This is a genomic window from Variovorax sp. 10N412 (assembly GCF_056394985.1).
In genome coordinates, this window is the sequence record NZ_JBFTIO010000018.1 from 1 (window position 1) to 56283 (window position 56283).

Annotated in this window: 48 protein-coding genes (1 of these 48 only partly in view); 19 read left to right on the plus strand and 29 right to left on the minus strand. The window is 67.2% G+C overall.

Features of this window, described 5'->3' with window-relative positions; translation table 11 throughout:
- The coding region (locus tag AC1DJH_RS27955) for a cation:dicarboxylate symporter family transporter (protein WP_478187905.1) at positions 1–271 on the minus strand (271 nt) is incomplete at its 3' end.
- Positions 272–396: 125 nt separating this feature from the next.
- Positions 397–1134 carry an acetoacetyl-CoA reductase gene (phbB, locus tag AC1DJH_RS27960; RefSeq protein ID WP_472114407.1) on the minus strand — a complete coding sequence of 246 codons (738 nt, stop codon included), beginning with the start codon at positions 1132–1134 and terminating at the stop codon, positions 397–399.
- Positions 1135–1359: 225 nt separating this feature from the next.
- Here phbB and AC1DJH_RS27965 point away from each other — a divergent pair, with 225 nt between their 5' ends.
- Positions 1360–2007, plus strand: coding sequence for a DJ-1/PfpI family protein (locus AC1DJH_RS27965; RefSeq protein ID WP_478187906.1), 648 nt, complete (start codon positions 1360–1362; stop codon positions 2005–2007).
- The gene (locus AC1DJH_RS27970) at positions 2004–2528 is read left to right on the plus strand and encodes a CinA family protein (RefSeq protein WP_478187907.1); all 525 of its coding nucleotides are present in this window, start codon (positions 2004–2006) and stop codon (positions 2526–2528) included. Before AC1DJH_RS27965 ends, AC1DJH_RS27970 begins: the two co-directional genes overlap by 4 nt.
- On the opposite strand, the gene AC1DJH_RS27975 is transcribed toward AC1DJH_RS27970, so the two are convergent.
- From AC1DJH_RS27975 to AC1DJH_RS28000, 6 genes are all read right to left on the minus strand, one after another.
- Positions 2525–3130 (minus strand): hypothetical protein, encoded by a 606-nt coding sequence (locus tag AC1DJH_RS27975; protein WP_478187908.1) that lies wholly within the window; start codon positions 3128–3130, stop codon positions 2525–2527. The two genes, AC1DJH_RS27970 and AC1DJH_RS27975, sit on opposite strands and share 4 nt — an antisense overlap.
- An 81-nt stretch (positions 3131–3211) precedes the next feature.
- Positions 3212–4225: a tripartite tricarboxylate transporter substrate-binding protein gene (locus AC1DJH_RS27980; protein ID WP_478187909.1), complete on the minus strand. Its 1014-nt coding sequence runs from the start codon at positions 4223–4225 to the stop codon at positions 3212–3214.
- 42 nt (positions 4226–4267) lie between these two features.
- Complete coding sequence (locus AC1DJH_RS27985; RefSeq protein ID WP_478187910.1) at positions 4268–5137, minus strand: HpcH/HpaI aldolase/citrate lyase family protein; 870 nt, start codon at positions 5135–5137, stop codon at positions 4268–4270.
- Entirely contained in the window at positions 5134–6315 is a 1182-nt protein-coding gene (locus AC1DJH_RS27990; RefSeq protein WP_478187911.1) for a CaiB/BaiF CoA transferase family protein, read from the minus strand. The genes AC1DJH_RS27985 and AC1DJH_RS27990 overlap by 4 nt, the downstream gene beginning before the upstream one ends.
- An 18-nt stretch (positions 6316–6333) precedes the next feature.
- The gene (locus AC1DJH_RS27995) at positions 6334–7224 is read right to left on the minus strand and encodes an HTD2 family dehydratase (RefSeq protein ID WP_478187912.1); all 891 of its coding nucleotides are present in this window, start codon (positions 7222–7224) and stop codon (positions 6334–6336) included.
- A 12-nt stretch (positions 7225–7236) separates the two neighbouring features.
- On the minus strand, positions 7237–8235 hold the full coding sequence (locus tag AC1DJH_RS28000; protein ID WP_478187913.1) for a tripartite tricarboxylate transporter substrate binding protein: 999 nt from the start codon (positions 8233–8235) through the stop codon (positions 7237–7239).
- A 91-nt stretch (positions 8236–8326) separates the two neighbouring features.
- Between AC1DJH_RS28000 and AC1DJH_RS28005 the strand changes: the two genes are divergently transcribed.
- A complete protein-coding gene (locus AC1DJH_RS28005) occupies positions 8327–9235 on the plus strand; it encodes a LysR substrate-binding domain-containing protein (protein ID WP_478187914.1) in 909 nt (302 codons plus the stop codon).
- A gap of 493 nt (positions 9236–9728) precedes the next feature.
- Here the strand turns inward: AC1DJH_RS28005 and AC1DJH_RS28010 are convergent, their stop codons facing one another.
- On the minus strand, positions 9729–10319 hold the full coding sequence (locus AC1DJH_RS28010; RefSeq protein ID WP_472114381.1) for an NADPH-dependent FMN reductase: 591 nt from the start codon (positions 10317–10319) through the stop codon (positions 9729–9731).
- A 22-nt stretch (positions 10320–10341) separates the two neighbouring features.
- Complete coding sequence (gene yghU / locus AC1DJH_RS28015) at positions 10342–11226, minus strand: glutathione-dependent disulfide-bond oxidoreductase (RefSeq protein ID WP_478187915.1); 885 nt, start codon at positions 11224–11226, stop codon at positions 10342–10344.
- Positions 11227–11254: 28 nt separating this feature from the next.
- Between yghU and AC1DJH_RS28020 the strand changes: the two genes are divergently transcribed.
- Complete coding sequence (locus AC1DJH_RS28020; protein WP_478187916.1) at positions 11255–11887, plus strand: glutathione S-transferase family protein; 633 nt, start codon at positions 11255–11257, stop codon at positions 11885–11887.
- A 4-nt stretch (positions 11888–11891) separates the two neighbouring features.
- On the opposite strand, the gene AC1DJH_RS28025 is transcribed toward AC1DJH_RS28020, so the two are convergent.
- Together AC1DJH_RS28025 and phaC are read right to left on the minus strand one after the other, a co-directional pair.
- On the minus strand, positions 11892–13070 hold the full coding sequence (locus tag AC1DJH_RS28025; RefSeq protein WP_472114374.1) for an acetyl-CoA C-acetyltransferase: 1179 nt from the start codon (positions 13068–13070) through the stop codon (positions 11892–11894).
- 52 nt (positions 13071–13122) lie between these two features.
- Positions 13123–14883, minus strand: coding sequence for a class I poly(R)-hydroxyalkanoic acid synthase (gene phaC, locus AC1DJH_RS28030; protein WP_478187917.1), 1761 nt, complete (start codon positions 14881–14883; stop codon positions 13123–13125).
- A 125-nt stretch (positions 14884–15008) separates the two neighbouring features.
- Here phaC and AC1DJH_RS28035 point away from each other — a divergent pair, with 125 nt between their 5' ends.
- Complete coding sequence (locus AC1DJH_RS28035; RefSeq protein ID WP_472115212.1) at positions 15009–15341, plus strand: hypothetical protein; 333 nt, start codon at positions 15009–15011, stop codon at positions 15339–15341.
- Here AC1DJH_RS28035 and pgeF read toward each other — a convergent pair.
- Genes pgeF through AC1DJH_RS28050 form a run of 3 tightly spaced genes read right to left on the minus strand, consistent with a single transcriptional unit; the run spans position 15273 to position 17653 of the window.
- Complete coding sequence (gene pgeF, locus AC1DJH_RS28040; RefSeq protein ID WP_478187918.1) at positions 15273–16043, minus strand: peptidoglycan editing factor PgeF; 771 nt, start codon at positions 16041–16043, stop codon at positions 15273–15275. The two genes, AC1DJH_RS28035 and pgeF, sit on opposite strands and share 69 nt — an antisense overlap.
- Before the next feature lie 5 nt (positions 16044–16048).
- Positions 16049–16687 carry a maleylacetoacetate isomerase gene (gene maiA, locus AC1DJH_RS28045; protein WP_472114368.1) on the minus strand — a complete coding sequence of 213 codons (639 nt, stop codon included), beginning with the start codon at positions 16685–16687 and terminating at the stop codon, positions 16049–16051.
- A gap of 48 nt (positions 16688–16735) precedes the next feature.
- The gene (locus AC1DJH_RS28050) at positions 16736–17653 is read right to left on the minus strand and encodes a tetratricopeptide repeat protein (RefSeq protein ID WP_478187919.1); all 918 of its coding nucleotides are present in this window, start codon (positions 17651–17653) and stop codon (positions 16736–16738) included.
- A 111-nt stretch (positions 17654–17764) separates the two neighbouring features.
- On the opposite strand from AC1DJH_RS28050, the gene AC1DJH_RS28055 reads away from it, so the two are divergent.
- The 4 genes from AC1DJH_RS28055 (at position 17765) to AC1DJH_RS28070 (ending at position 20184) form a co-directional block, all read left to right on the plus strand.
- A complete protein-coding gene (locus AC1DJH_RS28055; RefSeq protein WP_435438477.1) occupies positions 17765–18466 on the plus strand; it encodes a fumarylacetoacetate hydrolase family protein in 702 nt (233 codons plus the stop codon).
- A 17-nt stretch (positions 18467–18483) separates the two neighbouring features.
- Complete coding sequence (locus tag AC1DJH_RS28060) at positions 18484–19035, plus strand: NUDIX hydrolase (protein WP_478187920.1); 552 nt, start codon at positions 18484–18486, stop codon at positions 19033–19035.
- 16 nt (positions 19036–19051) lie between these two features.
- Positions 19052–19534 carry a CreA family protein gene (locus tag AC1DJH_RS28065; RefSeq protein ID WP_472114359.1) on the plus strand — a complete coding sequence of 161 codons (483 nt, stop codon included), beginning with the start codon at positions 19052–19054 and terminating at the stop codon, positions 19532–19534.
- A 140-nt stretch (positions 19535–19674) separates the two neighbouring features.
- A complete protein-coding gene (locus AC1DJH_RS28070; RefSeq protein WP_435438474.1) occupies positions 19675–20184 on the plus strand; it encodes a peptidoglycan DD-metalloendopeptidase family protein in 510 nt (169 codons plus the stop codon).
- 76 nt (positions 20185–20260) lie between these two features.
- Here AC1DJH_RS28070 and AC1DJH_RS28075 read toward each other — a convergent pair whose 3' ends face one another.
- From AC1DJH_RS28075 to AC1DJH_RS28085, 3 genes are all read right to left on the minus strand, one after another.
- Positions 20261–22183: a hypothetical protein gene (locus AC1DJH_RS28075; protein WP_478187921.1), complete on the minus strand. Its 1923-nt coding sequence runs from the start codon at positions 22181–22183 to the stop codon at positions 20261–20263.
- Between the two features lie 161 nt (positions 22184–22344).
- Positions 22345–23976, minus strand: coding sequence for a phospholipase D family protein (locus AC1DJH_RS28080; RefSeq protein ID WP_478187922.1), 1632 nt, complete (start codon positions 23974–23976; stop codon positions 22345–22347).
- A gap of 92 nt (positions 23977–24068) precedes the next feature.
- Entirely contained in the window at positions 24069–24299 is a 231-nt protein-coding gene (locus tag AC1DJH_RS28085) for a hypothetical protein (protein WP_435438471.1), read from the minus strand.
- A gap of 199 nt (positions 24300–24498) precedes the next feature.
- Between AC1DJH_RS28085 and alkB the strand changes: the two genes are divergently transcribed.
- Together alkB and AC1DJH_RS28095 are read left to right on the plus strand one after the other, a co-directional pair.
- Complete coding sequence (gene alkB / locus AC1DJH_RS28090; protein WP_478187923.1) at positions 24499–25155, plus strand: DNA oxidative demethylase AlkB; 657 nt, start codon at positions 24499–24501, stop codon at positions 25153–25155.
- Positions 25156–25160: 5 nt separating this feature from the next.
- The gene (locus AC1DJH_RS28095; protein ID WP_478187924.1) at positions 25161–27002 is read left to right on the plus strand and encodes an ABC transporter ATP-binding protein; all 1842 of its coding nucleotides are present in this window, start codon (positions 25161–25163) and stop codon (positions 27000–27002) included.
- A gap of 4 nt (positions 27003–27006) precedes the next feature.
- Here AC1DJH_RS28095 and AC1DJH_RS28100 read toward each other — a convergent pair whose 3' ends face one another.
- A complete protein-coding gene (locus tag AC1DJH_RS28100; RefSeq protein ID WP_478187925.1) occupies positions 27007–28071 on the minus strand; it encodes a LacI family DNA-binding transcriptional regulator in 1065 nt (354 codons plus the stop codon).
- A 113-nt stretch (positions 28072–28184) separates the two neighbouring features.
- Here AC1DJH_RS28100 and AC1DJH_RS28105 point away from each other — a divergent pair, with 113 nt between their 5' ends.
- From AC1DJH_RS28105 to AC1DJH_RS28125, 5 genes are read left to right on the plus strand one after another with little or no spacing between them, the layout of a single operon-like run.
- Entirely contained in the window at positions 28185–29204 is a 1020-nt protein-coding gene (locus tag AC1DJH_RS28105; protein WP_435438467.1) for a TRAP transporter substrate-binding protein, read from the plus strand.
- Positions 29205–29210: 6 nt separating this feature from the next.
- Positions 29211–31106, plus strand: coding sequence for a TRAP transporter large permease (locus AC1DJH_RS28110; RefSeq protein WP_478187926.1), 1896 nt, complete (start codon positions 29211–29213; stop codon positions 31104–31106).
- Between the two features lie 43 nt (positions 31107–31149).
- A complete protein-coding gene (locus AC1DJH_RS28115; RefSeq protein ID WP_478187927.1) occupies positions 31150–31689 on the plus strand; it encodes a VOC family protein in 540 nt (179 codons plus the stop codon).
- Positions 31690–31745: 56 nt separating this feature from the next.
- Entirely contained in the window at positions 31746–32963 is a 1218-nt protein-coding gene (locus tag AC1DJH_RS28120; RefSeq protein ID WP_478187982.1) for a ribulose-bisphosphate carboxylase large subunit family protein, read from the plus strand.
- The gene (locus AC1DJH_RS28125) at positions 32960–34309 is read left to right on the plus strand and encodes a four-carbon acid sugar kinase family protein (RefSeq protein ID WP_478187928.1); all 1350 of its coding nucleotides are present in this window, start codon (positions 32960–32962) and stop codon (positions 34307–34309) included. The genes AC1DJH_RS28120 and AC1DJH_RS28125 overlap by 4 nt, the downstream gene beginning before the upstream one ends.
- Before the next feature lie 21 nt (positions 34310–34330).
- On the opposite strand, the gene AC1DJH_RS28130 is transcribed toward AC1DJH_RS28125, so the two are convergent.
- Positions 34331–34801: a hypothetical protein gene (locus AC1DJH_RS28130; protein WP_478187929.1), complete on the minus strand. Its 471-nt coding sequence runs from the start codon at positions 34799–34801 to the stop codon at positions 34331–34333.
- Between the two features lie 423 nt (positions 34802–35224).
- On the opposite strand from AC1DJH_RS28130, the gene AC1DJH_RS28135 reads away from it, so the two are divergent.
- A complete protein-coding gene (locus AC1DJH_RS28135) occupies positions 35225–35398 on the plus strand; it encodes a hypothetical protein (protein WP_478187930.1) in 174 nt (57 codons plus the stop codon).
- A gap of 83 nt (positions 35399–35481) precedes the next feature.
- Here the strand turns inward: AC1DJH_RS28135 and AC1DJH_RS28140 are convergent, their stop codons facing one another.
- The 6 genes from AC1DJH_RS28140 to AC1DJH_RS28165 all read right to left on the minus strand — a co-directional run bounded on the left by AC1DJH_RS28140 (position 35482) and on the right by AC1DJH_RS28165 (position 48366).
- Entirely contained in the window at positions 35482–35913 is a 432-nt protein-coding gene (locus AC1DJH_RS28140; RefSeq protein WP_478187931.1) for a hypothetical protein, read from the minus strand.
- A 31-nt stretch (positions 35914–35944) separates the two neighbouring features.
- The gene (locus tag AC1DJH_RS28145) at positions 35945–37642 is read right to left on the minus strand and encodes a ShlB/FhaC/HecB family hemolysin secretion/activation protein (protein WP_478187932.1); all 1698 of its coding nucleotides are present in this window, start codon (positions 37640–37642) and stop codon (positions 35945–35947) included.
- Between the two features lie 138 nt (positions 37643–37780).
- A complete protein-coding gene (locus tag AC1DJH_RS28150) occupies positions 37781–38092 on the minus strand; it encodes a hypothetical protein (RefSeq protein ID WP_478187933.1) in 312 nt (103 codons plus the stop codon).
- Positions 38093–38171: 79 nt separating this feature from the next.
- Positions 38172–38528 carry a DUF596 domain-containing protein gene (locus AC1DJH_RS28155; RefSeq protein WP_478187934.1) on the minus strand — a complete coding sequence of 119 codons (357 nt, stop codon included), beginning with the start codon at positions 38526–38528 and terminating at the stop codon, positions 38172–38174.
- Between the two features lies 1 nt (position 38529).
- Complete coding sequence (locus AC1DJH_RS28160; protein ID WP_478187935.1) at positions 38530–47910, minus strand: two-partner secretion domain-containing protein; 9381 nt, start codon at positions 47908–47910, stop codon at positions 38530–38532.
- Positions 47911–48105: 195 nt separating this feature from the next.
- On the minus strand, positions 48106–48366 hold the full coding sequence (locus AC1DJH_RS28165; RefSeq protein WP_478187936.1) for a hypothetical protein: 261 nt from the start codon (positions 48364–48366) through the stop codon (positions 48106–48108).
- A 138-nt stretch (positions 48367–48504) separates the two neighbouring features.
- Between AC1DJH_RS28165 and AC1DJH_RS28170 the strand changes: the two genes are divergently transcribed.
- Positions 48505–48741, plus strand: a complete 237-nt coding sequence (locus AC1DJH_RS28170; RefSeq protein WP_478187937.1) for a hypothetical protein — start codon at positions 48505–48507, stop codon at positions 48739–48741.
- Here AC1DJH_RS28170 and AC1DJH_RS28175 read toward each other — a convergent pair.
- Positions 48722–51265 (minus strand): excinuclease ABC subunit UvrA, encoded by a 2544-nt coding sequence (locus tag AC1DJH_RS28175; RefSeq protein WP_478187938.1) that lies wholly within the window; start codon positions 51263–51265, stop codon positions 48722–48724. The genes AC1DJH_RS28170 and AC1DJH_RS28175 overlap by 20 nt on opposite strands.
- Before the next feature lie 143 nt (positions 51266–51408).
- Here AC1DJH_RS28175 and AC1DJH_RS28180 point away from each other — a divergent pair, with 143 nt between their 5' ends.
- Positions 51409–51615, plus strand: coding sequence for a hypothetical protein (locus AC1DJH_RS28180; RefSeq protein WP_472124776.1), 207 nt, complete (start codon positions 51409–51411; stop codon positions 51613–51615).
- A gap of 42 nt (positions 51616–51657) precedes the next feature.
- Here AC1DJH_RS28180 and AC1DJH_RS28185 read toward each other — a convergent pair whose 3' ends face one another.
- On the minus strand, positions 51658–51981 hold the full coding sequence (locus AC1DJH_RS28185) for a cell envelope biogenesis protein TolA (protein ID WP_472124780.1): 324 nt from the start codon (positions 51979–51981) through the stop codon (positions 51658–51660).
- A 98-nt stretch (positions 51982–52079) separates the two neighbouring features.
- A protein-coding gene (locus tag AC1DJH_RS28190) for a malto-oligosyltrehalose synthase (protein ID WP_478187939.1) crosses the window boundary here: on the minus strand, positions 52080–56283 show its 3' portion. It continues 971 nt past the right edge of the window; only the last 4204 of its 5175 coding nucleotides appear in the window; its start codon lies beyond the right edge, outside the window — the gene reads right to left on this strand; the stop codon is at positions 52080–52082.

Here is a 56283-nt window from a genome sequence, read left to right on the forward strand (position 1 = left end):
CGAAATACAGCAGCGCCAGGCCGCCGGTCTTGCCGACCTTCTTCATGTCTTCCATGCCGGCGATGCCCACCACCACCGTGCAGAAGATGATGGGCGCGATGATCATCTTGATCAGCTTGATGAAGCCGTCGCCCAGTGGCTTCATCGCCTCCCCTGCCGCCGGGTAGAAGTGGCCGAGCAGCACGCCGATGATCACCGCGGTGATCACCTGCACGTAGAGGGAGCGATAGATCGGGAGCTTTTTGGCAGGTGTACTTGTTGTGTTTTCCATGGATGCCTCCGGAGGGTTCAAGACTGTAGAGAGCGATTGGGCCGCTTTCCATTCGTAGAAGCCACATTCCCTGAACAAAAAAACCCGCCGAGGCGGGTTCTTTCTTCAGGTGGCAGTCAGCATGCTCAGTGCATGTGCAGGCCGCCGTTGACCGAGAAGTCGGCCCCGGTGCTGTAGCCGCCTTCGTCCGTGGCGAGCCACGAGATGATCGAGGCGATTTCGCTCGGCTCGCCCAGGCGCTTGACCGGGATGGTGGCCACGATCTTGTCGAGCACTTCCTGGCGGATCGCCTTGACCATGTCGGTGCCGATGTAGCCCGGGCTCACGGTGTTCACCGTCACGCCCTTGGCGGCCAGTTCCTGCGCCAGCGCCATGGTGAAACCGTGCATGCCTGCCTTGGCGGCCGAATAGTTGGTCTGGCCGGCCTGGCCCTTGGCGCCGTTGACCGAGCTGATGTTGATGATGCGGCCCCAGCCCTTTTCGACCATGTCGCCCACCACCTGCTTGGTGACGTTGAACATGCTGTTGAGGTTGGTCTCGATGACAGCGCTCCAGTCCTCGGGCGTCATCTTGAGGAACATGCGGTCGCGCGTGATGCCGGCGTTGTTGACCAGCACGTCGATGGCGCCGTGCGCCGCCTTGGCGGCGGAGAAGGCCTCGACGGTGGATTGCCAGTCGCCCACATTGCCGACCGACGCGTGGAAGTCGAAACCTTCGGCTTTCTGTTCGGCAAGCCATTTGGCGTGGTCACGGGTAGGGCCGCAACCGGCAACCACGGTGAAACCGTCCTTGTGCAGACGCTGGCAGATGGCTGTTCCGATGCCACCCATGCCCCCGGTGACATATGCAACTTTCTTGCTCATAAGATTTCCTTGATGTGTACGTAGCAAAAGCCTGAACGGCCGCCTTCACTCTAGCGAGTTTCAAGCCACGCCCCTCTGAGGAAAACACTGAGCCAAGCTTGCAACCAGCTGTCACGAAGCGGCCTTCGCGAGCAGGCTCTATCCTCGCATCTCCAGCATGCCCGCACGCGCTGCGCACTCTTGCGCGGGGCCCCGCACACCCGGCACACCCAGGAGTTCTAAAGTATGAGTTTCGGCATCATCGTCTTCCCCGAGGTCGAGGAACTCGACTTCGTCGGCCCGTGGGAAATGCTCACCATGTGGAGCAAGCTGGCCGGCGGCCCGGCCCAATGCCTGGTCGTGGCCGAGAAGCGGGAACCGGTGGTCTGCGCCAAGGGGCTGTCCATCAACCCGCACGTGTCCTTTGCCGAGTGCCCGCCGCTCGACTACCTGCTCGTGCCCGGCGGCATGGGCACCCGCCGCGAGGTCGACAACCCCGCCATGACCGGCTTCCTGGCGGAGCGCGCGCCCGGCTGCAAGGCCCTGCTCTCGGTGTGCACCGGCGCCTTCGTGCTGCACGCGGCCGGCCTGCTCTCGGGCAGGACCGCCACCACCCACTGGGGATCGCTCGACCGCCTGCGCGCGCTGGGCGACGTGAAGGTGGTCGAACAGCGCTTCGTGCAGGACGGCAATGTCTGGACTTCCGCGGGGGTATCGGCCGGTACCGACCTGATGCTGGCCTTCATCGCCCACACCGCGGGCGAGGAAGCGGCCGCCAAGGTGCAGCTGCAGTCCGAGTACTACCCGGCGGACACCGTGTACGGCAGCACGGCCAGCCATGCGCGCGCACCGGCCTACGTGAAGCGGCCCGGCACCCCGTTCAAGAAGCCATGAGCGCCGTACCGGTTCCTGAACCGCTGGCCGTGCTGGCCGCGCGCGTCGGCGAAACGCTGCGCGCGCGGGGGCAGACGGTGGCGGTGGTCGAATCGTCGGCCGGCGGCCTGGTGTCGGCCGCCCTGCTCGCAGTGCCGGGTGCCTCGGCGTACTTTCGCGGCGGCGCGGTCGTGTACTCGCGCCGCGCAGGGCGGGCCCTGCTGGGCCTGACCGCCGAGGACATGACCGGCATGCGCGGCGAAACCGAGCCTTACGCGCGCCTGGTCGCCGGCCGCGTGCGCGACACCCACCACACGACCTGGGGCATCGCCGAGAGCGGCGCGGCCGGCCCGGTCGGCAGCCCGTATGGCGACGCGCCGGGGCATGTGTGCCTGGCCATCGTGGGCACGGTCACGGTGAGCCGCACCATCGAAAACGGCGACACCGACCGGCCGCGCAACATGGATGTGTTTGCGCGGCAACTGCTCGCGCTGTTCGAAGAAACGCTGGCGGCAGAGGCATCGCCCTCGTCATCCACCTAGTTCAGCCGCAGTCCTTCGCCGGCCCAGTCCCGCACGCGGCGCTGGCAGGCGGCGATCCATGCGCCGAGCTCCTTGCCCTTGCGTTCCGGCGCGTTCGCCACCAGGCCGTCGGGGTGGCGCAAGCCCGCCGCATAGCGCCTTTGCGCGTCTTCGCTTGCCGGCACGAAGCCGCAGTGCGTGCGCGAGAACTCGTCGAACTGCGCATCCCACGCATGGAAGACGAGGTTGTACCGCGGGTCTTCGGCGTCCTCGTCATAGCCCTCGAGGTCCTGCTTCAAAGGCGTGCGCCCGCCGAAGCCCGGTACCGGCGAGCGCAGCGCGGTCCATGCCATGCGGCCGTCGGCCGAGAAGCGCACGACGAGAAGGCCGGGCTCCCACTCCACGCACCAAAGGAGGTCTTCGCCGTCCAGCACATAGCTGAATCGCGCGCCGGTGTGCAGGATCATGGCCGGGCCGTCGAGGTAGGTCTCGTCGTCCAGCGCCTGAAAGGTGGGCACCACGCGCTCGCGGAGAAAGCGCGCGTCGTCCTCGGGCACCGGCGCCGTGTGCATCACTTCGCGGCCCTGTTCGTCCTCCACGAAAATGGCGTACTGGTATTGCATCGGGCTGTTCTGCACCGTCTCTCCCCCCAAAAAAGGCGCCAGTTTAGTGGCGCCTTTTCGACTTTTCGCAGGCTCGGAGGATCAGTCCGCCTGCACGCCCGCCGCGCGGATCACCTTGCCCCACTTCTCCACTTCCGCCGCGAGGTGGGTGCGCAGGCTTTCGGGGGTCTGCTTGTCCAGCGGCACGATTTCCGAGCTGAGTTCGGCCAGGCGGTGCTTGACCATGTCGTCCTGCAGGCCGGCGCGCAAGGCCGCGTTCAGCTTGTCGAGCACGGCCGGCGGCGTGCCCTTGGGCGCATACACGCCGTGCCACACCCGCACGTCGAAGCCCTTCAGGCCTTGCTCGTCCAGCGTCGGAATGCCGGGCATGCTCGACAGCCGCTGGGGCGTGGTCACGCCGAACACCTTCACGCGGTTGCCGTCCTTGATGACCGGCGCGGTCTGCGTGGTCTGGTCGCACAGCAGGTCGACCTGCCCGCCCATCAGGTCGTTCAGCGCCGGGCCCGCGCCCTTGTACGGCACGGTCGTGAGCTGCACGCCGATCTGGTTCATGAAGAGCAGGCCGCACAGCTGCGACACCGCGCCCACGCCCGCGTTGGCCAGCGTGACCTTGTCCTTGTTGGCCTTCACGTAGGCCAGCAGCTCGGGGTAGGTGCTGGCGGGAAAGTCCTTGCGCGAGAGCAGCGTCATCGGCACGTCGAGCACCTGGCCGATGTACTCGAAGTCCTTGAGCGGGTCGTAGTTGAGCTTCTTGTAGAGCGCGGGCGCGGTGGCCATGCCCATGTGGTGGATCAGGATGGTGTAGCCGTTGGGCGCCGCGCGGGCCACGCGCGCCGGCGCGATGGTGCCGCCCGCTCCCACCGTGTTCTCGACGATCACCGTCTGCCCCAGCGACTTGCCCATGGGAATGGCGAGCATGCGCGCCACCACGTCGGTGGGGCCGCCGGCGGAGTAAGGCACGACCATGACGATGGGCTTGTCGGGCCAGGCGGACTGCGCCGCCGCCGGCCATTGCGCTTGCGCGGCCAGCAGGCAGGCGCCCACCGAGGCGGCGATCAGGGTCTTGAATTTCCGGCTCTTCCTGGTTGCGGTCATCTCTTTGTCTCCTATGGTCATGGGTGTTCGTCAGGGGTCCGCTCAGGGCACCTCTTGGGCATCGAGTGCCAGCAGGCGCTCGGCCAGCCGCACCACCGGCGCGTCGACCATGCGCCCGTCGAGGCTGACCACGCCGCCGCCGGAGGCGCGAACGGCGTCGATCACACGGCGCGCCCAGGCCAGTTCGGCGGCGCTCGGGCCGAGCGCGGCGTGCACCGGCGCGACCTGGTCAGGGTGGATGCACAGCTTGGCGCCGAAGCCGCCGCGCCGGGCGCGCGCGGTGTCGACGGCCAGCCGGTGCGGGTCGCGCCAGTCGGCCGTCACGCCGTCGATGGGCGCGGGCAAACCGGCGCGGCGCGTGGCCAGCAGCAGCGCGAGGCGCACCGGCACCAGCTCGGCTTCGTCCGCGTCGCAGGCCAGGCCCAAGTCGGCCTGGAAGTCGAGGTTGCCGAACGCCAGGCGCAGCACTTGCGGGCCGGCGGCCAGTGCGTCGGCCGCGTCCAGCCCCGCGGCCGATTCGATCAAGGGCACCAGCACGCCCTTCGGGCCGATGGCTTCGGCGATGCGCAACAGGTCGGCCGCACGCTCGGCCTTAGGCAGCACGACGCCCGCGATCAGGCCCTGCGCCACCAGCGCGCCGGCCTGCACGCAGTCGTCGGCGTGCCACGGCGTGCCTGCCGCGTTGAGGCGCACCAGCAGGCGTTGCCGGTCCGCGGCGGGCAGCGCGGCGAACGAGGCTGCAAGCCCCTCGCGCGCCATTGCCTTGCGCTCGGGTGCCACCGCGTCTTCCAGGTCGACGATCACGCCGCCCGCACCGGTGGCCAGCGCGCGGGCATGCCGCTCGGGCCGGTCGGCCGGCACGAACAGGAAGCTGCGCGCCAATGCCAGCAATGCCAGCGATGCCCGGCTCATACGGCTTTCGCCTCGCGCAGCGCGGCGATGTCCGCCTCGCTGCGGCCCAGGCCGCGCAGGATGGCGTCGGTGTGCTCGCCGACCGCCGGCACCGGGTCCATGCGGTAGTCGAACGCGCTCTGCCGGCCGGCCGGCAGCAAGGCCGGAATGTCCCCGGCGGGCGAGCCCACCTGCCGCCAGCGGTCGCGCGCCTTCAGTTGCGGATGCGCCCACAGGCCGGCCATGTCGTTCATGCGCGCGTTGGCGATCTGCGCCATGTCGAGCCGCTCCAGCACCTGCGCCGAGCTCAGCGCGGCGAAGGTCTCCACGATGATCGCGCGCAGGGCCTCCCGGTTCTCGTTGCGCCGCGCGTTGCTGTCGAAGCGCGCGTCGCTCGCGAGCCCCGCCTGCAGCAGCACCTTGTCGCAGAACCCGCGCCACTCGCGCTCGTTCTGCAGCCCCAGCATCACCGTGCCGCCGTCGCCCGCGGGGAACGGGCCGTAGGGGTAGATGGTGGCGTGCGAGGCGGCGCTGCGCGGCGGCGGCGGCGCGCCTTCGTAGGCGTAGTACATCGGGTAGCCCATCCACTCGGCGAGCGACTCGAGCATCGACACGTCGATGTGCGAGCCCTTGCCGGTCTTGCCGCGCTGCAGCAGCGCGGCCAGGATGCCGGTGTACGCGTACATGCCCGCCGCAATGTCGGCGATGGAGTTGCCCGACTTGCACGGATCGTCCGGCGTGCCCGTGACCGACAGGAAGCCCGCCTCGCTCTGGATCAGCAGGTCGTAGGCCTTCTTGTCGCGGTACGGGCCGTCGTCGCCGTAGCCCGAGATGTCGCACACGATGAGCCGCGGGTGCCTGGCCTGCAGTGCTTCGGCACCGAGCCCCATGCGCGCCGCGGCGCCGGGGGCCAGGTTCTGCACCAGCACGTCGGCATCGGCCAGCAGCTCCTGCAGCACCGCCAGCGCGGCGGGTTGCTTCAGGTCGAGCGTGAGGCTTTCCTTCGAGCGGTTCACCCACACGAAGTGCGAGGCCTCGCCGCCCACGCGGGCGTCGTAGGCGCGCGCGAAGTCGCCCACCTCGGGGCGCTCCACCTTGACCACGCGCGCACCCAGGTCGGCGAGCTGGCGGGTACAGAACGGCGCGGCAATGGCGTGCTCCAGCGAGATGACGGTGATGCCGTCCAGGGGTCTTGTCATGTCCGTGGGTCTCCAGAATCAGGCGAGCACGGCCGTGGCCTGCATCGTGAGCCAGCCGTCGGCGTCTTCGCTCCACAGTGCGAAGGTCTTGCCGTCGGTACTTGCGTCCGCCGGCTTGCCGTGCACGCGGAACGGCGCGGTGTCGAAGGTCGGCCGTACGGCGCGGAACTCGAAGCGCGCCAGCCGCGCGCCGGGCACCTGGCGGCGCAGCAGGTCGACCAGCAAGGTGGCGATCAGCGGGCCGTGCACGATCAGGCCCGGATAGCCCTCGACCTGCGTCACGTAGCGCCGGTCGTAGTGGATGCGGTGGCCGTTGAAGGTGAGCGCCGAGTAGCGGAACAGCAGCACGTCGTCGGGCGCGATGTCGCGGCTGAAGGCGGCGTCCTTCGGTGCGGGCACGGGCGGCGGGCCTGCTTCGCCGGGCTGCGCGGCGGCGCGGTAGACGATGTCGTGCTCCTCGGTCAGCGCGAGGCCGCGTTCGTTGCGCACCTCGTGGCGCACGAGCACGAACACCAGCTCGCCGGTGCGGCCCGCCTTGTGCGTGACCGAGACGATGGTCGAGGTGCGCTGCACCTTGTCGCCCACCTGCAGCGGGTTGCCCGGTTCCCACGCGAGCCGCCCGCCGGCCCACATGCGGCGCGGCAGCGGCACGGGTGGCAGGAAGCCGCCGCGCTTCGCATGGCCGTCTTCGCCGAGCTCGGACTGGCGGTGGTGCGGCAAGAAGTACAGCCAGTGCCACAGCGCGGGCAGGTGCGTGCCGGCAGCGGGTGGTGCGTCGTCGCGGTCGAGCGTGGCGGACAGCGCGTGCACAGGCGCCGCGGTGATGTCGTCGGCCAGCGTTTCGCTGCGGCCTTGCCAGGCCTGCAGCTTCGCCAGCGCTTCGCCGTTGATGAGGGGTGTGTCGTTCATCGGGTTCTTCATTCAGTCGACCGCGGCGCCGGAGGCCTTGACGATCCGCGCCCACTTGGCAAGGTCGTCCTGCAGCAGCGCCGCGAACTGGTCGGGGGTGGTGGGCGGCGCAATCTCGACGCCCTGCTGGTCGAGCTTGTCGCGCAGGTCCTTCGAGGCCAGCGCCTTGCGCGTGGCCTCCTGCAAGGTGGCCAGCACGTCGGGCGGCACGCCCGTGGGCGCAAACAGGCCGATCCACAGCGTGCCGTTGTAGCCCGGCACCGCTTCGGCAATGGTGGGCACGTCGGGCAGCACGGCCGAGCGCTTGTCGCCACTCACGGCCAGCGCGCGCAGCTTGCCGGCCTTGATGTGCGCGAGCGCCGAAGGCAGGCTGGCGAACACGATCGGCAGTTGGCCGCCCAGCACGTCGTTGAGCGCGGGCGCCACGCCCTTGTACGGCACGTGCTGCAGCGAAATGCCCGCCATGCTGTTGAGCATTTCGCCCAGCAGGTGGTTGAGCGTGCCGTTGCCGGCCGAGGCGTACTGGTAGTTGGCGCCCTTCTGCCGCGCGAGCTTCAGGAACTCGGCGAAGTTCTTCGCCGGGAACGACGGGTTGACCAGCAGCACGTTGGGCACCGCGCCGACGAGGCCGACGGGCTTGAAGTCTTTCACCGGGTCGAAGCCCGGGTTCTTGTAGAGCGCCGGGTTGATGGCCTGGCTGCTGCTGATGGTCATGAGCAGCGTGTAGCCGTCCCTCGGGCCCTTGGCCACCAGCTGCGTGCCGATGTTGCCGCCCGCGCCGGGCCGGTTGTCGACCACCACGCTGGCGTTGTTCATCACCTCGCCGAGCTTCTGGCCCACGAGGCGCCCGACGATGTCGTTGGTGCCGCCGGCCGCCTGCGGCACCACCAGCGTGACGGGGCGCGAAGGGTACGGCTGGGCGACGGCCGGGCCCGCGTGGATCAGGGTGGCTGCGGCGGCGAACGCCAGCAGCGCGAGTGCGCGAACGCGCGGGGTTCTTGTTGTCTCCATGGCCGCATGGTCGTTCGCCCTTCCCTCGCGCGCAATCTGCGATTTCAAAAGCCAGCCTTCTGTGATTCCGAAGGCTTGGCTACGATCGGCCATGCTTTTCGACCTGACCGACCTTCGCCTCTTCGTGGCCGCGGCCGAGCTCGGCAACCTCACGCGGGCGGCCGAGCGCCAGCACCTGTCGCTGGCCGCGGCGAGCGCGCGCATCAAGTCGCTGGAGACCCAGGCCGGGCTGCAGCTGCTGCAGCGCGAGGCCCGCGGCGTGCGGCTGCTGCCGCCGGGCGAAGCCTTTCTTCATCACGCGCGGCTGGTGTTGCACCAGACCGAACAACTGCGCGCCGACCTGCTCGAGTACGGCGGCGGGCTGCGTGGCCACCTGCGCGTGTTCGCCAACACCACGGCCGTGACCGACTTCCTGCCCGAAATACTGCCCGGCTTCCTGGCGCGCAACCCGCGCATCAACGTTGACCTTCAGGAAAAACCGAATGCTCAGATTCCGCGCGGCGTGCTCGACGGGCGCGCCGACCTCGGCATCGTCGCGGGCCAGGTCGACACGCTGGGTCTGGAGGCCATCCACTTCAGCACCGACCGGCTGGTGCTGGTTACCGCGCGCAAGCACCGCTTCGCCAAGCGCCGCAGGATCTCGTTCACCGAGACGCTCGACGAAGACGCCATCGGCATGCAGCAGGGCAGCACGCTGCAGGCCTTCCTGGCGCAGATCACCGACAACCTGGGCAAGCGGCAGAAGCTGCGCATTCAGCTCGGCAGCTTCGACGCCATGTGCCGGATGATCGGCAGCGGCGTGGGCATCGGCGTGGTGCCGGAATCAGCGGCGCGCCGCAACCAGGACAGCATGCAGCTCGCGCTGATAGAGCTCAGCGACGCGTGGTGCGTGCGCGAGCGGTACCTGCTGGTGCGCGACCGGGCGGCGTTGCCGATCTACGCGCAGGCGCTGGTCGACACGCTGTGCCGGCATTACGCGGCGCCGGCCATCTCCGGGTGAAGTTCCGGGTGAAGTCCCGGTTGCGCTCGCGCCCGTACCGATTTCGCCGGTCCAGCAATGGGTTGAGGCCGGAATGTGAACAACGCGGCGTAATCCCCATTTTCTGTGCACAACTTTGGGGGCAAGTCAGGTGGAGCCTTGTAAAACGAATATAAGTTATTGTTTTATAAGGAAATTCTACACATTGCTCAAAATTTGAGCGGTGAACAAGATTGGCAGCCCAAACCGCAGCGGCACCGGGTGAAACCCTGGATCGAGCCTGTTTTTTCGCTGGTAACGCGCCCACTTGGGCGTGGAATCGCGGTTTTCCTGCTTAGTCCCCATTTTCTGTGCACAACTTTGGGGACAACTGAGGTGGAGCCTTGTAAAACAAATATAAGTCGTTGTTTTATATAGGTATTCCACACTTTGCTCAAAATTTGAGCGGTGAACAAGATGCAACGGATCTCATCACCTCGCTGCACTCTTGAAGTCGAATGACTTACAGCAGACCCTAGTACGGCGGTGCCTTGCGCTGCCGCTGCGCCCGCGCCGCTTCGGTCCACCAAGCCAGGTCGTCGGCGAAGCGGCCGAAAGACCGGTCAAGCGATTCACCCGCAGGTCCGGTCGGCTTGCCAGCCGCGTCCAGCGTCTGCGAAATCGGCCCGACGGCAAGCGTGCTCGACACCACGACCATGCCCATCTCCGACAGGATCGAATGCCACACCGTGCCCGAGCGCACGCCCGAGAAGCGCCCCGCCGAGTAGCTGGCCACGGCCGCCGGGCGCCAGAACCATTCTTCGAGAAAGTGGTCGGTGAGATTCTTCAGGCCCGGCTGCGGGCCCCAGTTGTATTCGCCGGTCACGAAGACGAAGGCGTCGGCTGCGCGGATCTTGCCGGCGAGCGCCTCCATGGCCGCGGGCGCGGTGCCCTTCGGGTATTCCTTGTACATGCGGTCGAGCATGGGCAGGTCGACCGCCTTGGCGTCGATCAGCTCGGCCTGCGCGCCGCGTGCGTTCAGCCCGGCCACGATGTAGTCGGCCAGGCGCACGCCCATGCGGTCGGAGCGGTACGAACCGTAGAAGACCAGGATGCTGTCGCTCATGGGGGGCCCTTCTTGGCTTGGGTCAGGTCGGCTTTGCGAGCTTGTCCTGCGTCTGGGTGTCGAAGTCGGCCGCGTCGTGGCGCTCGTGCAGTTGGCTCTCGGGCTGACCCCAGGCGCGGTTGACCATGCGTCCGCGTTGCACCGCCGGGCGCTGCGCGATCTCGTCGGTCCAGCGCAGCACGTTCCTGTACTCGCTCACCTGCAGGAATTCGCCCGCTTCATACAGCTGCCCCTTGGCCAGCGTGCCGTACCAGGGCCACACCGCCATGTCGGCGATGGTGTAGTCGTTGCCCGCCAGGTAGCGGCTTTCGGCCAGCCGGCGGTCGAGCACGTCGAGCTGGCGTTTCACCTCCATGGCGAAGCGGTCGATGGCGTATTCGATCTTCGTGGGCGCGTAGGCGTAGAAGTGGCCGAAGCCGCCGCCCAGGTACGGCGCGCTGCCCATCTGCCAGAACAGCCACGACAGGCATTCGGCGCGGGCCGCACGTTCGGTCGGCAGGAAGGCGCCGAACTTCTCGGCCAGGTACTGCAGGATGGCACCCGACTCGAACACCCGCACCGGCACGGGCTCGCTGCGGTCGAGCAGCGCGGGAATCTTGGAGTTGGGGTTCACCGCCACGAAGCCGCTGCCGAACTGGTCGCCCTCGTTGATGCGGATCAGCCAGGCGTCGTACTCGGCGCCGGCGTGGCCCAGTGCCAGCAGTTCTTCCAGCATCACCGTGACTTTCACGCCGTTGGGCGTCGCCAGCGAATAGAGTTGCAGTGGATGCTTTCCCACCGGCAGGTCCTTGTCCTGGGTCGCGCCGGCGATCGGTCGGTTGATGTTCGCGAAGCGCCCGCCGCTTTCCCTGTTCCAGGACCAGACGGTGGGGGGCGTGTAGACGGCCGGGGTGGTCGTGTCATTCATGCAATGCGTTCCAGGAGTGCCAAAGACGATGATCATTCTCTACGACTGCGCCACCGCACCGAGTCCGCGGCGCGCGCGCATCCTGCTTGCCGAAAAGGGCATTGCGCACGACACCGTGCAGGTCGACCTGGTCCATGGTGAGCAACTGGGTGCCGCCTACCGCGCGATCAATCCGCAGTGCACGGTGCCTGCGCTGCGCACCGAAGAAGGCGCGCTGCTGACCGACAACGCTGCCATTGCGGCCTACCTGGAGGCGCAATACCCGCAGCCGCCGCTGATGGGCGTCACGCCGCACGAAAAGGCCGAGATCGCGAGCTGGACCTGGCGCGCGGAATTCGAAGGCCTGATGGCCATTGCGGAGACGCTGCGCAACGGCTCGCCCGCCATGGCCGGCCGGGCCCTGCCCGGGCCGGTGAACTACGCGCAGATTCCCGAACTGGCGCAGCGCGGGCTGGTGCGGGTGCAGCAGTTCTTCGACACGCTGAACGAGCGGCTGGCCGGCCGCGAGTTTCTCGCCACCGACCGGTTCAGCCTGGCCGACATCACCGCCGTGGTGGCGGTGGACTTTGCCCGCGTGGTGCGCGTCAAGCCCGGGGAGCAGCACCCCGAGCTCGTGCGCTGGCGCGCTGCAATGGCGCAGCGCGCGTCGATATCGCGCTGAGCGATCAACGCTCGATGGTGAGCGCCACGCCCATGCCGCCGCCGATGCACAGCGAGGCGATGCCCTTCTTGGCGTTCTGGCGCTGCATTTCGTGCAGCAGCGTCACCAGGATGCGGCAGCCCGACGCGCCGATGGGGTGGCCGATGGCGATGGCGCCGCCGTTCACGTTCACCTTGTTCACGTCCCAGCCCATTTCGCGGTTCACGGCGCAGGCCTGCGCGGCGAAGGCTTCGTTGATCTCGAGCAGGTCGAGGTCGGCGGCCTTCCAGCCGGCGCGTTGCAGCGCCTTGGTCGACGCGGGCACCGGGCCCATGCCCATGATGGCGGGGTCGAGGCCGGCGGTGGCATAGCTGGCGATGCGGCCCAGCGGCTTCAGGCCGAGCGCGGCGGCCTTCTTGGCGGTCATGACCATCACCGCGGCCGCGCCGTCGTTCAGGCCGGAGGCATTGCCCGCGGTCACGCCGCCGGCCTTGTCGAAGGCGGGGCGCAGGCCGGCCAGCACTTCGGCGCTGCTCTTGCGGTTGATGAACTCGTCCTGGTCGAAGACGATCGGGTCGCCCTTCTTCTGCGGAATGCTCACGCCGACGATCTCGTCCTTGAACTTGCCGGCGTCCTGCGCGGCGGCGGCCTTGGTCTGCGAGCCCAGCGCCAGTTCATCCTGCGACGCACGGTCGATGTTGAACTTCTTGGCCACGTTCTCGGCGGTGATGCCCATGTGGTACTGGTTGTAGACGTCCCACAGGCCATCCACGATCATGGTGTCGACCAGCTTCCAGTCGCCCATGCGCTGGCCGTTGCGCGAGTTGGGCAGCACGTGCGGCGCCATGCTCATGTTTTCCTGGCCACCGGCAATGACGATCTCGCTGTCGCCCGTGGCCACGGCCTGGGCCGCCAGCATCACGGCCTTCAGGCCCGAGCCGCACACCGCGTTGATGGTGAGCGCCGGCGTTTCCTTGGCGCCGCCGCCTTTCAGCCATGCCTGGCGTGCGGGATTCTGGCCCGCGCCGGCCGCGAGCACCTGGCCCATGATGGCCTCGCCGATCTGGTCGGCGGTGAGGTTGGCACGCGCAATCACTTCCTTGATGACGATGGCACCCAGCTCGGTGGCCGCGATGCCGGCGAGCGAGCCGCCGAATTTGCCGACCGCCGTGCGTGCAGCCGAAACGATGACGATGTCTTCCATGAGGTTCTCCGTTGAAGTGATTTGAAATCTGTGGCGCGCTTGCGCTGTGCGCTCAGGCTCTTGCCTTGACGTAGCGCCCCGGTGCCGGCTCGATGGCCTTGTAGGCCTTGCCGTTGCCGTAGCCCTTGGGCGCCGGGATCTGCTTGCCGGCGTTGCCCTTGAGCCATTGTGCCCAGTCGGTCCACCAGCTGCCCGGATGCTCCTGCGCGCCGGCGAGCCACTCGGGCTGTGTTTCGGGGAACTTGCCGTCGTTGCGCACCCAGTGGCTGCGCTTGTTCTTGGCCGGCGGGTTGATCACGCCGGCAATGTGGCCCGACGCGCCCATCACGAAGCGCTTCTTCCCCGGCAGCAACTGCGTGGACGCGTACGCCCCGCCGATCGGCACGATGTGGTCTTCGCGCGAACCGTAGATGTAGGCCGGAATGTCGATGCTGCCCAGGTCGATCTTCTCGCCGCACACGGTGAGCGCGTTGGGCTTGGCCAGCTTGTTCTCGTGGTACGTGTTGCGCAGGTACCAGGTGTAGAACGGGCCCGGCAGGTTGGTGGCGTCGCTGTTCCAGTACAGCAGGTCGAAGGGCGGCGGGGTCTCGCCCTTCAGGTAGTTGCCCACCACGTAGTTCCACACCAGGTCGTTGGGCCGCAGGAAGCTGAAGGTCGAGGCCAGGTCGCCGCCGGGCAGCAGGCCGCCCTTGCCGAGCTGCATCTCGCGGTAGGCCACCATCGGCTCGTCCACGAAGATGTCCAGGATGCCGGTGTCGCTGAAGTCCAGGAAGGTGGTCAGCAGCGTGACCGACGCGGCCGGCTTCTCGCCGCGCGCCGCGAGCACGGCCAGCGCGGTGCTCAGGATGGTGCCGCCCACGCAGAAGCCCAGCGTGTTGATCTGCTTGCTGCCGGTGATGTCCTGTACCGTGTGGATCGCCTGGATGGCGGCGTTCTCGATGTAGTCGTCCCAGGTGGCCTTTTCCATCGACGCGTCGGGGTTGCGCCAGCTCACCACGAACACGCGGTGGCCCTGCTCGTTCGCATAGCGGATGAGCGAGTTCTCGGGCTGCAGGTCGAGGATGTAGAACTTGTTGATGCAAGGCGGCACCAGCAGGAACGGCCGCTCGTACACCTTGGCGGTGAGCGGCTTGTATTCGAGCAGCTGGAAGAAGTCGTTCTCGAACACCACGGCACCCTCGGTGGTGGCCACGTTGCGGCCCACCTCGAAGGCGCTCTCGTCGGTCATGCTCACGTGGCCCTGCTTCACGTCGTGCATCAGGTTCTGGATGCCCTTGGCAATGCTCTCGCCCTGCGTGTCGATGGCCTTCTTCTGCGCATCGACGTTGAACGCGAGCGAGTTGCTCGGCGACGACGCGGCCATCCACTGCTCGACGGCGAAGCGCAGGCGCGCGCGGGTCTTTTCGTCGGCGTCGATGGCCTCGGCCATGCCGAGCATGGTGCGGCCGTTGAGCAGGTACACGGCGGCCGAGAAAGCCGACAGCGGGTTGCTGCCCCAGGCATCGCCCGCGAAGCGCTTGTCGCCCTCCGGCTTCGCATTGAAGCCCTGGCGCCAGAGCTCGGTGGCTTCGGCCACGTACTGCTGCTGGATGGCCTGGAGTTTTTCGGGCGCAATGGAGAACTTGGGCAGCTCGGGCATCTTCATGCCGCCGGGCAGCTCAGGCATCTGCCACAGCGGCGTGCCGCCGGGATTGAAGGCCGAAGCACCCTGCGCGGTGGACTGCTGGAACGACGCCAGCGCCTTGCTCCATCCCTCGGAAAGTGCCTGCTGGAAGGGCGCGAACGCATCGGCCCCCGTGGTTTGCTTCATCATGTCTCCTGGTCCTCACCTGAATCGATACGGATGGCTGGCGTGTTTTGAGTATCCTGCATTCACCGGACCCTCACAACGCATTCACTGCGTCGGCGCGCCCTTTCCCTTACCAACTGAAACTTCTCGTGTTTATCCATCTGATCGTCATCGGCTGGCTGTATGTCGTCGTCATGATGGCCGTGGCCGAAGCCACCAACACCAACGGCACGGTGCTGGGCGCCATCTTCACATTTCTTTTGTACGGATTGGGCCCGGTGGCACTGGTGGTTTACCTGATGGGCACCCCTGGGCGTCGACGCGCCATCAAGCAGCGCGAGGCCGAGGCACAGGAGGCCGCGCGGCGCGCAGCCGCAGAAGCACATGCGGCTGCGGCTGCTGAAGACGCCGGCTCAGACCTTCCAGACCAGGGCGGCGAAGCGCCCGCTGATGCCGTCGCGCCGGTGCGAAAAGAACCGTGAGGGGTTGCCGACGGTGCACCAGCCGCTGGTGCCGTCGTTGCCATGGACCGATGCAATGCCCGCCGCGCGCAGCCGCTGGCGCGCCAGCGCGGGCAGGTCGGCCAGCCATTTGCCGGCCGCCGGCGCGGGCCGGAAGCACGAGGCGGCTTCGGACGCATGCGCCTCGAAGGCGGCCTTGACCTCGGGGCCGACCTCGAAGGCGCCGGGGCCGATGCAGGGCCCCACCCACGCCATGACCTTGCCCGCGCCTTCCGCGCCGAAGGCCTTGACGGCCTGCTCGAGCACACCGCCTGCGAGCCCCCGCCAGCCGGCATGCGCAGCGGCCACGCGGTGGCCCGCTTCGTCGGTGAAGAGCACGGGCAGGCAATCGGCCACCATGATCGTGCAGGCCAGACCGGTGGTGGTGGCGGTGCAGGCATCGGCCGCGGTGCCGTCGCGCACCACGTCCTGCGCATCGTCGAGCGCCACGACCCCGGTGCCGTGCACCTGCTGGAGAAAGACCGGACGCGCGCTGACCGCGCTGCGCAAGCGGTCGCGGTTGTGCGCCACCTGCGCGGGTTCGTCACCCACGTGGTCGCCGAGGTTCAGGCTCTCGTAGCGGCCCAGCGAAACACCGCCGTCGCGCGTGGTGCACACCGCCCGCACGTTCGCCGGCGCAGGCCAGTCGGGCACGAGCCAGCGCGCGTTCCAGTGCCCGTTCACGGCGCTCAGGCTTCCGCGTCGGGCGCCTGTGAAGGCTGTGCGCGCTGGAAGGCTTCGAGGTCCATGCAGGCCTCGAAGGCGGCCATGCTGCGCGGCAGGCCGCTGAAGTCGCAGTCGAAGCGGCGGCCGTTGAAGATCTGCGGCACCAGGCAGCAGTCGGCCAGGGTCGGCGTGTTGCCGTAGCAGAAGGTGCTGCCGGGATGCAGCGCGAGTTGGCGCTCGAAGGCCAGCATGCCGTCGCGCACCCAGTGGCGGTACCAGGCGTTCTTGGCCTCTTCGTCGAGCTTGAGGTCTTTCACCAGGTACTTGAGCACGCGCAGGTTGTTCAGCGGGTGGATCTCGCAGGCGATCGATTGCGCCAGTGCGCGCACGTGGGCGCGGCCGACCGGGTCGCTCGGCAGCAGCGGCGGCTCGGGGTGCGTCTCGTCGAGGTATTCCATGATGGCCAGCGACTGCGAGAAGCGCTCGCCCTCGTCTTCGAGCAGGGGCACCAGCATGTCGGCCGAGATGGCGGAATAAGGGCCGGTGCGGTGTTCGCCGCGCGCGATGTGCACGGGAACGTAGTCGTAGTCCAGGCCCTTCAGGTTGAGGGCGATGCGCACGCGGAACGAGGAGGAGGAACGGAAGTAGTTATGCAGCTTCATGATTTTCCAAGGATAGCGCTCCTGCGCGTCGGCTTCAGGCGCACGGGGTCAGGCGCGGGGTGGCGCCTGCAGCACGCAGCGCAGGTCGTGCAGCGCGGCCTTCGGTGCTGTGGCGGCGCGCCATTCGTCGAGCACGCGGCGCGCGGCAGCCTCCTCGCGCGAGGCGATGCCCAGGCGCCACGGCCCGAGCGTGCCGGGTGCTTCGTCGGCCCCGTGGTTGTGCTGGCCCTCGCCGAAGGGCCGGCCTTCGGAGCAGGCGCGGCACAGCACCTGCATGCTGTCGGTCCAGTTCTCGGCGGCGGCGCCGGTGGCTTCGAAACGCTGGATGAGTGCGGCGATCTCGTCCTTGGTGACACCCTCGATCGAAACCTCGTAGGTCGAATGGTCCGAGGGTGCAATCAACTCGAGCGCGTCGAACACCGGCACCTCGCGCCCGCCGCGCAACCGGTAGCCGTTGGCCGCGCCGTCGTGCAGCACCAGGTCGCCGTAGCGGTGCCCGCATGCGGGCGTCGGCACGTTGCGCAGGATGGCGCGTGCCGGGTCGATGCGGTCGGCCCAGACCACCTCGGTGCCCTCGTCGCCATGCACGCGGATGGGCGTGAGGCCCACGAAGTGGTCAATCGGACCTTCGCCGTCCGCAATGCCGATGCCGTATTGCCGCCAGGCGCGCCGCGCCGTGGCCCAGTCGCCCAGCGCGGTGGCCGCAATGCCCAGGTTCCAGAGCGCGCCTTCGTTGCCCGGCTCGCACTGCACCGCGCGGGCGTTGGCGTGCAGCGAGGCGGCCCAGTCGCCGCGGTACTTGTGGATGAGGCCGGCGTTGTACCAGGGCGCGGCCCAATGCGGATGCACGGCGCTGGCCTGGGCATAGGCTTCGAGGGCGCCGTCCTGGTCGCCTTCATCGTCGCGCTGGCGACCGAGTTCGTTGAGGGCGTTGGCTTTGCCAGCTTTGCCGAGTCGCAGGGGCATGGTGGGAACGAGCAGGAGCAGGGAGATGGGCGGGGCGCCTATTGTGAGCCCCTCGCCTCTGGCACACTGCCGGCTTCCCGCTTAGGTTTCGCTGAAAAAGGACACGTCGCAATGGCTTCCGAGTTTGTCTTCGCCCCGCCCGCCACCGTTTCGGTTCCCGTGGCCGGCCAGCCCGCCCGCTTTCCGGTGCACCGCATCTACTGCGTGGGCCGCAACTACGAAGAGCACGCCAAGGAAATGGGCTTCACCGGCCGCGAGCCGCCCTTCTTCTTCATGAAGCCGGCCGACGCGCTGGTGGTGGTCGATGCGGGCCAGACCGGCACCATGGCCTACCCCTCGCTCACCCACAACCTGCACCACGAGATCGAACTGGTGGTGGCCATCGGCACCGGCGGCAAGAACATCCTGGCCGCGGACGCGCACAAGCACGTGTTCGGCTACGCCGTCGGCCTGGACATGACGCGCCGCGACCTGCAGAACGAAATGAAGAAACAGGGTCGCCCCTGGGACATCGGCAAGAGCTTCGAGCAGAGCGCGCCCATCGGCCCCATCGTGCCCGTGGCGCAGGCCGGCGACGCCGAAAAGGCCGAGATCTCGGTGCAGGTGAACGGTACCGATCGCCAGCGCAGCACCGTGGGCAAGCTGATCTGGAACGTGGCCGAAACCATCGAGCACCTGTCGGCCGCGTGGGAGTTGCAGCCCGGCGACCTGATCTTCACGGGCACCCCGGAAGGCGTGGCCGCCGTGGTGGCCGGCGACACGCTCGTGGGCGAAGTCGCGGGCCTGCCCAAGCTGACCGTCAAGATCGTCTGAAGACGGCGGCCGGCGTCATGCTCCTGCGCGTACCCATCAAGCATTGCAAGAACTGCGGCACCGCGGTGGTCTACCGCGTGCCGGACGACGGCGACACCAAGCAGCGCGCCGTCTGCCCGGCCTGCCACACCATCCACTACGAGAACCCGCTGAACGTGGTCGGCACCATCCCCGTGCTGGGCGACAAGGTGCTGCTGTGCAAGCGCAACATCGAGCCGCGCTGGGGCAAGTGGACGCTGCCGGCCGGCTTCATGGAACTCGAAGAAAGCACCGCCCAGGGCGCGGCCCGCGAGACCGATGAAGAGTCCGGCGCCCACTACGTGATGGAGGGCCTGTTCTCCGTCATCAGCGTGGTGCGCGTGGGCCAAGTGCACCTGTTCTACCGGGCCCGGCTGCTCGACGACAAGTTCAACCCTGGCCACGAGACCATCGAGGCGAAGCTCTTCACCGAGGAAGAAATTCCCTGGGACGAGATCGCCTTTCGCACGGTGCGCGAGACGCTCGAGCACTATTTCGAAGACCGGCGCCGCGGCAGTTTCGACCGCGTGCACACGTTCGACATCGTTTGACCCCCACCACCTCCACATGACACATCGCCTTCCCGTGCTGCGCACCCTCCTCGGCCTCGGCTTCGCCCTGGCTGCCTCTGCGCATGCGGAAACGGTGGGCGAGGTGGACACCGCCTTCAAGCTCATCGGCCCGGACCACAAGATCGTGGTCGAGGCCTACGACGACCCCAAGGTCTCCGGCGTGACCTGCTATGTGTCGCGTGCCAAGACCGGCGGCATCAAGGGCGCGGTCGGGCTGGCCGAGGACAAGGCCGAGGCCTCCATCGCCTGCCGCCAGGTCGGCCCGGTGAGCGTGACGCAGCCGCTGCCCAAGCGCGAGGAGGTCTACAGCGAGCGGCTGTCGATTCTGTTCAAGCGCCTGCGCGTGGTGCGCATGGTCGATCCCAAGCGCAACACGCTGGTGTACCTGACCTACTCCGACCTGCTGATCGACGGCTCGCCCAAGAACAGCATCACCGCGGTGGCGATCGACCGCGGCACGCCGATTCCGCTGAAGTAGCCGCCGCGCCAATCACCCCTTCGCGCCCGGTTGCTCTTGGCAGGCCGGCGCACCGGTTTGCTAGCATCGCCCCTCCGGCCCGCCCCCGGCGAGCCGGACCGCAGGAACCCTCCGCAACGAATCCGTTCCCACACAGCGCCATGCATCTTCAGACTTTTGTTTCCCGTACCGCCGCCCTGGCGCTGGTTGCCGTGAGCCTCGCGGCCTGCACCACGACCGATCTCAACCCGCCGCGCACCGGCCAGGGCCCCGTCGTCGCCCCGCCCGCGCAGCGCCAGGCGCTGTTCGTGCGTCCCGCCGCCGGCGCGACCATTGCGCGCTTCGACGGCGTGCGCATCAAGGGCATCGACATCGCCGGCAACCTGGGCGATCCGATCGTGGCGTCGGCCGACGGCCGTGTGGTGTACGTGGGCGGCGAACTGCCGGCCTACGGCAACATGATCATCGTCAAGCACAACGAGACCTACCTCACTGCCTACGCGCACCTGCAGACCATCGGCGTGAAGGAAAACCAGGTGGTCCGCCAGGGCGAGAAGATCGGCGAAATGGGCAAGAGCAACACCGACCGCGTGAAGCTGCGCTTCGAGATCCGCAAGAACGGCAATGCCGTGAACCCGGAGCCCTACCTCAACGGTTTGCTGCAGCAATAGACGGCGGACCTCGCCCGACGTTCGCCTGACGTCTCCGGCGCCCATTGAAAAAGCCCCTCGCGGGGCTTTTGCTTTTTCAGGGTGCCACCGCGTTGAAGTCTCGCAGCACCACGTCGCGCCAGGTGGCGTCGCGCGTGCTGACGAACATGCTCTTGTAGGTGATGCCGCTCTGCGCTGGCAGGTTGAAGGTCTTCGACGCAGCACCCGCGCCCGAGGGCGCCACGTCGGCCTGGTCGCTCACGCTGGCGCTCGGCCCCGTCATGAGGCTCAGGAAGAACTCCGCCGCAAAGCCGGGGTTCAGGCCCGTGGCGCTGACCGAGAAATCGGCGCCGCCGGCATAGGCCGCCAGTGAAGGCGTGGTCGTGAAGCCGGGGTATGCGGCCGCCGCGGCTTCGGCCAGCGTGAAGGGGCGCGCATGGAAGCGGTGCTTGTAGACGATGTCGAAGCCGCTGAACTTGGCCACCGTGGTGCCGTCGGCTTCGTACGCCGTGAAGGTGTACTCGGGCGTGGCGGGAATCGCCGCGATGTCGCTGTCCGACAGGCCCGCGGTGCCCGGGATGTTGCTGCAGTTCGACGCCAGGTAGTAGATGTTGTTGGTGCCCGAGCCCTGCAGCGGCCAGATGCCGCCGCCGGCGGGGCGCATGTGGCGCAAGCCCGCCACCGGCAGCCCCGGGCCCGTGACGACCACCGACGCGGCCGTGTTGCTGTTGCTGGTGTTGGTGTCCTGGATGGAAAACTGCAGCGAGGTGCTCACGCAGCCCATGGCGTTGTCCTTGCTCGCCTGGATGTGCGGGTTCAGGTCGAACACGCGCCCGTCGCCGCGCAGGCGCCACACGCCGTCGGTGCCCTTCACGAGCTGCATGCCCTGGTTGTTGCTGAAGGCCACGCCGTTCTTGTCGCGGTGCGTGAACTCCACGAAGGCGCGCGGGCTCGTGTTGTTCGCGTCGATCGTGTAGTTGATGCGGTTGATGACCACGTCCGAGAAGCTGGCGCCGATCAGGTTGGTGTCCGCCGCCACTTCGTTGGCGAACTGCTGGGCGCTGAGGTCCGAAGACCTGAAGCCGTAGGTGCCGGTGACGGGGTTGCTGCCGTCCGTCATCAGCGGCAGCAGCACGCCCGGCGCCGGCAGGCCGTTGGCGAACTTGCCCACGTAGTCGCTCAGCGCCTTGCGGATCAGCGTGATGTCGTCGGCCGCCGTTTCCATGCCCGCACCGCTCAGCGGTGTGGTGCCGGCGTCCTGCGCGGCCTTGACGGCCAGGTCGTCGGTGATCTGCTGCTGCGTCACGATGTTGGTGATGGTGGCCACGTTGGTGGCCGGATCCACGCTCACGCGCAGCACGTCCAGCGCCTTGTCGAGCGCGCTCGACAGCGGGGTGAAGGCGGTGCGCAGCAGGTCGATGCTCGCGTCCACGCCCAGCGCCAGCAGCACCGGCAGCAGCTTGGCCTTCAGCGCGTCGGACTCGGCCTTGAGCTCGGTGGCCGAGAGCCCGGAGAACTCGCCGCCGTCGAAGTACTGCGCAGCCACCAGGCCGGCGATGTTGGCCACCACCAGGTCGGTCAGCGGCGTGATGTTGATGGTGCCGTTGGCATCGGCGGAGGTCGCGGCCGAGTGGATCACGGTGCGCTGGCCGCCCACGACGCCCTCGGCGCGGAACACGAAGGGCCCGGTCATGTCGCTCACATCGACGAGGTAGTTGCCGTCGACCAGCGGCACGGTCTTGGTGGCGCCCTTGGCGTCCTTCACCGTGACGGTACCCGACAGCGGCAAGCCCGAGGCCGCGGTGCCCGAGAACGTAACAGCCGCTGCCGCAGGCGGGTTGCTGGCGGGCGGGTTGACGGTGCCCCCACCGGCGACCGGAAACCCGGCGAACCCGCCACCTCCGCCACCCCCGCCCCCGCCGCACGCGGCGAGCGAGATCAGGAGCGCCGCTGCGCACGCGCAGCGCGTCGTCTGGAAGAGCCTGTCGGCCGTTGCCGGGGTCGCGGAATTTGTTTTCATGAAATGGTTTCAGATGAAGAGGGCAAACAAAAGAATCAACTCGTAACACGAGCGTTGCAATTCTTCTGTGCCCTCCTTCACCTCGCCATCCTCTGTTTTGAGGATGCGGCTGCAAGGCACCTATGGCTTTGCGGTGCCCAATGCCTTCGCCGTGCCGGGTCCTAGAGCAGGCTCTCGGGGACCAGCGGCGCCAGCAGGTTCAGCCGCCAGCGCGCCCAGAAATCGGTTTCGGGCTCCTGGTGCAGGATGGTGTCGGCCGCATCCCCCGCCGAGGCCGGGCTGACCCATTCGATGGCGCCGGTCGGCCCCAGTTGCAACTGGTAGGCGCCGTCCAGCCGCATGAAGCCGATCAGGCTGATGAGCTGCTGCGCGATCTGCGGGCTGAAGATGAAAATGCCGACCTCGGTGTTGTGCAGCATCGAGCGCGGATCGAAGTTCATCGAGCCGATGAACACCGTCTTGCGGTCGATCACCGCCGACTTGCCGTGCAGCCGCCCGCTGGCCGAGCCGTACATGCCGAAGCGTTTCGTCTGCTCCACCCGCTTGGGGCTCAGCTCGTACAGCTCGACGCCCAGGCGCAGCATCTCGGGGCGGTAGCGGCGGTAGCCAATGTGCACCAGCGATTCGTCGGTGGCGGCCAGCGAGTTGGTCACGATGGTGTAGCTCACGCCGTTGCCGCGCACGAGGCGAATGGTTTCCATGCCGCCGCGCCCCGGAATCAGGTAGGGCGTGGTCTGCAGGATCTCGTTCTCGGCGCCGCGCAGGTAACGCCGCACGTTGTAGAGCACGCTGTCCCTGGCCTCGTCGGCGGGCGGGCCCCGTGCCTCGTCGGTGGCGCCCAGCGCCTTGGCCGGCGCGTCGGCGTAGGCCTCGGCACGGGCCCAGGCCAGCTTCAGCGTGCCGGCGTCCAGGTCCTTGGCCAGCGGGTTGTTGCCCAGCAGGTCGGTGGAGGCGGGCTCTTCCGGATGCAGCTGGTCCGGCCCGGAGGTCAGCCGGTCGAAACGCTCGCGCAGTTGCTGCGGGGTTTCGCCGCTGTCGGGCACCAGCGCGCCGATGGGGTACACGTAGGGGCTGTTCCAGTACATGTCGAACAGCGACGACAGCCGGGGGACCACGGCGCCGGCCACCAGCGTGTCGATGTCGATGAAGTTCGAGCCCCCGTCGCGCAGGAAGTACTCGTTGGCCATGTTGCGCCCGCCCATCACGCCGATGGTGTCGTCCACCACGTAGAGCTTGTTGTGCATGCGGCGGTGCACACGGTCGAAGTCCAGGATCGACCACGCCCAGCGCGTGCCGAGGCGGTCGCGCCCGGCCGGGAACGGGTTGAACAGGCGCACTTCCACGTGGGGGTGCGAGGCGAAGCTCGCGAACAGCGGGTCGGCACCGGCCGTGTAGAGGTCGTCCACCAGCAGCCGCACGCGCACGCCGCGGTCGGCCGCATCGCGCAGGGCGCGCAGCAGGTAGCGGCCGGTCTCGTCGTTCTGCACCAGGTAATACTGCACGTCGATGGAGCGCTGCGCGCGGCGAGCGAGTTCGATGCGCGCATGCAGCGAGAACTGGGGCATCGGCAGCAGGCGGAAACCGCTGAGCGGCTCGCCGGGCGGCATGGCGGCCTGCACGAGGCGCCCGAGCGGCGTGCCCGCGCCATCCGGAATCACCGTGGACACCCGGCGCTGCACGTCGGTGGGCAGGCCGGCACAGCCCGCAAGGCACAGGGCGGCAATGCCGAGCAGCAGCCACGCGAGCCAGCGGGCGGGCGGTGTGTCAGCGACCCGAAGTCGGAAATTCGGCATGGAGCGGAGCAAGGGGTGGGCGGCGTGGGTCGGAAGGCTCGCGGGTTCTACCACGAGCCCGGAACATCCGCCGCCGCGCCGCCGCGAGCGCTTCAGTGCCCCCGCGCCGGCCCCCACTGCCGCACGAAATGGCCGGCGCGCACGTTGGCACGCTCCACGGCGGAGTCCCACGACAACTGCTGGGTGATCACGAGGGCGCATCGCGGAATGCCGCGCAGGCTCAACTCGGCAATGCCGGCGTAGGTGCCGCTCGGCGTGCGCATGAGCTCGATCCAGCCCGTCCAGCCTTCTGGAACGTTCAGAACGAGTCGGGCGCTGTCCATGATCAATGCACCATACCCCTTCTGTTTCGCGGTTCCAAGAATTTAAACCCTAAGCACTACTCGCGGCCGGGGGTGTGAGGCTAAGGGCTGACTCCCCGCGCTGCATCCCCCGAATATGGGAGCCCGGCGTGTCGGCCGACGCGACTGTCGGCGTACACGGGCGGCGCGGGCCGTGGCTTTTCAGCAAAGATCGAGGGGCATGACCACAACGACCCTTGCCCTGTTCGACGACCCGCCGCGCGAGGCGCGCGAACCGCTCGGGCCCGGCGCCTTCGTGCTCCCCGGCTTTGCGCTGCCCTTCGCGGGCGCGCTGCTGCCGGCCATCGAAGCGCTGACCGACCGCGCGCCGTTTCGCCACCTGGTCACGCCGGGCGGCTTCACCATGTCCGTGGCGTTGACCAACTGCGGCGCGCTGGGCTGGACCAGCGACCGCCGCGGCTACCGCTACAGCGCCACCGACCCCGACACCGGCCTGCCCTGGCCGCCCATGCCCGAACCCTTCGCACGCCTGGCGCGCGAGGCGGCCGCGGCGGCGGGCTTTGACGGCTTCGCGCCCGACGCCTGCCTGGTCAACCGCTACGTGCCCGGCGCGCGGCTGTCGCTGCACCAGGACAAGGACGAGCACGACTACGGCGCGCCCATCGTCTCGGTGTCGCTCGGCATGCCGGCCGTGTTCCTGTTCGGTGGGCTGGCGCGCACAGACAAGCCGGTGCGCGTGCCGCTCGCGCACGGCGACGTGGTGGTGTGGGGCGGTGAAGCCCGGCTGCGCTACCACGGCGTGCTGCCGCTCAAGGACCATCCGCACCCGCTGCTGGGTGCCCACCGCATCAACCTCACCTTCCGCAAAGCCGGCTGACACGCATGCAGACCACCGACAGGAAACTCGACCCCGGCAACGCCATTCGCGAGCTGTATGTGGCGCTGTGGCACTTCGCCGAAGGCGCGCGCGGACAACTGCTGGGCGCCACCGGGCTTCTGGCCTGCTCGCAGTTGATTCGCCTCGCGCTGCCCTACCTGGCGGGCCAGGCCATCAACTCGCTGCAACGCGGCGACCTGCCCGGCGCGGGCCGGTGGATCGCGACGCTGGCCGGCGTGTACGTGGGCGCCTGGGTGCTGCACGGCCCCGGCCGCATCCTGGAGCGCAACGTGGGCATGAAGGTGCGCGAGCGGCTGGCCGACGAGCTGTACGCGCGCATTGCCGCCGCGCCGCTGGCCTGGCACGACGGCCACCATTCGGGCGAGCTGCAGCACCGCGTGCACCAGGCCAGCCGCGCGCTGTCGGACTTTGCGCAGAACCAGTTCATCTGGCTCACCAACGCCGTCAACTTCGTCGGCCCGCTGGTGGCGCTGGCGCTGCTGTCGCGCACCAGCGGCGTGACGGCGCTGGCGGGCTACGTGCTGATCGGCCTGGTCATCGTGCGCATCGACCGCGCGCTGATGAAGCTGGCGCGCGCCGAGAACGACGCCGACCGGCGCTACGTTTCAGCGCTGCTCGACTTCGTGGGCAATGCCTCCACCGTGATCGGCCTGCGCCTGCAGGGCGCGTCGCGGCTGCTGCTGCGCCGGCGCATGGCCGCCATTTCGCTGCCGCTGAAGCGCACCGTGGTGCTGAACGAAGGCAAGTGGTTCGCCGTCGACCTGATGGGGCTGGCGCTGACCTGGGGCCTGGTGGTGGTCTACGTGTGGCAGGCGCGCGCACCGGGGCAGGCGGTGATGCTGGGGGCGGTGTTCATGATCTACCAGTACGCGCAGCAGGCCGCCGGCGTCGTCACTTCGGTGGCGGCCAACTTCAGCTTCTTCGCGCGCATGCACACCGACTACAGCAGCGCCGAGCCGATCTGGCAGGCCCCCACGAGCGGCGCCGGCGACGTGCTCGCCACGCCGCCCGAGCAGGTGCCCGAGCGCGAGCGCATCGTGGCCGACGCGCAGTGGCAGCAGCTGGACATTCAGGGCCTGAAATGGCGCTACGCCGCGCGCGGGGCCGCGCCCGGAACCGATCGCGAAGCCGGCACCGGCGAGCCCGCGCGCAGCGGCCTGCACGACGTGACCCTCACGCTGCGCCGAGGCCAGCGCGTGGCGCTGGTGGGTCCCAGCGGCGGCGGCAAGAGCACGCTGCTGCGCGTGCTGGCCGGGCTGTATCCGCCGGGCAGCGGCACGCTGTCTTTCGACGGCCGGCCCATGGACTGGGCGCAACTGCGCCGCCTGGCCACGCTGATCCCGCAGGAGACCGAACTGTTCGAGGCCAGCATCCGCGAGAACCTCGCCTTCGGCCAGCCGCGCGACGACGCGCTGCTGCTGTCGGCGCTGCACACCAGCACCTTCGACGAAGTGCTCAAGGCCAACCACGGCAACCTCGACACCGCCGTGTCGGAGCGCGGCTTCAACCTGTCGGGCGGACAGCGGCAACGGCTGTGCCTGGCGCGCGGCGTGCTCGCGGCGCAGGGCAGCTCGCTGCTGCTGCTGGACGAGCCCACCAGCGCGCTCGACGCCAACACCGAGGCCCGCGTGCTCGCGCGCATCGCCGAGGCCTTTCCCGACGCCTGCGTGATCGCGTCGATCCACCGCCTGAGCCTGCTCGATCGCTTCGACACCGTGGTGCTGATGGAGGCCGGCCACGTGCTCGACCACGGCCCGCGCGACGCGGTGCTGGCACGCCAGCCGCTGCTGCAGCGCATGACGGCACCGGCCGGCGCGCACGTCTAGAGAACTACGGAAGGTTTTCTCTGAAGATGACCTGGCTGCGCGTCGTTTCCACGCCGCTCAGCGCCTCGCGCTTGTCGCGCAGGTTGTTGAAGATGCGCACGCAGTTCATCAGCGTGGTGTGCGGGCTCTGCGTGATCACCGCGTCCATGCTGCCGTCGATCAGCAGCGCGCGCGTGTCGGGCGTGAGCCCGTGGCCGATGAAGACCACCTTCTGCTCGCGCCCCGCCTCCTTCAGCGCGCGCGCCACGCCGTCCGACGCACCGCCGATGTTGTAGATGCCGCCCATGTCCGGGTGCTGCTCCAGCAGCGCGCGGGTCTGGCGGTAGTTCTTGCCTGCGTCGTCCTGGCCTTCCCGCAGGCCCACCACTTCGAGCCGCGGGAACATCTCGTCGATGACGTGCAGGAAGCCCGCTTCGCGCTCCTCGTGCGCCTTGTAGCTCAGGCTGCCCGCAATGAGCGCCACCTTGGCCGTGCGCGGGCCGATGAAGCGCCCGATGAGGTAGCCCGCCGTGCGCCCGGCCGCGCGGTTGTCCAGCCCCACGAAGGCCGCGCGCTCCGAGTTCGACAGGTCTGAAATCAGCGTGACCACCGGCAACCCGCGCGCCGCCAGCGCGGCCACCGCCTCGCGCACCGCCGGATGCTCCAGCGCCATCATCGCGATGCCGTCGCAGCGCTGGCCGTGGCGGCGCAGGGCGTCGGCCAGCTCGTGCGGATTGAAGCTCTCGATGAACACCGTGCGGCACTGCACGTTGAAGGGCGCCCAGTGCTCCTGCGCGTAACCCACCATGTCGCCCAGCATGCGGATGAAGCGGTTGGTGCCGGCCGGCAGCAGGAACACCAGCCGCAGCGGCGGCGGCGTGAGCGCGGCGTACAGCTTGGGGCCCGGCAGGTAGTCGAGCTCGCCCGCGGCCTTGAGCACGCGCTGCACCGTGGCGTCGCGCACGCCGGGGCGGCGGTTGAGCACGCGGTCGACGGTGGCGGTCGACACCTGCGCGGCGCGGGCGATGTCGACCACGCGGGCGCGGCGCGCATCAGGCGGCAAGGAAACGAGTGAAGGGTTTTCCCGCATACATCAAAAACCATCAGGCATAAGTTTGACCTGGATCATGCATCCTTCTATCTTCACTGGGCACTGAATTCCATGGTGCATCAGATTGCATCAAACGCATAACGGAGACAGACATGACATCGCTGACCCGCCGGAGCGCCCTGCGCGCCCTTTCCGCCCTCCCCGCTGCCGGCATCGTCACGGCCGTGCCGCGCATCGCGCGCGCCGCCGAGTTCTCGTACAAGTACGGCAACAACCTGCCGCTGAGCCACCCGCTGAACGTGCGCGCGCAAGAAGCGGCCGACCGCATTGCCAAGGAAACCAAGGGCCGGGTCGAGATCAAGATCTTTCCCAACAACCAGCTCGGCGGCGACACCGACATGCTCGCGCAGGTGCGCTCGGGCGGCATCGAGTTCTTCACGCCCTCGGCGCTGGTCATTGCCACGCTGGTGCCGGTGGCGGCCATCAACGCCGTGGGCTTCGCGTTCAACGACTACGCGCAGGTGTGGGGCGCCATGGACGGCAAGGTCGGCGCGCACGTGCGCGGCGCCATCGCCAAGTCGCGCCTGTACGCCTTCGAGAAGATGTGGGACAACGGCTTTCGCCAGACCACCAGCAGCAAGGCCGCGGTGGCGAACGCCAAGGACATGGACGGCCTGAAGATCCGCGTGCCCGTGAGCCCGCTGTCGATCTCCATGTTCAAGGGCCTGGGCGCCGCGCCGGCCAGCCTGCAGTTCAGCGAGGTGTATTCGGCGCTGCAGACGAAGATCGTCGACGCGCAGGAAAACCCGCTGCCCATCATCCAGGTGGCCAAGCTGTTCGAGGTGCAGAAGTTCTGCTCGCTCACCAACCACATCTGGGACGGCTACTGGTTCGTTGCCAACGGCCGCGCCTGGGACGCCCTGCCCGACGACCTGAAGACCATCGTGGCGCGCGCCATCAACGACGCCGGCATGCAGCAGCGCGAAGACATCAGGAAGCTCAACGAGTCGGTGGTCGGCGACCTGCAGGCCAAGGGCCTCACCATCAACCGCCCCACGGCCGACAGCTTTCGCGCGAAGCTGCGCGAATCGGGCTTCTACGGCGAGTGGAAGGGCCGCTTCGGCCCCGAGGCGTGGGCGCTGCTCGAAGGCACCGTCGGCAAGCTGGCCTGAGCGGCCATGGTGCATGAATCCACTTTCGAGGCGGCCCCGTTCACGGGCGCCGGCCCTTCGGCGAATGCGCTGAGCGGCATCGCGGCGCGCGCCGACCGCGTGCTCGGCGGCGTGGTCGAGGCGGCGGCGGCGCTGCTGGTGCTGGCCGAGATCTGCGTGCTGTTCGCGGGCGTGGTGTCGCGCTATGTGTTCCATGCGCCGCTGGTGTGGTCGGACGAACTGGCGTCCATCCTCTTCCTGTGGCTGTCGATGCTGGGCGCGGTGGTGGCGCTGCGGCGCGGCGAGCACATGCGCATGACGGCGCTGCTGCAGAAGGTAACGCCCTCCACCCGCGCCCTGCTCGACGCCTTCGCCATCGCGGCCTCGGTCGCGTTCCTGGTGCTCATCATCTGGCCGTCGATCGACTACGCGCACGAAGAGTCGTTCATCGTCACGCCCGCGCTGGAGATCAGCAACGCCTGGCGCGCGGCGGCCATTCCGGCGGGCATCGGCATCATGCTGGCGATGGCCCTGCTGCGCCTGGTGCGCGTGTGCAGCGGCCGGCAGATCGCCGTGGCGGTGCTCGGCATGGCCGCGCTGGTGGGCGCCTTCTGGCTCGCGGCGCCGCTGTTCGCGACGCTGGGCAAGTTCAACCTCGTCATCTTCTTCGTGGTCGTGGTGGCGGCCACCGTGCTGTCGGGCGTGCCCATCGCATTCTCGTTCGCGCTGGCCACCTTCGGCTACCTGGCGCTCACCACGCGCACGCCGCTGCTGGTGATGGTGGGGCGGCTCGACGAAGGCATGTCGCACCTGATCCTGCTGGCGGTGCCGCTGTTCATCTTCCTGGGCGCGCTCATCGAGATGACCGGCATGGCGCGCGCCATGATCCAGTTCCTGGCCAGCCTGCTGGGCCACGTGCGCGGCGGCCTCTCGTATGTGCTGATCGGCGCCATGTACCTGGTGTCGGGCATCTCGGGCTCCAAGATCGCCGACATGGCCGCCATTGCGCCCGTGCTGTTCCCCGAGATGGTCAAGCGCGGCGCCAAGCCCGGCGACCTGGTCGCGCTGCTGTCGGCCACGGGCGCGCAGACAGAGACCATTCCGCCGTCGATCGTGCTCATCACCATCGGCTCGGTCACGGGCATTTCCATCGCGGCGCTGTTCACCGGCGGGCTGCTGCCGGCCGTGGTGCTGGGCGCGGCGCTGTGCGTGGTGGTGTGGTGGCGCTACCGCCGCGAAGACCTGAGCGGCGTGCAGCGCTACAGCAAGCGCGAAATCGGCAAGCTGCTGATGGTCGCGCTGCCCGCGGTGCTGCTGCCCTTCGTGATTCGCGCGGCCGTGGTCGAGGGCGTGGCCACGGCCACCGAGGTGTCGACCATCGGCATCGTGTACTCGGCCGTCGTGGGTTTGGTGGTGTACCGGCAGTTCGACTGGAAGCGGCTGAAGCCGATGCTGATCGACACCGCCTCGCTCTCGGGCGCCATCATCTTTATCGTCGGCTGCGCCACCGCCATGGCGTGGGGCCTCACGCAGTCGGGCTTCTCGCAGGACCTGGCGCGCGCCATGGGCGCGCTGCCCGGCGGGGCCTACGGCTTCCTGGCGGTATCGGTCGTCGCCTTCATCGTGCTGGGCAGCGTGCTCGAGGGCATTCCGGCCATCGTGCTGTTCGGCCCGCTGCTGTTTCCCATCGCCAAGGCCGCGGGCGTGCACGAGGTGCACTACGCCATGGTCGTCATCTTCTCGATGGGCATCGGCCTGTTCGCGCCGCCCTTTGGCGTGGGCTACTACGGCGCATGCGCCGTGAGCAAGGTCAACCCGGACGAAGGCATCAAGCACATCTGGGGCTACATCGGCGCGATGCTGGTGGGCCTGGTGATCGTGGCCGCGTTCCCGTGGTTCTCGACCGGCTTCCTGAAATTCTGATGAACACCACAACAACACACTCACATCCACGGAGCCACACCCCATGAGTCGATTCCTCGGCGAGATCCGCCAACTGGGCTATGTCGTGCACGACATCGAAGCCGCCATGGACTACTGGAGCACCACGCTGGGCGTGGGCCCCTGGTTCTACAACCCCGAGGTGCCCATCAAGAACTACCGCTACAACGGCGAAGCGCACGAGCCGCACAACTCGGTGGCGCTGGCCAACTCGGGCTATGTGCAGGTCGAGCTCATCCAGACGCGCAACGACGTGCCCTCGATGTACCGCGACTTTTTGCAGGCCGGGCGCACCGGGCTGCAGCACGTGGCCTACTGGACGGCCGACTACGACGCCGACCTGGCACGCCTGACCGCGCAAGGCTTCAAGCCCGTGATGAGCGGCGAAGTAGGCGAGCGCGGCCGCTTCATCTACTTCGACACCGAGTACCACCCCGGCACCGTCATCGAGCTGTCGGAAGTCGCGGGCCCCAAGGGCAAGATGTTCGACCTGATCCGCAGTGCGTCCGAAGGCTGGGACGGCAGCGAACCCGTGCGGCCCTTCCCCGACCTGAGCAAGCTGTGAGCGTGCAGGCCCCAGAGCGCATCCGCGCGCGCTACCTGATCGAGACGCCGCACGACATGGCGGCCGTGGCCGAGGTGATGGCCGGCGAACAGTCGTGCGGCACCTTCACGCGCGTGGAAGGCGAGACCGATGCGCTGCGCGCGCGGGCACGCGCCACGGTCGAGGCCATCACCGAGCTCGCGCCGGCCCCAACGCCCTCGCTGCCCAACGCCCTGCTGGAGCGCAAGGGCGCGAAGGGCCCCTGGCGGCGCGCGCATGTGGACATCGCGTTTCCGGTGGCGAACATCGGCGCGAACCTGCCGACGCTCGCGGCCACGGTGTCGGGCAACCTGTACGACCTGGGCGAGGTGACGGGGCTGCGGCTCGAGTCGCTGCAGGTGCCTGCCGCGTACCGCGCGCAGTTCGACATGCCGCGCGTGGGCATCGCCGGCACGCGGCGCGCGACCGGCGTGGCCAGCGGTGCGCTGGTCGGCACCATCATCAAGCCGAACGTGGGGCTGTCCACGGCCGAGACGGCCGAGCTGGTCGGCCGGTTGTGCGCCGCGGGCGTCGACTTCATCAAGGACGACGAGGTCTGCGCCGACCCCGCGCATGCGCCCTTGGCCGAGCGCGTGCCCGCCGTGATGGCCGTCGTGCGCGCGCACCAGCAGCGCACCGGCAAGCATGTGATGGTGGCCTTCAATATCACCGACGAGACCGACGCGATGAAGCGGCACGCCGACCTGGTCGCGCGCGAAGGCGGCTCGTGCGTGATGGCCAGCCTGAACTGGTGCGGGCACTCGGGCATGCAGACGCTGCGGCGGCACACCGGCCTGGCCGTGCACGGGCACCGCAACGGCTACGGGGCGCTGTCGCGGCATCCGCTGCTGGGCATTTCGTTCCAGGCGTACCAGACGCTGTGGCGGTTGGCCGGCGTGGACCACATGCATGTGCACGGGCTGCAGGGCAAGTTCTCGCAGCCCGACAGCGAGGTCATCGAATCGGCACGGGACTGCTACACACCGCTGACCGAGGCAGCAGACGACCGCGTGATGCCCGCGTTCTCCTCGGGCCAATGGGCCGGCACCGTGCCCGCGACCTGGGCGGCCATCGGCAGCGACGACCTGCTCTTCATGGCGGGCGGCGGCATCCTCGCGCACCCCGACGGCGCGGCGGCGGGCGTGACCAGCATCCGGCAGGCGTGGTTGGCCGCGCGCGCAGGCGTGCCGCTGGCGGACGCAGCCAGGGACCAGCCCGAGCTGGCACGCGCCCTCGCCTTCTTCGGCAAGCCATGAGCCCCCTGGGCCCCACCAGCCAGCGCCCGGCGGTCGTCTACTACGGCGACGACTTCACCGGCGCGACCGACACGCTGGGCACCGCGGCGCGCGCGGGGCTGCGTGCGCTGCTGTTCCTGAAGACGCCCGATGCCGCGCGCCTGGACCGCGCCGGGCCGCTCGACGTGCTGGGCATCGCGGGTGCGGCGCGCGCCATGACGCCTGAAGAAATGCGCGATGAGCTGCGCCCCGTGGCCACGCTGTTCCGCTCGCTGGGCGCGCGCGTGCTGCACTACAAGACCTGTTCGACCTTCGACAGCGCGCCGCACATCGGCTCCATCGGCGCGGCCGTGCGTGTGCTGCGCGCAGCCGTCGAGCAGCCGTGGACCGCCATCGTCGGCGGGCAGCCGAACCTGGGGCGCTATTGCCTGTTCGGCAACCTGTTCGCCGCTGCGGGAAGCGGCGGCGAGGTGTTTCGCATCGACAGGCATCCGACGATGAGCCGGCATCCGGTCACGCCGATGGACGAGGCCGACCTGCGGCTGCACCTGGCCAGGCAAGGCCTGACGGATGTGCGTTCGATGCCCTTCACCGCGGCATCGCATGGCAGCGATGCGCTCGCCACCGCGCTGCGGCAGGCGCTGCATTCGCCGCCCGCGGACGCCGTGCTTTTCGACGTGGCCGACGCGACGCAGCTCCGGGCCATCGGCGACGTGCTGTGGGCCAGGGCGCAAGGCACCACGCTGCTGGCGGCGGGACCGAGCAGCGTGGTGGGTGCGCTGGCGATGGCCATGTCGTCCTTGAACGGGGACGGCGTCGACGCCCCGGCTCCACGGACCGCTGTGACATCGGCGAAGGGCCCGGTGCTGGTGCTCGCAGGCAGCCTGTCGCCCGTCACCGCGCGGCAGGTGGCGGCGGCGAAGTCGTTCGACATCGTGTGGCTGGACGCGCAGAAGCTCGCGCAACGCGACGCAGCCGCCGTGGCCGATCACGCCAAAGCCATCGCCCGAAACCTGGCGCGCGGCCGCCACGTGCTGGCCTGCACCCGCGCGCCGCACGCGATGCCTTCAGAGGCCGAACTGGACGCCCAGGCGCTGGCGCGCGCGGGGGGTGATCTGCTGGCGCAAGTGCTTGCGGCCACGCCGCTCGCCCGCATCGGCGTGGCCGGCGGCGATACCTCCAGCCACGGCGTGCAGGCGCTCGACGCCTGGGGGCTGTCTTATGTCGCCGACATGGGCGCCGGCGCGTCGCTGTGCCGCGTGCACAGCGACGACGCGGCGCTCGACGGCATGGAGCTCATGCTGAAAGGCGGGCAGATGGGGACGGAGGATGTGTTCGAGCGGCTGGTGCATGGCGTCGGCAGCTGAGCCGGGACGCGCGCTCGCGTGTCAGAGCTTTCCGCTGTCCTTGGGGTTGTGCACGATCTGGATCAGCACGTCGGGCGTGTATGACTTGGTGCGAGAGATCTCGGCAATCTCTCCACCTGCGGTGCCAGCGAAGACCATCACGCCTTGCCCCTTGTAGGCGAGGTAGTGGCGCCACCGGTCTGTTCCGTTGTACGTGGGTATCCAGGCCTTGCCGGTGTTGTTTACCGTTTCAGCATTCGGCTTGCCCATGATCTTGATGGCCTCTGCGTAGGTCATGCCGGTCCGGAGCTGCGCGATTGCAGTGCCGGGCACAGGCTGGCCGACGGTTGTACGTTCTTCGTCTTCTTCTGCCGCTACCAGCGCACGACGAGTGGGCTCGTACAAAGGCGCGGTTCGGCAGGCAGCGAGCGCCACACACAGCAACGTGAAAGCAAGGATTGTTCGATATTTCAATTTGATTTCCCCCTGAGATTTCGTTCTGTAGAGAGCCAAGGCTCTCCGCGTGGCATGCGCTCACAACACATTTCCTGCGGCGCACTTACGGTCCAGCCACATGACAGAAATTGCTATCTCTGCGGCTGCTCGGACTTTGAAAGTTTTCGCCTGAACTGCCACCATGACAGCAAACCCATCGCGACTCCAAACCCTGCCCCAAAGATGAGCGCTATCGCAAGCGTCATTACCAACGGAACAGAAACAAACAACCCGACAGGAACTATCACGAGCGAAAAGAAAAAGATGGTTGACGCACTGTAGGAAAGAACAAATAGCGCCCCTCTGAATGGAACGCTCTGCGTCTCATCCCATAGATTTGGACATAGCCAAGTAGCTACACCATCGAAACTAAAAGGAGTCCCTGGAGGATCGGAGTCTGGTTTCATATGTGGACTAACAAGTGCCAAGCAGTTGACATACATGAGCGCGCGCAGGAGTTGTCCAAAGCTTGCGACCACGCCGCTCGCCCGCATCGGCGTGGCCGGCGGCGACACCTCCAGCCACGGCGTGCAGGCGCTCGACGCGTGGGGCCTGTCCTATGTCGCCGACATGGGCGCCGGCGCGCGGCACTCGACGGCATGGAGCTCATGCTGAAAGGCGGGCAGATGGGGACGGAGGATGTGTTCGAGCGGCTGGTGCATGGCGTCGGCAGCTGAGCCGGGACGCGCGCTCGCGTGTCAGAGCTTGCCGCTGTCCTTGGGGTTGTGCACGATCTGGATCAGCACGTCGGGCGTGTACGACTTGGTGCGCGAAATCTCCGCGATCTCGCCGCCTTCCGCACCCGCGAAGACCAGCACGCCCTGGCCCTTATAGGCGAGGTAGTGGCGCCAGCGGTCGGTGCCCTTATAGGTCGGCACCCAGGCCTTGCCCGTGTTGCGCACCGTCTCGGCGTTCGGCTTGCCGGCGATCTTGATGACCTCGGCGTAGGTCATGGTGGGGCGAAGCTGCGCGAAGGCGGTGCCTGGCGTGGGCTGGCCGACGACGGTGCGTTCTTCGTCTTCATCGGCGGCCACCAGCGCGCGGCGCGTGGGCTCGTACAAAGGGGCGGATTGGCAGGCGGCGAGCGCCATGCATGCGAGGGTGATGGCGCAGATGGATCGGTGGTTCATTTCAAATTTCTTCCGTTTAGTTGTTTGCGAATCAGAAGCTTGCGTTCAGATTGAAGCTCAGCGTGACCTTGGCCGTGCGATAGCCCTCCGGTTTGCTGATCGGTGCACCGACGAAGAAGTCGTAGCTCAGCTTCGTCCACTGGCCGCGAACGCCGATGACGGCGCCGGTCAGGCTGCGGCCGAGAAGGTCGGCGGTCGAACGCCCGCCGACATGGCCGTAGTCCATGCCCGCGTACAGCTCCGCGCCGCTCTGCCCCACCGCCCAGCCGATGTCGTTGCGCAGCAGCCAGCCCCGCTCGCCCAGCAGGCTCGTCTCGCCATCGAAGCCGCGCACCGTGTAGCGCCCGCCGATGGAGAAGCGGTCTTGCGGCGTCAGCGGCGTGCGGTTCCACTGCGCGCGGATCAGGCCCGAATAGCGCAGCTTCTGTTCGCCGAGCTTGAACGGCGCGTTGAGGCTGATGTCGGCCGTGTACAGCTTCAGGCGCGAGGTGCCTTCGCCGAACTCTTCTTCCGGCGCGGCGCGCGAGCCGAAGCCGCCCGTGCCGCGCTTGTAGGCCAGCGTGCCTTCGAGCGTCGCGTCGCCGATGAACTCCTTGTGGTTCAGGCTGAACTCCACGCCACCGACCACGCGGTGCTGCACCTCGACCTCGGTGTCGTCGACGAAGTTGCGCGACTCGCGGCGCCAGCCTTTCACGGCCACGGTCGTCTTGCGATGCTGGTCGCGGTAGACCAGGCGTGAGAGCTTGACCTCGGCGTTGTTGGACTTGCCCGCGTAGACATAGTCCTGGTTCAGGCCGGCCACGCTCTGGTGGTACTGGCTGTTGGAGGCGGTGAAGCCCAGGAGCCAGTAGCCGTAAGGCAGCGAGTAGTGGACGGTCTGGCCTTCGGTGCCTTTGGCCGGATCACCGAAGACGTGGTTGTTGATGCTGTGGTTGGCGCTGACGTAGAACAGGTCGTTCAGGCCGAAGGGGTTGTCCAGGGACAGGGTGGCGCCTGATTGGTAGCGGCCTGTGGCTTCGGTGCCGCTGTCGTCCAGGCTGAGGGTGACACGCCACTTCTTGGATTGGACGTACTTGACGATGAGGTCGCTGTCGCCGGGTTTGGCATTGGGTGCGGTCGAAGGCTCGATCTGGATGTCGGCTTCGGCGGTGGGAGCGCGCTTGAGGTTCTCCAGGCCTTGTTCGATGTCGCGCAGGTTCAGGAGGTCGCCAGGGCGCGCGGGAATGGCCGTGGCCAGCAAGGCGGAGCTGCCGAGCGGCGTGGACGAAGAATCGGGCGTTGTCCGAATGGCCGCGATGCGGCCGGGCACCAGCGAGAGGGTCAGCGTGCCGGTCGACAGATCCTGTGGAGCAGCCAGCACGCGGGTAGTGACGTAGCCGCGCGCAATGACGGCCTGCTGCGCACGTGCCAGCACCACGTTGACGCCAGCCGTGCCTAGGCAGCGGCCAGCAGGTGAATCATTTCCCTCCGGACCGGACAGATCGGCGACGGCCCATTGGAAGGATTCGGACTGCTCGCCAACCAGCAGCACGCGGTCGATGCGGAAGCACGGGGACTCGGACTCGGGGATGCGCTGCGCCGGCGCTGGCGGTGCCGTTTGCGGACGCTGATTGACAGTGCGTTCGTTCTGCTCGCGCAGGGCGCGTTCGCGTTCTTGTTGGCGCTGTTGCTCAACGAAAGGCTGCGGAGCGCTAGGAAACTGGGCCATCGCCAGCATGGATGCGCCCATAGCGGCGACAGCGATGCAGGCATTTCTCACCGAGCAAGAACGAGCAATGTGATTCATGGAAGAGGGTGGGGAAGATGAGGCGGCATCTCCAATGGCATTGCGCCCCAGTTCTACGATGGGGCGCATCAACCGTGGACGTCACCGCGTTGGAGAAGGCTGCGCGGAAGCTGGCCTCTCTTTCGCTCGAATGTTTTTCGGGATCTTCACAGCCGATGCATTGACCGCGTCGTCATAGCTCGCCGCAACGTCTTGCGGCTTCCCGATGATCTCGTCGAAACTGGAGCAACGATAGCGACTATCTGCTGGAACGCTCGTCAACGAATTGCCACTCGAATCAGCACCGTGGTAGATGGTCGCGTCGTAAAGGTCGCCCCAACTCCGGGGACGAACCAGATATGCACCAACATTGACATGCGGCACGTAGTCCCGAGAAAAGCGTGCGGAATACATGTCGACGTCGTAGAAACAAAGACGTTGCCCGATGGAATCGCAGACGTTCCTCAGCTTCGAATGCACTGAGCCGCTCGACCTAAGTCCACTCTTGATATCCGTCTGGATATATCCACACCGCTCCTGCCGGCGAAAAAAGCAACCACCACAAATTATCAATGTCTTTTTCCTCGATGCTATCGTCATACTCCTTTGGCCAAACATCCCTTAGCAATTTCAATTGTTCTTCGGTCGTCCCAGCAAGAAATTCACCATTCCGCGCCAACTTTAAAATTCCTTCGTCCATGAATTTTTTTGCCAAATAAAAAAAACCATCTTTGGCAAGATTTAGGTCGCCTCCAAATCCAGGATAGTTTTTTGACGATAGCCAAAGCGACACGAGAGATGTGCCCCTATTATTCCGCAGAAAATCCTCAATATAAAGCTCGTCAAACATTTTATTTAAATTTTATTTCCGCAGGATTTCCCCGAATATTTGCGGGATTTCCTTTGATATCAATAGTCCACTTTGCACCAGTACTCGTCGTAGAGTTGGAAAAATCGCGCATTGTAATTGTTGCCCCCGCATATGGGCCTTCCGTGATTTTTACCGAATAAATCGTTTTGCCTTGAGCAAGGGCACCGGCTGACGGGGTTGGCATGGCGTTGATGCCGGCAAGCTGTCTGAAATAGCCGGCCACTTCTGCATCCGTGGCGCCAACAAATACAGGAGCTCCTCTGCTGGTGGCGGGGTCGGTCGTGAGCGTTCTTCCTCCCAACCTCAGCGTCATGTTTGTAGTCGCTATAGATCGATCATTGAACTGCTTCGCCATCTCCTCTAAACGAATCCGTTGTTGCTCCGCGATCACTGCGGGGCCGGCCGAATTCCCCGTGTTCGCCGCCAGTCCCAGCGTAGCTACTCGGATGGTGGCACCTAGTGCGAGTATTCCTGCCGACAACGCCCCTTGGGCAGAAGCGTTATTTCCAACCGCCCAACCCATCGCGATAACACTTAGGGGGCCTTCGCCGGGGTTTGCCGCAGTAGCATCCCCGACAATGCGGTTTCGCATCCAGTCGGCGACCTCCGTAAGGTCGCCGACTGTCATATTCGGGACCGCGCCAGCAACAAAGTTGGTCCTGTAAGCATCATAAATTTGGGCAGCAGTGTACTTGCCGTTCGAGTTCTCAGATTGCGCTTTGGCCCAAGTCCAAATATCGTTATCGGTCGGTAGGAAGCTTGCCGCCGCGGCCGCATAGTTGTTGCGCACACCTTGACAGTAAATTGTCGAAACTCCTGCGCACCCTTCGAGCGCCAAGTTCGTGGCATTGTCTTTCGCAAGCAAGCTGGCTAATTGTTCACGTTGCTGGGTGGTACAAGACGTCGCTCCTGCACTGCAGGCAGCCGTGAGTTCTCGAAGAGTAATCGCATCCGGGTGATTTAAGAAGTTATTCGCTGCCGCATTGCTCCCGGCTTGACTGCCAAGATTGATTTGCGCGGCATCGCCTCCAACAATGGCCACGGCAAGGCCGGCAATCATGGCCGCGAACTGCGTCGTATCGACTTGGCGGCCGTATGTTTCTGCAGCAAGCTCGCCAATGGCGGAGCCCAAGGCGCCCGCTCCGCACCCGGCCGCGTTGTCGGCTCGCGCAGCCCCAACCATGCACCCAGCAATCGCGTGCGCAACCTTATTGGTGAAACCGCTAAGGATTTCTTTTTTCGTCCAGTCCCCGATTTCATTGGCAGCTTGCGCGGCAACTGTGTCGAAGATGGCGTTCTTCAGGCTGTCTTTCAGGTTCTGCTCGAAGCTGCCGCCATTGATGGCCGTACCGATTACCGCGCGAGCCGCGCCAGCTTGTAGGTTCTGCCCGAGCTGAGTGAAAAACTCTTGGCTACCTCCACCGGCCGTGGGCAAGCCAGTCGGATTCAAATTCAGCCCACCCAGCACACCGCCAGTAGCGATGGCCGTCAACAGGTTCTTGACGCCCGCACTGCTCCCCAAGTCGTGCAACGTCCTTCCGATGTCGCCCTGGTTGTTGATCAGAGATACGGACGCCTGAGCTGCGAGGGCCGAAATGCCCGCTGTCACCGCGCCACCGACCACGCTGGAAACGGTTACCCCGCCTGCCGCGATGAATCCTCCCTCACCCAAAACGGCCACACCGCCGCCAGTCGCCGTCGTTGCCGCCGCTTCGCCTGCTGCGCCACCAATGCCTGAAGCCGCCCCTGCAGTGAAGTACGCGACAACGATAGTCACCACTGCAGCGGCCTCTGGTGTTAGTCCCTGCTGGCGGTAGTCCCAGCTCTTGTGCGCTTCTTCGACCTTGACCCAGTCGATCTTGCCGCTGAGCTTGGGATCGTTCTGCAGTTGGTTGACCCAGGCCATGCCAGGCTGCTGGCCCAGAGCCTCGACGCTGTCCTTGGCATTCATGCCCACCTGCACGTGATTCGCGTCCACTGCCAGCTGCCCGACGTTGAACTGGTTGTAGTTCAGCTTCTGGTCCGTGGTGCCCTTGTCGGTGGTCTTCACCCAGGCCACGTCACCACCCTGGCTGGTGTTTCGTACGCTGGTCTCGGTGCTCTGTTGAAGCAGATTGACCTGATCGCCCTTGAGCGTCAGCGTGCCAGGTGTGTTGACCGTGGTGCCCGCAATATTCAACGTTCCACCTGCACTGCCGGGGGCGCCAATGGCGGAAATGCTGACGTTCGCGCCGTTGAACGTGGTGTTCCTCAGTGACGTGGCCGAACTCTCCATCCTGTCGGTCAGCTTGGCATTGATGCCCTTGCCGAAAGAATGGAAGCCGATGGCGTTGAAGCTGCCGCCCTTGCTCGATTCAGTGGCATTGACTTCAAGCCGGTTCTCCGCCGCCGCGATGTTGACATCGGTGCCTTCGATCCTGATGTCCTTGGCCGCATCGACTTGCACGCCGCGCATATTGATTACGCCGCCTTCGATCAGCACGCCACCTTTTTCGCTGCTGATACTGGTCGGCGCGGCCACGTCGGTCTTGATCTCGAGCGTGTTCCCGTTCGATTTGTTCTGACTGAGAATTTGGTCTCGGATCGGCCCGGTGGTTTTCTTGTCGAACCCAGAGCTGACCCTGGCGGTGTTGCGCGCCTCGAAGATGTTCACGCTGTTGCCGCCATGCAGCGCAACACCGTCACGCCCGGCGATGCGAGCGCCCTCGATGTTCAGGTTGTTCCCCGCATCCATGGCAACGATTCCCCCCGTGAAGCTGCTGCCGATGCTGGTGCTGGACTGCGACTCCCCTGTAAACGTGGTGGTGGTGGACCTGAAGGCCCCCTTTTTGTTGGACTGGCCGGCTCCCATCGTGGCCTTGGCATCGACACCCGAGGTGATGTTGATGTCTCTCGCTGCCGTAAGGCTCAGCAGTCCGTTGCCGGCATCCACGGTAGCGGCCCGCGTATTGATGTCGCCGCCCTTGGCATTGAGCAAGACGGTACCGTTGCCAGCGATGGTGCTGCCAGTTTCCCTGCTGGCAGCGTCGCCGTAGTAAGTGTTGGCGTTGAAAATCGACAGCCGGCTGCTGGATTCGGTGACGGTGCCCAGGTTGATGTCCTTGCCCGCAGTGACAGAAGTGAAACTGCCCGGCCCCTTGTTCGACAGGATGCCGCCGATCACATTGATGTCATTGCCCGCGCTGGCGATCAGCGTTCCGCCGGGATTGGTGACATAGACGCCCGCCACCCGGTCGATGTTGGTCTTGTTGGCGAGCCAGCCTGCCTGCGTGTTGGTGGTGGTCTCGATGTTGATGTCGCGCCCGGCCTTCAACGACACCGAGTTGGCACCAGTGATGTTGCCGCCGATGTTGTTGATGTCGTTTCTTGCGTCCAACGCAACCGTGCCACCCGCAATACGGCCGCCGAGGTTGTTGATGTTGTCGGCACTGATGTCGACCAACGTGCGTCCTGCAATGGTGCCGCTGTTGATCAGGTCCCCCGCGCCGGGCGCTCCCTTGATGATCATCCGGTCGGCCGAGAGCACACTGCCAGATCCGGTGATGTCACCGGGCTGTACGCGCACGTAGACCTGCGGCACCAAGACCTGCTGGGTCGTGCCGTCGGGCAGCGTCACGGTCTGCTCGACCAGCCAGACAATGTCGCTGGTGAGTTGAGCCATTTGCGCCGGCGTGAGCGCGATGCCTGGCCTCAGCCCGTATTCCTTCGCGAAGGTCGCGCCGGAACTCATCAGTGCCCCGTACTGCTGTTCGTCGCTGGAGTAGCCGTCGAGATAGCGATAGCCCGTGAGCTGCGCGACCTGCTCGCGGATGAGCTTTTGCTCGTAGAAACCATCGCCCAGACGCTTGAGGATGTTGTTCGGATCCAGGCCCAGACTGCTCAGCAGGTAGTCGCTGCTGAGCCATGTGCGGTAGTTGGCAAAGCGCGGATCGGTCTCGATCAGGTAGCCGCCAGGGCCGGCGCGAACACCGAAAAGGCTGGTGGTGGGGATCGCGGTGTTGGGCAGGCTGGTGCGTACCACCAGCGCGATGGTGGTGGTACCTCCAGTGCCAGCGGCGCCGTTTGCGGCGCCCGCGCCATTGGCTGTAGTTCCACCGGTATTGATGACACCACCGACTGCCGACGGCACCTCAATGATGGCGCGTGCACGCGTGCCCGCCGTCACCGCCCCAGCAGCGCCAGCCCGGTCGCTGACCGCGACGCCTTGCGCCGCTCCGATGTTCGTGCCGGCAGGCCCTGCGTCGGCACAGGTGTTGATGCAGCTCGCGCCCACATCGATGGTGTAGACCGATTTCTGCTCAGGGATGAAGCCGGGAACGAGGTTGTTCCCCTTCTCCGGTGGAACGTAGATCTCCAGGCCACCGACAGTTACGACACGTTGCCCTTGCGTCGGCGTGTTGTCGATGTTGGCCGGGTCGATGGTGAACGTGCCGCCCGCCATCACCTGGCTGTCGCGGTTGTGCAACTTGCCGTCGATGGTCATGTTGCCGCCCGAGTAGATGCGACCCGGGTCGGGCGCATTCGCCGGCTGGTCTACCTCGGTGCTGGTCGTGTATTGGCGCTCGATCCAGCCCTTGCCAGTGAGCACCTGACCATCGACGACGGTTGACCACACGCGACCGCCGCGGTCCAACACAAACTGCTCGATAGGCAGTTCAACGCCACCCAACGGGGTGATGGTGCTCTTACCGCTGACGGTGCCGCTGCTGGTGCGAACGACCGCGAAGTGGTTGTCGAAGTTGTTGATCTGGCCCATCGCGATGGACATGTTCCCCAACGACTCGATGTTGGCGCTCAGGTTGTTGAGCGTGCCGCCCTTACCGACCGCATAACGATTCGCATCGAGGCCGCCACCAATGAACATATCGCCTGCGCTGAAAAGCAGCGCGTGCTCGCGGTTGTTGATGTTGCCAGCACCAACATCAAGCGAGTCGCGCGCAGCGATGGTGCCGGCACGGGCGACGCCATTGACGGTCTCCGAATCGTTGTTGAGCGTGCCAACGGCAATGGAGATCGCGTCGCCGTAGATGCGGCCGGCTCCAAGGTTGTTGACCGTGCCGCCGTTGATCTGCGTGTTGTGCCCGTCGATCAATCCGCGGTTGGTCAGCGTGTTGGCGGCGCTGACCACCGTGGTGTCGCCCGTCATTTCCCCGTTGACGGTGTTCTCCACGTCGTTGCCGCTGGCACTGACCGTGCCGCCCGCCAGCAGCTTGCCATTGTTGGTCAGCCTGCCAGTGGTCGCGTAGGTCAGATTTGCGCCTGCCTTGACCTCGACGTTGTTCGTCACGTCTTGCGCCAGCGCGATGCTCAAGTCATTGACACCGATGGTCGTGCCGTCGCCGCTGAAGCCCTTGGCGTCGATCTCCAGCTTCCCGAAAGCCGCGACCTGTTTGCCATCGGTACCGACTGCGGCAGCCGTGCCTGCGACCAGCGTCCCAGCTGTGTTCACGACGCTGAGCGTCTTGGCCGCAGGATTGGCGTGATTGGGATCGGCAATGCTCAGCGTGTTGCCAGCGGAGACCAGGCCGTTCGTGTTGGTCAGGGTGCCGCCACTGGCTATGGTGGCGTTGACATCGGCGCGAATCGCTCCGGATGCATTGTTCAGATCGCCAACGCCGATGGCGATGTTCTTGCCCTCGATGCCCTGATCGGTGCCCAGCGTGTTCGTGTTGGCGATAGCACCGGCATTCAGTGTCGTCTTTGCAATCGAGCGGATAAGGCCACCGTTGTTGGTGATGCCGCCGGCATTAATGCCGAGATCACCCACAGCCTGCGTTTGCCCCCCAGTGTTGTTGTAGGCCCCGCCGTTGGTATCGATCGCAACGGTGGACTGACCGAGCACCACGCCACCGCCCGTGTTCGAGAAGGCCTGGGTGCTGGCAGTCAGCGCATTCTTCGAGCCAATGAAACCGGCTGCATTGCTGACCGTCCCGGCCTTCACATCGAGCGTGTCCGCGCTCGTGATGCCGCCTTGCTTGGTGCTGTAGCCAGCCGCATTGGTGTTGCTCAGCGCCTTGCCATTCGTATCGACGGTCAACGCGCCGCCCGACTGGATCAGACTGGCGTCGTTCGTGAGAGCGCCAGAATTGATGGCGACCGTCGTGGTCGCGGCGAGCGTGCTGTTTGCGCTGTTGTTCAGCGCATTGCCATGCGTATCCACGGACAGGCTGTCACCGAAGGCCTTGCCACCCACGCTGCTGAAGCCGCCGTTGGACAGCGTGGTCTTGCCCCCTGCTTGCAGGGTGCCGCCGTCGTTTGTTGTGGTGCCCTTTGTCGTGACGCTCAGATTGCCGTTGACCGCTGCTGCGGTGCCGCTGCTGTTGTCGAGCGTTCCGTCCGACGCCAGGGTGGTGTTGCCATTGGCGGCCAGCGTGCCGCCGACGTTCGTCGCGGTTCCGCCAACGGTGGCATTCAGATCGCCGACCGCCGTCACGCTGCCGGCGTTGTTGTTGAGGCTGCCTGCGGTGACGGTGGTACTGCCGCCCGCCCCGATCACGCCCTTGCTGCTGTTGTCGAGCAAGCCGCCGACATTCAGGCCGAGATTGGAGGTTTCAGCAGCACGGACGGTGCCACCTTGGTTCGTCAAGCTGCCGGCGGCAATGGTCGTGTTGCCATTGCTGGCGATGGTGCCCGCCTTGCTGTTGTCCAGCGCACCGGCCACGGTGATGCGCGTGGCATCGGCGCCGGTCTGAACGACCTGACCGCCGCGATTGCTCAAGGAGCCTGCATCGACGGTGATCTGCTTGGCGCTGGTCGAACCTCCGTCCTGGTTGAAGGCACTCGACATGGCAACCGCCAATGCGCCATTCGTCGTGATCTGGCCGTTGGCACCGTTGTAGCTGCCAGCTGCAATGGTCAGGGTGCCAGCACCGGCATGCTCGATCTTGCCGTTCGCGCTACTGATGGTTCCGGCGCGCAGGCTCAGGTCCAGGCCATTGCTGGCGATGCGCGAGCCATCGTTGTTGAAGGTACCGCTGGCCGTGATGGTGGATGCACCCGCACCGGTCTGCACGATCTCGCCGGCATTCGTGTTGGCGAGGTTCGAGACATTGATCTGCAGCAGGCCCGCATTGAGCTTGCCGGCGTCATTGGTCAGCGTCTGGCCAGCCTGGGCGTTGGCCGTGATGCTCAGGGTGCCGGGCGTGACGACCGTGGCTTTGCTGGTAACTACATCGCCTTGTGTGGCTGTGACAGCGATGTTGGCGGCACTGGTCTGGCTTGCCGAGAGATCGACGCTCGCGCCTTTCAGTGTGGCGTTGCCGGCCGCGAGGTTGGTGCCGTGGGCGACCAGCGCACCTGTGGATGTAACACGCAGATCGCCTGCGCTGCCGAGCTTGCCGTCGGTCTGGATTCCGGCGCCGAGCACGCTGGTGCTGCCGCCTTGCAGGCTGCCAGCCGTGATCGTGATGTCGCGCCCGGCTGTGGCGCTGCCGTCGGTGACCATTGCGCCGCCGATGGTGACGTTCAGATCGTTCCCCCCGCGCAGGCTGCCGCTGTTGGCGAGCGAGCCGGCCTGGACACCCAGGTCCGTTGCCGCGCTGATCGAACCGCCGGTGCCGTTCACCAGTTGGTTGGTCACTGCGACCTGCACGCCGGCCTGCGCCGACTGAATGCTGCCCTTCGTGTTCTCCATAGAGCTCGCAACTAGCGTCAGCCCTTGGTTGGAAGCCAGGGTGCCGCCACTGTTGGTGATCGCACCGCCGACGCCGGCCGTCAATGAGCCGGTTGCAGAGACGGTGCCGCGCGTGTTGTCAGCCTTGCCCCCGACCGTGAGGTTGGCATCGGCAGCGCTCGTCAGCATGCCATCGACGTTGATCAGATCGCCGCTGGTGGCAATGCTCAGGCTGCCCGCGTTCAGCTTGCCACCGCTGTTGTCCAGCCGGCCCACGTTGGCACTGAAGCTGTTGCTGACGTTGAGGGTACCGCCCGCATTGCTGAAGTTCGGTCCTGTGACCGCCATCGTCGCCACGTTCAACGTGCCGCCTGCGTTGTTGATCTGCGGCGTGCTGAGCGTGATGGGGCCGCCTGCATAAATGCGGCCACTGTCGTTCGACAGGGTGCCGCCTGCAGTGATGGCGCCAGGCGCCGGCGGGGTGTACGTGGCTGGCGTGGAAGCGCTGCCTGAGCCGCCGCTGTCGCCGCTTGTGGCCGATGGCGTCGTCGTCCCGCTGCCGCCGGGTTGAGTCGTGCCTCCAGTGCTCGCAGTACCGCCGCTGCTCGTGCCGGTACTGCCTGTGCCAGCACTCGCAGGTTCCGCGCCGATCACGCCACCATTGGTGTTGCTCAAGACCGGTGAAGTGATGGTGAGGCCGGCCGTGCTGGTCTGGCGAATCGTGCCGCCGCGGTTATCGATGTCGCCCGGGGTGCTCAATTCGACGCGCTGGCCTTCCAGCGTGCCGATGTTCTCGAGACGGCCGGCTGCCGTGACGACGAGCCCGCCCGCGCCGGCTCCGATGTTGCCGGCGTTGCGCACACCCAAGCCCGCTTCGGTGCCGATCAGGCTGATCTTGTTCGCATACATGCCCCCCAACGCCGCCACGTCCAGCGCATACGTCGGCACGGCACCGGTCCCCGCGACAGGCGTGACCTGCCCCGAATCCGCCGACACTTGGTTCGCCCCCGCCACGACCTTCAGTTCGCTCGCCCAGATGCCCGCGTTCACCCGCACCGCGCGCGCCAAAATGGCCGCGTAGTCCGTCTTGCTGACGTCGAGCCCCGCGCCGTCGATGGTGATGGTGCCGCCACGCACCAGAAAGCTGTCGAGACCACCCATCGCATTGAACTGCGGCGTGCCCGTGGTCAGCGTTGCGCGGCTCGCGTTGATGAACCCGCCGCCGTCCACGCTGATGCCGGCCGGGTTCGCGATGATCACTTCAGCACGCTGGCCGCCGACCTCGATGTACCCGCGCAATTGGCTCGGCGAGCCGCCGTTCACTTCATTGACGATGATGCGGGCCGCACCGCCCGCCATGAACGGATTGCCCTGTATGAACCCGCCCAATTGCGTCTGGACATTGGCTCGGCTGTTGTTCAGGATCGCGCCGTTCGCGCCGACATTGAACTGGTTGTAGACGTTTCGCGAAACGCCTGCCGCGGAAGGCGTCTGCAGATTGATCAGTGGCACGCCGTTGGGTGCCACCAAGACGGTCGGGCGCAGGTTGCCCGGCACGTTGGGCGCGCCGACGATCTGGGCATGCACGGCACCTGCCATCAGCAACGCAGCGACAACGCCGAGCACCGCACCACCGCTTGCGCCAGTGGACTTGCTCGCTCCCTTGCCCGTGCTCCTGGCGGTCTCCTGAACCACCATGCGCATCCCCCTCGCCGCGTTGAAGACAACGCGGTGCAACTGCTTGTTCATGCCCGACACTCCCCGAATATTCTTTTGTGAATTCGCAACGCATCTGTGACAAGACGCGCATTTCGGGGGCGATTATGAAAGTCAGTTACAACTCAGCAAGGCATTTAGTCACGATATGTAAGGTTGTCGAAGAAATTCAGGCGTCGCTGTAAATCCTATGAATTACTTCAACGCCATTTGAGTTGCGTATTGACGTCAGTCCCCGCCCGTGCGGTCATGCACCCAACGCACGGCCTGCTGCTCCGCATGCCGCAGCGCCTCGGCCTCGGAGCCGTACGACGCGTTGTCTGTGTCGTTGGGCAATTGCGTGTCTTCGCCGTCGGGTGTGGGCGCGCGGCATACCACCACGGGCCGGTAGGTCTGGTCGTTCAACCGCTCCGCGCGGCACAGGAAGAGCCGCCCCTGGTAGCTGAATGTGATGAACCGTTCTTCGATGGCGGGGGTTTGCGTTTCCATGGCGCGCGTCCTTGTTTCTATGAAGCCGACCATCAATCTGCGCCGCGCCTGTACGCCACTGTGTGAGAGACGGCCCACGCCGGGCGTCGGCAATGAAGCACCCGGCCCGGCCCTTGCGGTGGACTACGGTCTTCAACCATGGAAGACCTGCTCTCGCTGATTCAATGGCCGGCCTTTGCCGCTTCGGTTGTCGCCGCATGGCTTGTCGCGTCGCGCGACAAGTCGAAGCGCAACGTCGGTTTCTGGGTCTTCCTGCTGAGCAACGTGCTCTGGGTGGCGTGGGGCCTGCACACCAGCGCGTGGGCACTGATTGCGTTGCAGGTGTGCTTGGCAGGGCTGAACATCCGCGGCCTGTTCAAGACCGAGGACGATTGAGTGGCACCCACTCGCGCAGATAAGGTCCGGTGCGCCCGCCCGATGCAGCCACCTGCGCTGGCGACCCCGCAGCCACGATGCGCCCGCCCTCGCCCCCCGCTCCCGGCCCCATGTCGATCACCCAGTCGCATGCGGCGACCCAGCGCATGTCGTGCTCCACCACGATGACGGTGTTGCCCGCGTCCACCAGCCCGTTCAGTTGCACCATGAGCTTGTCCATGTCGGCCGGATGCAGCCCCGTGGTGGGCTCGTCGAGCACATAGAGGGTGTCGCCGCGTTGCGCGCGCTGCAGCTCTGTGGCGAGCTTGATGCGCTGCGCCTCGCCGCCCGACAGCTCCGTGGCGGGCTGGCCCAGCCGCAGGTAACCCAGGCCGATGGCGCGCAGCAGGCGCAACGGCCGCTCGATGGCGGTATCGGCCTCGAAGAAGGCATGCGCCTCGTCCACCGTCATGCCCAGCACGTCGGCAATGGTCTTGCCGCGCAGCGTCACCTTCAGCGTCTGCGGATTGAAACGTGAGCCGTGGCAGGTGGGGCACGGCGCGTACACGCTCGGCATGAACAGCAGCTCCACACTGACGAAGCCCTCGCCCTCGCAGGCCGGGCAACGCCCCTTGGCCACGTTGAACGAAAAGCGCCCGGCGTCGTAGTGCCGCGTGCGCGCGGCCTTGGTCTGCGCGAACAGTTTGCGCACCGCGTCGAACAGCCCCGTGTAGGTTGCAAGGTTCGAGCGCGGCGTGCGGCCGATGGGCTTCTGGTCCACGCGCACCAGCCGGCGAATGCGCTCCATGCCCTGCACGATGCGCCCGGCCGTGCGCTGCGCCACCACCGGCGCGGCCTGGGCCTCGCCGTCGGGCTCGTCCGCCGCGGGCGGCTCGTGGCCCAGGTGCGCGGACACCAACTCCACCAGCGCCTGCGTCACCAGGCTGGACTTGCCCGAACCCGACACGCCCGTGACCGCCGTCAGCACGCCCAGCGGAAATTTGGCGGCCAGGCCGTTCAGGTTGTTGCGCGTGACAGCGGCCAACTCGAGCCAGCCGGTGGGCGTGCGGTTCGCCGTTGGGCGCGGCGCGGGTTCGCCGAAAAGATAGTGCGCCGTGTGCGAGCCTTGCACGCCGCGCAACCCTTCGGGCGGCCCGCTGTACAGCACCACGCCGCCCTTCTCGCCCGCCTCCGGCCCCACGTCCACCAGCCAATCGGCGCGACGCATCAGCGACAGGTCGTGCTCCACCACGAAGAGCGAATTGCCCGCGCGCTTGAGCATGTCGAGCGCGGAGACCAGCGCTTCGCTGTCGGCCGGATGCAGCCCCGCCGAAGGCTCGTCGAGCACGTACACCACGCCGAACAGGTTGGAGCGGATCTGCGTGGCCAGGCGCAGCCGCTGCAGCTCGCCCGGGGACAGCGTGGGCGTGCGCCGGTCGAGCGACAGGTAGCCCAGCCCCAGGCCCAGCAGCGTGCCCACCCGCTCCAGCAGGTCATGCGCAAGGCGCTGCGCGGCAATGCGCTTTTCTTGCGCCTGCCCCTTCAGCTGACCCGCCGCCAGGGGCGCCAGCACGCGCGACAGTTCGCCCAGCGGCATCTGCGCCATCTCGCCGATGTCGTGGCCGGCCACGCGCACCGACAGCGCCTCTTTCTTCAGCCGCTTGCCCTTGCACGACGGGCACAGCGCTCCGACCATGAAGCGCGACACCCGGTTCTTCATGAGCGCGCTCTGCGTGGTGGCGAAGGTGTGCAGCACGTACTTGCGCGCGCCGGTGAAGGTGCCCTGGTAGCTCGGCTCCATCTTGCTGCGCAGCGCGGCGCGGGTTTCCGCGGGCGTGAAGCCGGCATACACCGGCACCGTCGGCTGCTCGTCGGTGAACAGGATCCAGTCGCGGGTTTTCTTCGGCAGTTCGCGCCAGGGCTTGTCGACGTCGTGCCCCAGCGTGACCAGGATGTCGCGCAGGTTCTGCCCGTGCCATGCAGGCGGCCACGCGGCCACGGCGCGCTCGCGGATGCTGAGCGAGTCGTCGGGCACCATGGTCTGCTCGGTCACCTCGAAGACCCGGCCCAGCCCGTGGCACACCGGGCAGGCGCCTTGCACGGTGTTGGGCGAAAAGTCTTCCGCGTACAGCATGGCCTGGCGCGCGGGGTAGTCGCCCGCCCTCGAATACAGCATGCGCAGCAGGTTCGACAGCGTGGTCACGCTGCCCACCGAAGAGCGCGCGCTCGGCGTGCCGCGCTGCTGCTGCAGCGCCACGGCCGGCGGCAGGCCCTCGATGCTGTCGAACTCGGGAACGCCCGCCTGGTCGATCAGCCGGCGTGCATACGGCGCGACCGATTCGAGGTAACGGCGCTGCGCCTCGGCGTACAGCGTGCCGAAAGCCAGTGAAGACTTGCCGGAGCCCGAGATGCCGGTGAACACCACCAGCGCGTCGCGAGGGATGTCGACGTCCACGTTTTTCAGGTTGTGTTCGCGCGCGCCGCGCAGGCGCACGAAGCGTTCGGTGGAACGGTCGGTGGTGTGGTGAAGGTCGCTGGGGTCCATATGCGCCCCAGCGTAACGGGCGGCGCCTGAGTGCGGGTCGGCCCGCGGTACGGGCCCCTGTAGGAAGGCGGGCAGCTTGCCACGCTCATCGTCGCCGCGGGCCTACAGACACGGGCGGCAAAACGCGCCATGTTGATCACACCATGACACATCCCATCGAACTCACCATCCTGGAAAAGCTGCCGGGCGCATTTGTCTGGCAGTTGCTCGAAACCGACGACCGAGGCGAGCACCCGCACCTGCTAGGCGAAGCCTTCGACGCGGCGGACAGCTACGAGCTGGCACTGTCGGCGGGCCAGCGCGCGCTGAAGAGCGCAATTCGCGGCCGCGCCGTACCCAGCGCCGGCTGACGGCGGCTCGCGCCGCCGATCAGGCCGGCCGCGGGGGCCTGCTTACTTGGGCGTGCCGCCGGGCACGGGCTTCGGCTTGCCGGGACGACGCTCGTCGCGGGTCTCGGCGCGGCGTTCACCGGCGACCGCCGCACGGTCATTGCCGATGGCCCCGCCTTCGGGCGTCTTCGACTCGTCACCGCCCGGGGCCTTCACCAGGCCGGGGGTGCGGCGGTCCTTGCGGGCCTCGCCGGCCATGTCCGACTTGCCGGTGGCAACGCCCGGCGTGTTCGGCGGGACGGCCGCGCCGGGCGGGTTCGACTGGGCGTAGGCGCCCGTGGCGGCCATGAGGCCGGCAACCAACAGTGCAGGGACAATTTTCTTCATCGAAAGCTCCTGGGAAGGTAATGAAAAACGGACACCGAAGAATCCGTGCATGCCACTGCCGCCCACGTAGGAAATCGTCGCGTCAACACCGGCGCAATTCATGACGCGGCGCGCACCACGACGAAAGCGGCCCACGGCACATGACGCAATGCGTCTGACAACGCCAGGGCATCGGCCCCCACCGTGAAGCGCTCGCCGGTCAGCAGGTTCTCGAGCACCTCGCCTTCAAGCCATGCGGGCAGTTGCACCGTGGTGTCCTGCCAGGCATCGCCTTGCGGCAATGCCGGCAGCGCCGAGGCGTCGCCCTTGCACAGGCCGACAAAAAACCGCCCCGCCAGCACCACCAGCGCCTGCGATCCATGCTGCCGCACGAAGGCCACGACGTGCCGCGCCATCGGCCCGTCGGCCGTGAGGCCTTCGTAGCTGCCTTCGCGGAACAGCTCGGGCTGCGCGCGCCGCAGCGACAGCAGCCGCCAGATGAACCACAGCTTGGAGCGGCCGTCGTGCGGTGCAGCGGCCAGGGCCTGAATGCGCCCCGCCAGGCCGGCCCCCTCGGCTGCGTCGGCCATGCCGCGCAGCTCGTCGAGCTGCCGCTGCCGCAGCGCATAGTCCACCGGCCGGCGGTTGTCGGGGTCGACCAGGCTCAGTTCGATCAGCTCGCTGCCCTGGTACAGGTCGGGCACGCCGGGCGAGGCGTACTTCAGCAAGGTGAGCGTGAGCCCGTTCCACGCGCCGAACCACGACAGGCGGTCGGCCAGCCGCTGGATGTCCGACAGGCAGGCACCGGCTTCCAGGTTGGAGACGATGGCGCGCACATAGCCTTCGAGCGCGGCCTCGTACTCGGCGTCGGGCTGGGTCCACCGCGTGCGCAGCTTGGCCTCGCGCGCGGCCTTCTGCATGTACTGCCAGATGCGCTCGGCGTACGCGGGCGCGGTGGCCGAATCGAGCCCGCCCGGCGGCAGCGTGCCCAGCAGCGTCTGGTACAGCAGGTATTCGTCGGCACGCGAAGGCGCGTCGTCGGCCTCCAGCTTGCGGCGCGTGTCGCGGCACAGGCCGTGCCAGCGGGTCAGCGCCAGCACCCAGTCGTTGGGCATTTCGGACAGCACGTCGATGCGGTTGCGCACGTCTTCCGAGCGCTTGTTGTCATGCGTCGAGGTGGCCAGCATGGTGTGCGGCCAGCGCAGCGCGCGGTCGGTGCTCAGCGCATGGAACTCGGCCACCTCGATGCCGAAGCGGTCGGGCTCGCCGCCCACCTCGTTGAGCGAGCTCAGCGGAAAGTAGCGGTAGAAGGCCGTGTCTTCCACGCCCTTGGCCGTGACCGGCGCGCTGAACTGCTGGAAGCGCACCGCAAAGCGGCGCACGCGTTCGGCCAGCGCGCCCGAGGCGCCCTCCACCGCCTGGCCGCGCAGCACCTGGCGCAGAAAACCGAACACCGAGCGGTCGGCATCGCTGCTCTGGCGGCGGGCACCGGCAATGGCCTCGTCGATGAAGCGTTCGTCCTGCGCGGACGGCCCGTCGATGATGTAGGTGCGGTACACCGGCATGCAGGCCGCCACGTCGGCCAGCGCGCGGCGCAGCGCATTGAGCGTGTAGTCGCGGGTGGCGCGGTCGGCGCGCGCAATGCGCAGCAGCTCGCTCGAGAGCATGTTGAGCTCCGAGGACAGCGCATTGCGCATCACCTCGCGACGCCCGGTCTGCGAGAGCGCATGAAAGCTCTGCGTCTCGCCGGTGAAGCGGCGCCACGCATGGCCGATGGTTTCCTCGGCCGCGGTGTCCACCAGCACGCCGTTGGCCACGTTGGCAAAACGGTAGCCGGTGGTGCCGTGCACATGCCAGCCCACGGGCACTTCCTCGTCGTTGGCGGCGATCTTCTCGGCCACCACGTAGAGCGGGCGCGACGGGCGGCCCTGCGCGTCGTGGGCCGGCAGCACCAGGCCCGCGCGGCGCGCGTAGCCCTGCTGCAGCTTCTCGAAGTAGCGCGCGGGGTCGTACAAGCCGTCGGGGTGGTCGATGCGCAGGCCGTCCACCTTGCCGGCGGCCGCCAGGTCGAGCGCGAAGGACTGCGTGGCCTCGAACACGTCGTCGCGCTCCATGCGCACCGCCGCCAGGTCGTTGATGTCGAAGAAGCGCCGGTAGTTGATCTCGTCCGTCGCCACGCGCCAGTAGGCCAGCCGGTAGGCCTGCCCTTCGATGAGCGCATGCAGCGCATCGCGCGCGGCGGGCGTGGCCAGGTTCAGCTCGGCCACTGCCGCGCCCAGGGCACGCTGCACCGAGGGGTGCCGCTGCGCGAGCCGCGCAAGGCGGGCCTTCAGCAGCTCCTTGTCGCGCGCGCGTTCGGCGCGCTGCTCGGGGTCGACGGCATCGCGGCCCGGCAGGTGGCCGAACGCGGCGGCAATGCTGGCGAGCGCGGCGGCGTCGTCGGCCGACGCGTCCAGCTGCGCGAGCGCGCGCGCCATCACTGTCGGGTAGCGCTCGGGCGCCAGCGGAAAGCGGTGGTCGAAGTACCTGAGCGCCAAGCCGCCGAGCTCAGGCTCGAAGTGCAGCACCAGTTCGCCGCTGGCCAGCACCTCGCCGTAGTGGCCGCCCAGCACGGGCAGCAGCACCTTGCCGGTGAGCTCCACGTTCAGCGGCTGCCAGTCGATGTCGAAATGCTGCGCGTACAGCGAGGCCGGGCCGTTTTCCAGCACGTCCATCCACCATTCGTTGTCGGCGCCGAACACGCCCATGTGGTTGGGCACCATGTCCAGCAGCTGGCCCATGCCGTGCGCCTCCAGCGCCTGCACGAAGCGCTCGAAGCCTTCCTCGCCGCCCAGCTCGGGATTGATCTCTTCATGCGCCACCACGTCGTAGCCGTGCATGCTGCCCGCCCGCGCGCGCTGGATCGGCGAGCAGTACACGTGGCTCACGCCCAGCGCGGCCAGGTACGGCAGCACGCGAATGGCGTCGTCGAAACCGAAGTCCTTGTGGAACTGCAGCCGGTAGGTGGCGCGCGGCACGCAAGCCTGCAGGTCTTGCGGCGCGACGGCGCGGGTGCGCGAACGCAGGCTCGGGCGCACCGCGCGCAGCTGCGCGGCAATGCCCTGCATGCGCTCGCTCTCGGCCAGCGCGCGCAGCGGCAGCGGCAGCTTGCGCCGCCAGTTGGGCTGCTCGTTCACCGTGCCGGGCATGTTGGCCTGCTCCACGACGCCCGCTGCGTCTTCCAGCTGCACCATCATCAGCGCCGACGGCGCGGCTGCCAGGTAGGCATGCACGGCCTCCACCACGCGCGTGGGCGGCACTGCCTGCCCGGCCGCCTCGGCGATCTCGTCGCGGCTGAGCAGGCCGCCGCGCTCGGCCGCCAGCATCAGCTGGATGCGCTCCTGCGCGCGGTCGAGCAGCTGCTTGTCGAACACCCGCTCGTCGGGGAACAGGCCCAATTCAAGCCGCACGCGCAGGTCGTGGCCGGCCCACCAGCCGGCGAAGGTGGCCAGGTCGTGCGTGCTCACCGCGACCAGCGCGGCCGGCGGGTAGGCCTCGGGCGGCTTGAAGCCGCCTTCGTGGTGCTCGTGGTGCTGGCCGTCGAACTTCTCGAAGTACAGCAGGCGGTACGACAGCACGTCGGCCTTGGCCAGCGCCTCGCGCACGGCGTCTTCCACCGTGCCCAGGTCTTCGCCCACCACCATGCAGCGCTGGCGGTGGCTTTCGATGGCAACGATGGCCAGCATCTCGTCCAGCGGGTAGTACACGTACGCGCCGTCGTGCGCGCCGCGGCCCGGCGGAATCCAGAACAGGCGCATGAGCCCCATCACGTGGTCGATGCGCAAGGCGCCCGCGCCGCGCATGCCGGCGCGCAGGGTCTGGATGAAGTAGCGGTAGCCGTCGGCCCGCAGGCTGTCGGGCCGCAGCGGCGGCAGGCCCCAGTTCTGGCCGGCGGGGTTGAACTCGTCCGGCGGCGCGCCGATGGCCGCGCCGGGCGCGAGCACGGACTGCGCGGTCCAGGCGTCGGAGCCGGCGCGGTCCACCGACACCGCCAGGTCGACATACAGGCCGATGCCCATGCCCACCGCCTCGCAGCGCGCCGCCGCCTGCGCCAGCTGGCGCGCGGCCTGCCACTGCAGGAACTGGTGGAACTGCAGGCGCTGCGCATGCTGCACCGCAAACGCCGTCACCTCGGCCGAGTCGGGGTCGCGGTAGGCCTCGGGCCACACCGGCCAACCCCACATGCCGGGATCGGCCGCGAGAAAGTGCGCATGCAGGGTTTCGAACAGCGCATGCTGCCGCAGCGCCTCGCCGCCCTCGGCCACGAACGCCAGGAAGGCCAGG

Bases quoted from the DNA above. Each gene is read 5' to 3' on its own strand.
- AC1DJH_RS27990 (WP_478187911.1), bottom strand. From the start codon at position 6,315: ATGACAAGACCCCTGGACGGCATCACCGTCATCTCGCTGGAGCACGCC.
- AC1DJH_RS27970 (WP_478187907.1), top strand. From the start codon at position 2,004: ATGAGCGCCGTACCGGTTCCTGAACCGCTGGCCGTGCTGGCCGCGCGC.
- AC1DJH_RS28135 (WP_478187930.1), top strand. From the start codon at position 35,225: ATGAGCGCGCGCAGGAGTTGTCCAAAGCTTGCGACCACGCCGCTCGCC.
- AC1DJH_RS28105 (WP_435438467.1), top strand. From the start codon at position 28,185: ATGACATCGCTGACCCGCCGGAGCGCCCTGCGCGCCCTTTCCGCCCTC.
- AC1DJH_RS28080 (WP_478187922.1), bottom strand. From the start codon at position 23,976: ATGCCGAATTTCCGACTTCGGGTCGCTGACACACCGCCCGCCCGCTGG.
- AC1DJH_RS28175 (WP_478187938.1), bottom strand. From the start codon at position 51,265: ATGGACCCCAGCGACCTTCACCACACCACCGACCGTTCCACCGAACGC.
- AC1DJH_RS27995 (WP_478187912.1), bottom strand. From the start codon at position 7,224: ATGAACGACACACCCCTCATCAACGGCGAAGCGCTGGCGAAGCTGCAG.
- AC1DJH_RS28100 (WP_478187925.1), bottom strand. From the start codon at position 28,071: ATGCGGGAAAACCCTTCACTCGTTTCCTTGCCGCCTGATGCGCGCCGC.
- AC1DJH_RS28155 (WP_478187934.1), bottom strand. From the start codon at position 38,528: ATGTTTGACGAGCTTTATATTGAGGATTTTCTGCGGAATAATAGGGGC.
- AC1DJH_RS28075 (WP_478187921.1), bottom strand. From the start codon at position 22,183: ATGAAAACAAATTCCGCGACCCCGGCAACGGCCGACAGGCTCTTCCAG.
- yghU (WP_478187915.1), bottom strand. From the start codon at position 11,226: ATGAATGACACGACCACCCCGGCCGTCTACACGCCCCCCACCGTCTGG.
- AC1DJH_RS27980 (WP_478187909.1), bottom strand. From the start codon at position 4,225: ATGACCGCAACCAGGAAGAGCCGGAAATTCAAGACCCTGATCGCCGCC.
- AC1DJH_RS28180 (WP_472124776.1), top strand. From the start codon at position 51,409: ATGACACATCCCATCGAACTCACCATCCTGGAAAAGCTGCCGGGCGCA.
- alkB (WP_478187923.1), top strand. From the start codon at position 24,499: ATGACCACAACGACCCTTGCCCTGTTCGACGACCCGCCGCGCGAGGCG.
- AC1DJH_RS28165 (WP_478187936.1), bottom strand. From the start codon at position 48,366: ATGGAAACGCAAACCCCCGCCATCGAAGAACGGTTCATCACATTCAGC.
- AC1DJH_RS28010 (WP_472114381.1), bottom strand. From the start codon at position 10,319: ATGAGCGACAGCATCCTGGTCTTCTACGGTTCGTACCGCTCCGACCGC.
- phbB (WP_472114407.1), bottom strand. From the start codon at position 1,134: ATGAGCAAGAAAGTTGCATATGTCACCGGGGGCATGGGTGGCATCGGA.
- AC1DJH_RS28000 (WP_478187913.1), bottom strand. From the start codon at position 8,235: ATGGAGACAACAAGAACCCCGCGCGTTCGCGCACTCGCGCTGCTGGCG.
- AC1DJH_RS27975 (WP_478187908.1), bottom strand. From the start codon at position 3,130: ATGCAATACCAGTACGCCATTTTCGTGGAGGACGAACAGGGCCGCGAA.
- AC1DJH_RS28120 (WP_478187982.1), top strand. From the start codon at position 31,746: ATGGCGGCCGTGGCCGAGGTGATGGCCGGCGAACAGTCGTGCGGCACC.
- maiA (WP_472114368.1), bottom strand. From the start codon at position 16,687: ATGAAGCTGCATAACTACTTCCGTTCCTCCTCCTCGTTCCGCGTGCGC.
- AC1DJH_RS28050 (WP_478187919.1), bottom strand. From the start codon at position 17,653: ATGCCCCTGCGACTCGGCAAAGCTGGCAAAGCCAACGCCCTCAACGAA.
- AC1DJH_RS28065 (WP_472114359.1), top strand. From the start codon at position 19,052: ATGACACATCGCCTTCCCGTGCTGCGCACCCTCCTCGGCCTCGGCTTC.
- AC1DJH_RS27985 (WP_478187910.1), bottom strand. From the start codon at position 5,137: ATGAGCCGGGCATCGCTGGCATTGCTGGCATTGGCGCGCAGCTTCCTG.
- phaC (WP_478187917.1), bottom strand. From the start codon at position 14,883: ATGATGAAGCAAACCACGGGGGCCGATGCGTTCGCGCCCTTCCAGCAG.
- AC1DJH_RS28185 (WP_472124780.1), bottom strand. From the start codon at position 51,981: ATGAAGAAAATTGTCCCTGCACTGTTGGTTGCCGGCCTCATGGCCGCC.
- AC1DJH_RS28150 (WP_478187933.1), bottom strand. From the start codon at position 38,092: ATGTATTCCGCACGCTTTTCTCGGGACTACGTGCCGCATGTCAATGTT.
- AC1DJH_RS28125 (WP_478187928.1), top strand. From the start codon at position 32,960: ATGAGCCCCCTGGGCCCCACCAGCCAGCGCCCGGCGGTCGTCTACTAC.
- AC1DJH_RS28070 (WP_435438474.1), top strand. From the start codon at position 19,675: ATGCATCTTCAGACTTTTGTTTCCCGTACCGCCGCCCTGGCGCTGGTT.
- AC1DJH_RS28160 (WP_478187935.1), bottom strand. From the start codon at position 47,910: ATGAACAAGCAGTTGCACCGCGTTGTCTTCAACGCGGCGAGGGGGATG.
- AC1DJH_RS28145 (WP_478187932.1), bottom strand. From the start codon at position 37,642: ATGGGCGCATCCATGCTGGCGATGGCCCAGTTTCCTAGCGCTCCGCAG.
- AC1DJH_RS28060 (WP_478187920.1), top strand. From the start codon at position 18,484: ATGCTCCTGCGCGTACCCATCAAGCATTGCAAGAACTGCGGCACCGCG.
- AC1DJH_RS28115 (WP_478187927.1), top strand. From the start codon at position 31,150: ATGAGTCGATTCCTCGGCGAGATCCGCCAACTGGGCTATGTCGTGCAC.
- AC1DJH_RS28085 (WP_435438471.1), bottom strand. From the start codon at position 24,299: ATGGACAGCGCCCGACTCGTTCTGAACGTTCCAGAAGGCTGGACGGGC.
- AC1DJH_RS27965 (WP_478187906.1), top strand. From the start codon at position 1,360: ATGAGTTTCGGCATCATCGTCTTCCCCGAGGTCGAGGAACTCGACTTC.
- AC1DJH_RS28005 (WP_478187914.1), top strand. From the start codon at position 8,327: ATGCTTTTCGACCTGACCGACCTTCGCCTCTTCGTGGCCGCGGCCGAG.
- AC1DJH_RS28095 (WP_478187924.1), top strand. From the start codon at position 25,161: ATGCAGACCACCGACAGGAAACTCGACCCCGGCAACGCCATTCGCGAG.
- AC1DJH_RS28140 (WP_478187931.1), bottom strand. From the start codon at position 35,913: ATGAACCACCGATCCATCTGCGCCATCACCCTCGCATGCATGGCGCTC.
- AC1DJH_RS28110 (WP_478187926.1), top strand. From the start codon at position 29,211: ATGGTGCATGAATCCACTTTCGAGGCGGCCCCGTTCACGGGCGCCGGC.
- AC1DJH_RS28020 (WP_478187916.1), top strand. From the start codon at position 11,255: ATGATCATTCTCTACGACTGCGCCACCGCACCGAGTCCGCGGCGCGCG.
- AC1DJH_RS28170 (WP_478187937.1), top strand. From the start codon at position 48,505: ATGGAAGACCTGCTCTCGCTGATTCAATGGCCGGCCTTTGCCGCTTCG.
- AC1DJH_RS28025 (WP_472114374.1), bottom strand. From the start codon at position 13,070: ATGGAAGACATCGTCATCGTTTCGGCTGCACGCACGGCGGTCGGCAAA.
- AC1DJH_RS28055 (WP_435438477.1), top strand. From the start codon at position 17,765: ATGGCTTCCGAGTTTGTCTTCGCCCCGCCCGCCACCGTTTCGGTTCCC.